This window comes from Solibacillus sp. FSL W7-1436, from assembly GCF_038007305.1.
Classification (GTDB): Bacteria; Bacillota; Bacilli; order Bacillales_A; family Planococcaceae; genus Solibacillus.
This window is the reverse complement of record NZ_JBBOWV010000001.1, coordinates 3,563,329-3,620,999: the sequence shown is the minus strand read 5'-3', so window position 1 is coordinate 3,620,999 and position 57,671 is coordinate 3,563,329. Positions and strand designations below refer to the sequence as shown.

The 57,671-nt window shown below is 39.6% G+C and carries 66 protein-coding genes and 1 pseudogene (1 of these 67 running past the window's edge); 48 read left to right on the top strand and 19 right to left on the bottom strand.

Going from position 1 to position 57,671, the window contains the following annotated elements; all coding sequences use genetic code 11:
* Nucleotides 1-1,792 carry the 3' portion of a hydantoinase B/oxoprolinase family protein gene (locus MKX73_RS17960; RefSeq protein WP_340718635.1) on the top strand. Its footprint begins 188 nt before the window's first position, so only the last 1,792 of its 1,980 coding nucleotides appear in the window; its start codon lies off the left edge, out of view; its stop codon occupies nt 1,790-1,792.
* Nucleotides 1,793-2,045: 253 nt separating this feature from the next.
* On the opposite strand, the gene MKX73_RS17955 is transcribed toward MKX73_RS17960, so the two are convergent.
* The gene (locus MKX73_RS17955) at nt 2,046-3,314 is read right to left on the bottom strand and encodes a replicative DNA helicase (RefSeq protein ID WP_340718634.1); all 1,269 of its coding nucleotides are present in this window, start codon (nt 3,312-3,314) and stop codon (nt 2,046-2,048) included.
* On the bottom strand, nt 3,311-4,042 hold the full coding sequence (locus tag MKX73_RS17950) for a conserved phage C-terminal domain-containing protein (protein WP_340718633.1): 732 nt from the start codon (nt 4,040-4,042) through the stop codon (nt 3,311-3,313). Before MKX73_RS17950 ends, MKX73_RS17955 begins: the two co-directional genes overlap by 4 nt.
* A 471-nt stretch (nt 4,043-4,513) precedes the next feature.
* Between MKX73_RS17950 and MKX73_RS17945 the strand changes: the two genes are divergently transcribed.
* From MKX73_RS17945 to MKX73_RS17855, 19 genes are all read left to right on the top strand, one after another.
* Nucleotides 4,514-5,260, top strand: a complete 747-nt coding sequence (locus MKX73_RS17945) for a methionine ABC transporter ATP-binding protein (RefSeq protein ID WP_340718632.1) — start codon at nt 4,514-4,516, stop codon at nt 5,258-5,260.
* Nucleotides 5,253-5,915, top strand: coding sequence for a methionine ABC transporter permease (locus MKX73_RS17940; RefSeq protein ID WP_340718631.1), 663 nt, complete (start codon nt 5,253-5,255; stop codon nt 5,913-5,915). Before MKX73_RS17945 ends, MKX73_RS17940 begins: the two co-directional genes overlap by 8 nt.
* Before the next feature lie 10 nt (nt 5,916-5,925).
* Nucleotides 5,926-6,747 carry a MetQ/NlpA family ABC transporter substrate-binding protein gene (locus tag MKX73_RS17935; RefSeq protein WP_340718630.1) on the top strand — a complete coding sequence of 274 codons (822 nt, stop codon included), beginning with the start codon at nt 5,926-5,928 and terminating at the stop codon, nt 6,745-6,747.
* A 142-nt stretch (nt 6,748-6,889) separates the two neighbouring features.
* Nucleotides 6,890-7,882, top strand: a complete 993-nt coding sequence (locus MKX73_RS17930; RefSeq protein ID WP_340718629.1) for an NADPH:quinone oxidoreductase family protein — start codon at nt 6,890-6,892, stop codon at nt 7,880-7,882.
* Between the two features lie 537 nt (nt 7,883-8,419).
* Nucleotides 8,420-8,872: a cupin domain-containing protein gene (locus MKX73_RS17925; protein ID WP_340718937.1), complete on the top strand. Its 453-nt coding sequence runs from the start codon at nt 8,420-8,422 to the stop codon at nt 8,870-8,872.
* A gap of 183 nt (nt 8,873-9,055) precedes the next feature.
* Complete coding sequence (locus MKX73_RS17920) at nt 9,056-9,316, top strand: metal-sensitive transcriptional regulator (RefSeq protein ID WP_339194770.1); 261 nt, start codon at nt 9,056-9,058, stop codon at nt 9,314-9,316.
* A gap of 51 nt (nt 9,317-9,367) precedes the next feature.
* Nucleotides 9,368-9,844 carry a DsrE/DsrF/DrsH-like family protein gene (locus tag MKX73_RS17915; protein ID WP_445783317.1) on the top strand — a complete coding sequence of 159 codons (477 nt, stop codon included), beginning with the start codon at nt 9,368-9,370 and terminating at the stop codon, nt 9,842-9,844.
* Between the two features lie 10 nt (nt 9,845-9,854).
* Nucleotides 9,855-10,196: a rhodanese-like domain-containing protein gene (locus MKX73_RS17910; RefSeq protein ID WP_340718628.1), complete on the top strand. Its 342-nt coding sequence runs from the start codon at nt 9,855-9,857 to the stop codon at nt 10,194-10,196.
* A 13-nt stretch (nt 10,197-10,209) separates the two neighbouring features.
* Nucleotides 10,210-10,506, top strand: a complete 297-nt coding sequence (locus tag MKX73_RS17905) for a rhodanese-like domain-containing protein (protein ID WP_340718627.1) — start codon at nt 10,210-10,212, stop codon at nt 10,504-10,506.
* Nucleotides 10,507-10,555: 49 nt separating this feature from the next.
* Entirely contained in the window at nt 10,556-11,116 is a 561-nt protein-coding gene (locus MKX73_RS17900) for a sulfurtransferase TusA family protein (protein ID WP_340718626.1), read from the top strand.
* 44 nt (nt 11,117-11,160) lie between these two features.
* Nucleotides 11,161-12,288, top strand: a complete 1,128-nt coding sequence (locus MKX73_RS17895) for an MBL fold metallo-hydrolase (RefSeq protein WP_340718625.1) — start codon at nt 11,161-11,163, stop codon at nt 12,286-12,288.
* 52 nt (nt 12,289-12,340) lie between these two features.
* Entirely contained in the window at nt 12,341-12,568 is a 228-nt protein-coding gene (locus MKX73_RS17890) for a sulfurtransferase TusA family protein (protein ID WP_340718624.1), read from the top strand.
* A gap of 93 nt (nt 12,569-12,661) precedes the next feature.
* The gene (locus MKX73_RS17885; RefSeq protein WP_340718623.1) at nt 12,662-13,447 is read left to right on the top strand and encodes a sulfite exporter TauE/SafE family protein; all 786 of its coding nucleotides are present in this window, start codon (nt 12,662-12,664) and stop codon (nt 13,445-13,447) included.
* A gap of 157 nt (nt 13,448-13,604) precedes the next feature.
* Nucleotides 13,605-15,260, top strand: coding sequence for an alkaline phosphatase (locus MKX73_RS17880; protein ID WP_340718622.1), 1,656 nt, complete (start codon nt 13,605-13,607; stop codon nt 15,258-15,260).
* 126 nt (nt 15,261-15,386) lie between these two features.
* Nucleotides 15,387-15,899 (top strand): GNAT family N-acetyltransferase, encoded by a 513-nt coding sequence (locus MKX73_RS17875; RefSeq protein ID WP_340718621.1) that lies wholly within the window; start codon nt 15,387-15,389, stop codon nt 15,897-15,899.
* 25 nt (nt 15,900-15,924) lie between these two features.
* The gene (locus MKX73_RS17870; protein WP_340718620.1) at nt 15,925-16,497 is read left to right on the top strand and encodes a dihydrofolate reductase family protein; all 573 of its coding nucleotides are present in this window, start codon (nt 15,925-15,927) and stop codon (nt 16,495-16,497) included.
* Nucleotides 16,498-16,982: 485 nt separating this feature from the next.
* The gene (locus tag MKX73_RS17865; RefSeq protein WP_340718619.1) at nt 16,983-17,393 is read left to right on the top strand and encodes a hypothetical protein; all 411 of its coding nucleotides are present in this window, start codon (nt 16,983-16,985) and stop codon (nt 17,391-17,393) included.
* Between the two features lie 132 nt (nt 17,394-17,525).
* Nucleotides 17,526-17,669: a hypothetical protein gene (locus MKX73_RS17860; protein WP_340718618.1), complete on the top strand. Its 144-nt coding sequence runs from the start codon at nt 17,526-17,528 to the stop codon at nt 17,667-17,669.
* Between the two features lie 160 nt (nt 17,670-17,829).
* The gene (locus MKX73_RS17855; protein ID WP_340718617.1) at nt 17,830-18,297 is read left to right on the top strand and encodes a GNAT family N-acetyltransferase; all 468 of its coding nucleotides are present in this window, start codon (nt 17,830-17,832) and stop codon (nt 18,295-18,297) included.
* Here the strand turns inward: MKX73_RS17855 and MKX73_RS17850 are convergent.
* The 6 genes from MKX73_RS17850 to MKX73_RS17825 all read right to left on the bottom strand — a co-directional run bounded on the left by MKX73_RS17850 (nt 18,290) and on the right by MKX73_RS17825 (nt 22,614).
* On the bottom strand, nt 18,290-18,991 hold the full coding sequence (locus MKX73_RS17850; protein WP_340718616.1) for a DUF421 domain-containing protein: 702 nt from the start codon (nt 18,989-18,991) through the stop codon (nt 18,290-18,292). The genes MKX73_RS17855 and MKX73_RS17850 overlap by 8 nt on opposite strands.
* Nucleotides 18,992-19,089: 98 nt before the next feature.
* Nucleotides 19,090-19,599: a phosphatase PAP2 family protein gene (locus tag MKX73_RS17845; RefSeq protein WP_340718615.1), complete on the bottom strand. Its 510-nt coding sequence runs from the start codon at nt 19,597-19,599 to the stop codon at nt 19,090-19,092.
* 28 nt (nt 19,600-19,627) lie between these two features.
* Nucleotides 19,628-21,178: an IS66 family transposase gene (tnpC, locus tag MKX73_RS17840; protein WP_340718479.1), complete on the bottom strand. Its 1,551-nt coding sequence runs from the start codon at nt 21,176-21,178 to the stop codon at nt 19,628-19,630.
* A gap of 62 nt (nt 21,179-21,240) precedes the next feature.
* The gene (gene tnpB, locus MKX73_RS17835; RefSeq protein ID WP_340718478.1) at nt 21,241-21,594 is read right to left on the bottom strand and encodes an IS66 family insertion sequence element accessory protein TnpB; all 354 of its coding nucleotides are present in this window, start codon (nt 21,592-21,594) and stop codon (nt 21,241-21,243) included.
* Nucleotides 21,591-21,782, bottom strand: a complete 192-nt coding sequence (locus MKX73_RS17830) for a hypothetical protein (RefSeq protein WP_340718477.1) — start codon at nt 21,780-21,782, stop codon at nt 21,591-21,593. Before MKX73_RS17830 ends, tnpB begins: the two co-directional genes overlap by 4 nt.
* 406 nt (nt 21,783-22,188) lie before the next feature.
* Entirely contained in the window at nt 22,189-22,614 is a 426-nt protein-coding gene (locus tag MKX73_RS17825) for a hypothetical protein (RefSeq protein ID WP_340718614.1), read from the bottom strand.
* A 238-nt stretch (nt 22,615-22,852) separates the two neighbouring features.
* On the opposite strand from MKX73_RS17825, the gene MKX73_RS17820 reads away from it, so the two are divergent.
* From MKX73_RS17820 to MKX73_RS17795, 6 genes are all read left to right on the top strand, one after another.
* Complete coding sequence (locus tag MKX73_RS17820) at nt 22,853-24,469, top strand: thiamine pyrophosphate-binding protein (protein WP_340718613.1); 1,617 nt, start codon at nt 22,853-22,855, stop codon at nt 24,467-24,469.
* Nucleotides 24,470-24,696: 227 nt separating this feature from the next.
* Nucleotides 24,697-25,590, top strand: a complete 894-nt coding sequence (locus MKX73_RS17815) for an SDR family oxidoreductase (protein ID WP_340718612.1) — start codon at nt 24,697-24,699, stop codon at nt 25,588-25,590.
* A gap of 363 nt (nt 25,591-25,953) precedes the next feature.
* On the top strand, nt 25,954-26,319 hold the full coding sequence (locus tag MKX73_RS17810) for a LytTR family DNA-binding domain-containing protein (RefSeq protein WP_340718611.1): 366 nt from the start codon (nt 25,954-25,956) through the stop codon (nt 26,317-26,319).
* Entirely contained in the window at nt 26,316-26,720 is a 405-nt protein-coding gene (locus MKX73_RS17805) for a DUF3021 domain-containing protein (RefSeq protein ID WP_340718610.1), read from the top strand. The genes MKX73_RS17810 and MKX73_RS17805 overlap by 4 nt, the downstream gene beginning before the upstream one ends.
* A gap of 1 nt (nt 26,721) precedes the next feature.
* Entirely contained in the window at nt 26,722-27,672 is a 951-nt protein-coding gene (locus tag MKX73_RS17800; protein WP_340718609.1) for an ABC transporter ATP-binding protein, read from the top strand.
* Nucleotides 27,644-28,510, top strand: a complete 867-nt coding sequence (locus MKX73_RS17795; protein ID WP_340718608.1) for an ABC transporter permease — start codon at nt 27,644-27,646, stop codon at nt 28,508-28,510. Before MKX73_RS17800 ends, MKX73_RS17795 begins: the two co-directional genes overlap by 29 nt.
* Nucleotides 28,511-28,742: 232 nt before the next feature.
* Here the strand turns inward: MKX73_RS17795 and MKX73_RS17790 are convergent, their stop codons facing one another.
* Nucleotides 28,743-29,069, bottom strand: coding sequence for a helix-turn-helix domain-containing protein (locus MKX73_RS17790; RefSeq protein ID WP_340718607.1), 327 nt, complete (start codon nt 29,067-29,069; stop codon nt 28,743-28,745).
* Nucleotides 29,070-29,523: 454 nt separating this feature from the next.
* Here MKX73_RS17790 and MKX73_RS17785 point away from each other — a divergent pair, with 454 nt between their 5' ends.
* Complete coding sequence (locus MKX73_RS17785; RefSeq protein WP_340718606.1) at nt 29,524-30,924, top strand: amidase; 1,401 nt, start codon at nt 29,524-29,526, stop codon at nt 30,922-30,924.
* A 211-nt stretch (nt 30,925-31,135) separates the two neighbouring features.
* Entirely contained in the window at nt 31,136-32,011 is an 876-nt protein-coding gene (locus MKX73_RS17780) for a helix-turn-helix transcriptional regulator (protein ID WP_340718605.1), read from the top strand.
* Nucleotides 32,012-32,325: 314 nt separating this feature from the next.
* On the opposite strand, the gene MKX73_RS17775 is transcribed toward MKX73_RS17780, so the two are convergent.
* Nucleotides 32,326-32,568 (bottom strand): hypothetical protein, encoded by a 243-nt coding sequence (locus MKX73_RS17775; RefSeq protein WP_340718604.1) that lies wholly within the window; start codon nt 32,566-32,568, stop codon nt 32,326-32,328.
* A gap of 158 nt (nt 32,569-32,726) precedes the next feature.
* The gene (locus tag MKX73_RS17770) at nt 32,727-34,151 is read right to left on the bottom strand and encodes an S-layer homology domain-containing protein (protein ID WP_340718603.1); all 1,425 of its coding nucleotides are present in this window, start codon (nt 34,149-34,151) and stop codon (nt 32,727-32,729) included.
* 302 nt (nt 34,152-34,453) lie between these two features.
* Here MKX73_RS17770 and MKX73_RS17765 point away from each other — a divergent pair, with 302 nt between their 5' ends.
* From MKX73_RS17765 to MKX73_RS17755, 3 genes are all read left to right on the top strand, one after another.
* The gene (locus MKX73_RS17765) at nt 34,454-34,840 is read left to right on the top strand and encodes a molecular chaperone (RefSeq protein ID WP_340718602.1); all 387 of its coding nucleotides are present in this window, start codon (nt 34,454-34,456) and stop codon (nt 34,838-34,840) included.
* A gap of 356 nt (nt 34,841-35,196) precedes the next feature.
* Nucleotides 35,197-36,744 carry an S-layer homology domain-containing protein gene (locus MKX73_RS17760; RefSeq protein WP_340718601.1) on the top strand — a complete coding sequence of 516 codons (1,548 nt, stop codon included), beginning with the start codon at nt 35,197-35,199 and terminating at the stop codon, nt 36,742-36,744.
* A 367-nt stretch (nt 36,745-37,111) separates the two neighbouring features.
* Complete coding sequence (locus tag MKX73_RS17755) at nt 37,112-38,023, top strand: CAP domain-containing protein (protein WP_340718600.1); 912 nt, start codon at nt 37,112-37,114, stop codon at nt 38,021-38,023.
* 138 nt (nt 38,024-38,161) lie between these two features.
* Here the strand turns inward: MKX73_RS17755 and MKX73_RS17750 are convergent, their stop codons facing one another.
* A complete protein-coding gene (locus MKX73_RS17750) occupies nt 38,162-38,347 on the bottom strand; it encodes a DUF4017 family protein (protein ID WP_340718599.1) in 186 nt (61 codons plus the stop codon).
* A gap of 345 nt (nt 38,348-38,692) precedes the next feature.
* Nucleotides 38,693-38,923: a hypothetical protein gene (locus MKX73_RS17745; protein ID WP_340718598.1), complete on the bottom strand. Its 231-nt coding sequence runs from the start codon at nt 38,921-38,923 to the stop codon at nt 38,693-38,695.
* Nucleotides 38,924-39,120: 197 nt separating this feature from the next.
* Between MKX73_RS17745 and MKX73_RS17740 the strand changes: the two genes are divergently transcribed.
* Both MKX73_RS17740 and MKX73_RS17735 read left to right on the top strand, forming a co-directional pair.
* Nucleotides 39,121-39,669 carry a hypothetical protein gene (locus tag MKX73_RS17740; protein WP_340718597.1) on the top strand — a complete coding sequence of 183 codons (549 nt, stop codon included), beginning with the start codon at nt 39,121-39,123 and terminating at the stop codon, nt 39,667-39,669.
* A gap of 114 nt (nt 39,670-39,783) precedes the next feature.
* Complete coding sequence (locus MKX73_RS17735; protein ID WP_340718596.1) at nt 39,784-40,701, top strand: phosphotransferase; 918 nt, start codon at nt 39,784-39,786, stop codon at nt 40,699-40,701.
* 56 nt (nt 40,702-40,757) lie between these two features.
* Here MKX73_RS17735 and MKX73_RS17730 read toward each other — a convergent pair whose 3' ends face one another.
* Entirely contained in the window at nt 40,758-41,294 is a 537-nt protein-coding gene (locus tag MKX73_RS17730) for a PadR family transcriptional regulator (protein ID WP_340718595.1), read from the bottom strand.
* On the bottom strand, nt 41,291-42,133 hold the full coding sequence (locus tag MKX73_RS17725; protein WP_340718594.1) for a sialate O-acetylesterase: 843 nt from the start codon (nt 42,131-42,133) through the stop codon (nt 41,291-41,293). Before MKX73_RS17725 ends, MKX73_RS17730 begins: the two co-directional genes overlap by 4 nt.
* Before the next feature lie 251 nt (nt 42,134-42,384).
* Here MKX73_RS17725 and MKX73_RS17720 point away from each other — a divergent pair, with 251 nt between their 5' ends.
* The 3 genes from MKX73_RS17720 (at nt 42,385) to MKX73_RS17710 (ending at nt 45,716) form a co-directional block, all read left to right on the top strand.
* The gene (locus MKX73_RS17720) at nt 42,385-44,031 is read left to right on the top strand and encodes a flavin-containing monooxygenase (protein WP_340718593.1); all 1,647 of its coding nucleotides are present in this window, start codon (nt 42,385-42,387) and stop codon (nt 44,029-44,031) included.
* A 51-nt stretch (nt 44,032-44,082) separates the two neighbouring features.
* Nucleotides 44,083-45,027, top strand: a complete 945-nt coding sequence (locus MKX73_RS17715; protein ID WP_340718592.1) for an alpha/beta hydrolase — start codon at nt 44,083-44,085, stop codon at nt 45,025-45,027.
* A gap of 155 nt (nt 45,028-45,182) precedes the next feature.
* Nucleotides 45,183-45,716, top strand: a complete 534-nt coding sequence (locus tag MKX73_RS17710) for a D-glycero-alpha-D-manno-heptose-1,7-bisphosphate 7-phosphatase (protein WP_340718591.1) — start codon at nt 45,183-45,185, stop codon at nt 45,714-45,716.
* 67 nt (nt 45,717-45,783) lie between these two features.
* Here the strand turns inward: MKX73_RS17710 and MKX73_RS17705 are convergent, their stop codons facing one another.
* The gene (locus MKX73_RS17705; protein ID WP_340718590.1) at nt 45,784-46,431 is read right to left on the bottom strand and encodes a DUF421 domain-containing protein; all 648 of its coding nucleotides are present in this window, start codon (nt 46,429-46,431) and stop codon (nt 45,784-45,786) included.
* Nucleotides 46,432-46,622: 191 nt separating this feature from the next.
* Here MKX73_RS17705 and MKX73_RS17700 point away from each other — a divergent pair, with 191 nt between their 5' ends.
* The 11 genes and pseudogenes from MKX73_RS17700 (at nt 46,623) to MKX73_RS17650 (ending at nt 53,864) form a co-directional block, all read left to right on the top strand.
* The gene (locus tag MKX73_RS17700) at nt 46,623-47,156 is read left to right on the top strand and encodes a helicase (protein ID WP_340718589.1); all 534 of its coding nucleotides are present in this window, start codon (nt 46,623-46,625) and stop codon (nt 47,154-47,156) included.
* A gap of 188 nt (nt 47,157-47,344) precedes the next feature.
* The gene (locus MKX73_RS17695; RefSeq protein WP_340718935.1) at nt 47,345-47,779 is read left to right on the top strand and encodes a DMT family transporter; all 435 of its coding nucleotides are present in this window, start codon (nt 47,345-47,347) and stop codon (nt 47,777-47,779) included.
* A gap of 109 nt (nt 47,780-47,888) precedes the next feature.
* Nucleotides 47,889-48,565, top strand: a pseudogene (locus tag MKX73_RS17690) (hypothetical protein).
* Nucleotides 48,566-48,739: 174 nt separating this feature from the next.
* Nucleotides 48,740-49,462 (top strand): DUF5694 domain-containing protein, encoded by a 723-nt coding sequence (locus MKX73_RS17685; RefSeq protein WP_340718588.1) that lies wholly within the window; start codon nt 48,740-48,742, stop codon nt 49,460-49,462.
* A 261-nt stretch (nt 49,463-49,723) separates the two neighbouring features.
* A complete protein-coding gene (locus MKX73_RS17680) occupies nt 49,724-50,221 on the top strand; it encodes a GNAT family N-acetyltransferase (protein WP_340718587.1) in 498 nt (165 codons plus the stop codon).
* Between the two features lie 128 nt (nt 50,222-50,349).
* The gene (locus MKX73_RS17675) at nt 50,350-50,823 is read left to right on the top strand and encodes a helix-hairpin-helix domain-containing protein (protein WP_340718586.1); all 474 of its coding nucleotides are present in this window, start codon (nt 50,350-50,352) and stop codon (nt 50,821-50,823) included.
* A gap of 48 nt (nt 50,824-50,871) precedes the next feature.
* A complete protein-coding gene (locus MKX73_RS17670) occupies nt 50,872-51,294 on the top strand; it encodes a VOC family protein (protein ID WP_340718585.1) in 423 nt (140 codons plus the stop codon).
* Nucleotides 51,295-51,360: 66 nt separating this feature from the next.
* Nucleotides 51,361-52,233 (top strand): pirin family protein, encoded by an 873-nt coding sequence (locus MKX73_RS17665; protein WP_340718584.1) that lies wholly within the window; start codon nt 51,361-51,363, stop codon nt 52,231-52,233.
* Nucleotides 52,234-52,326: 93 nt separating this feature from the next.
* Nucleotides 52,327-52,521 (top strand): hypothetical protein, encoded by a 195-nt coding sequence (locus MKX73_RS17660; protein WP_340718583.1) that lies wholly within the window; start codon nt 52,327-52,329, stop codon nt 52,519-52,521.
* Between the two features lie 23 nt (nt 52,522-52,544).
* On the top strand, nt 52,545-52,997 hold the full coding sequence (locus MKX73_RS17655; protein WP_340718582.1) for a GNAT family N-acetyltransferase: 453 nt from the start codon (nt 52,545-52,547) through the stop codon (nt 52,995-52,997).
* A gap of 30 nt (nt 52,998-53,027) precedes the next feature.
* On the top strand, nt 53,028-53,864 hold the full coding sequence (locus MKX73_RS17650; RefSeq protein ID WP_340718581.1) for a hypothetical protein: 837 nt from the start codon (nt 53,028-53,030) through the stop codon (nt 53,862-53,864).
* Between the two features lie 204 nt (nt 53,865-54,068).
* Here MKX73_RS17650 and MKX73_RS17645 read toward each other — a convergent pair whose 3' ends face one another.
* Nucleotides 54,069-54,596 (bottom strand): DUF2179 domain-containing protein, encoded by a 528-nt coding sequence (locus MKX73_RS17645; RefSeq protein WP_340718580.1) that lies wholly within the window; start codon nt 54,594-54,596, stop codon nt 54,069-54,071.
* 297 nt (nt 54,597-54,893) lie between these two features.
* Between MKX73_RS17645 and MKX73_RS17640 the strand changes: the two genes are divergently transcribed.
* The gene (locus tag MKX73_RS17640; RefSeq protein WP_340718579.1) at nt 54,894-56,147 is read left to right on the top strand and encodes an S-layer homology domain-containing protein; all 1,254 of its coding nucleotides are present in this window, start codon (nt 54,894-54,896) and stop codon (nt 56,145-56,147) included.
* Nucleotides 56,148-56,190: 43 nt separating this feature from the next.
* Here MKX73_RS17640 and pdxT read toward each other — a convergent pair whose 3' ends face one another.
* Both pdxT and pdxS read right to left on the bottom strand, forming a co-directional pair.
* Entirely contained in the window at nt 56,191-56,778 is a 588-nt protein-coding gene (gene pdxT / locus MKX73_RS17635; protein ID WP_340718578.1) for a pyridoxal 5'-phosphate synthase glutaminase subunit PdxT, read from the bottom strand.
* A gap of 1 nt (nt 56,779) precedes the next feature.
* A complete protein-coding gene (pdxS, locus tag MKX73_RS17630) occupies nt 56,780-57,664 on the bottom strand; it encodes a pyridoxal 5'-phosphate synthase lyase subunit PdxS (RefSeq protein WP_340718577.1) in 885 nt (294 codons plus the stop codon).
* Nucleotides 57,665-57,671: the final 7 nt, after the last annotated feature.

Genomic DNA, 57,671 nt, shown 5'->3' with positions numbered 1-57,671 from the left:
GGTCATGCAAGGGACACAGGATATTTCGGTTCATGTAGGAACATTGCATTTAACAGCGAAGGCAGTTTTGGAAGATTTTGCGGACGATATCCACCCGGGTGACGTTTTTTTAGTAAATGATCCTTATCGTGGAGGGACACATTTCAGTGATGTCCGAGTCGTTTTACCCGTATTTCATGGAGAAAAGCTTATTGCCCTGATGCAAACGAACGGGCACTGGGCAGATGTCGGTGGTTCAAACCCTGGATCTTTCGATATTACAGCGAAAGAACATTTCGGCGAAGGATTGCGGATTCCGCCTGTACGGATATACAGTAAAGGCCAATACTTAAAAGATATTGTCAATATTATCGTAAAAAATATGCGTATTCCGGAAGAACGAATTGGAGATTTACGTTCGCAAGTGGAAGCCGCAAAAGTTGGCGAAAAGCAATTAAATGAGATGATTGACAAGTACGGAATTGATACGGTTTTATTAGCTTTCGAAGAAGTACAAAATTATGTGGAGCGTTTAATGAAGGCAAAAATTGCGGTTTTGCCTAAAGGGGAATGGGAAACCGTGGATTATATTGATATGGACCCGCAGCTTGGGGATGGTCTAATTCCGATACGTGTGAAAATGACGATAACGGACGATGAAATTTTATATGATTTAAGCGGATCGCACCCGTACATTAGCTGCTTTTTAAATGCCGGTTTTGGTTCGGCACTTTCGGGAACTTATGCAGGGACCAAGACATTCTTCCCGGACATTCCGTTAAACTCGGGCTTCTATCGGGTCGTAAAAACGTATCTCCCTGAAAATACCGTAGTCAATGCACCAAGTCCGGTGGCGGTATCGGGCTACTGTTCGGGGTCGTTTGAAAAAATCATGAATGCGTGCTTTGAATTATGGTCCAACATCATGCCGGAACGTGCAATTGCTTGTTCCTTTAACTTAGAGTATTTATTAATTGGCGGTTATGATAAACGACAAAATGGCAGTGAGTACTTTATGTGGTACGACTGGATGGCGGGCGGTCATGGTGGCCGTATTGACCGAGACGGCGCAAATACAACTTCACCGGTTTTCGGGGTCGGGTTAAGTGTTCAACCTTGTGAAGGTCAGGAACGGCTGTCACCGGTTATTACGACGAAGCACCAAATCATAACCGATTCTGCAGGTCCGGGTAAATATCGCGGGGGCTGCGGTGTTGAAAAGGGCGGTATGTTAACAGATATAAATAATACGGTCATGTCCTATTGCTGTGACCGCTCACGCTCGATTACATGGGGCATCAAAGGGGGATTACCTTCTATTCCACAAGGGGCCATCCTTAATCCGAATCAAAGTGATGAAGAGTTTTTAGGGACTATCTTCTCCAATGTAGAAGTGAAAAAAGGTGATTCATTTACACGACCATCTGCAGGCGGCGGCGGTTTAGGCGACCCGTTAGAACGCGATATTCATGCAGTTTTGGAAGATGTGATTGATGAGTATGTATCGATTGAGCGTGCAAAGCTTGATTACGGCGTAATAATTTATGAAATTGACCGGGATATTGACGCGTTTGAAGTGGATTACGAAGCAACATCAAAAGAGCGTGAATATATTCGTAATAACCGCCGTCAATGGCTGGAATTGGACCCTCTTGAGGTTGAACGCATGTACAATGCTGGAGAAATTAATCAAATGGATGTCGTTCGCCGGCATGGAGTAATTATGGATTATAATACGAATAAAGTTTTACCGGTTTCGACTATGCAATACAGAGAAGAGATGAAAAAACGTTCTCTTGCTTTTTGGGCATAGGAAGCGGGAAGCTTACGAAACCCCTATGCAGGACTAATTCTGCATAGGGGTTTTATGAGGTTTGAGCCGCGTTCATCCATCTGCGCGAATTCTTCAATTTCCGCTTCAGTAAAAGGGACGTCGTATATGCGTGAAGGATCATCCTGCTTCTGCAAATAGCCCTTTTTTAAAGCGAGGTAAATCCAGTAAGCACCGAAGTTTTCTTCGTGTTACATCATTTCCAGTAAAAGTTCGTACACCGTTTTTACATGCATTACTCGTCACTCCCAGTTGAAATATGCCCGGTGATCTTATTATAGAGAGTAGTGGCAGTACCGGTTGGACCATTCCGATTTTTTGCAACAATAAGTTCAAGACGATCGGGCGCATTTGAATCGATCTCTTCCGGGTCCTTATAATAGGAGTTCCTGTAAAGCAGAATGATAATATCGGCATCTTGTTCAATCGAACCGGAATCGCGCAGGTCGCTCATGACCGGGCGCTTGTTGCTGCGGGTTTCGACATTGCGGTTGAGCTGGGCCAGACAAACGACTGGGCAGTCAAATTCTCTGGCCATCTGCTTTAGCGCGCGGCTGATTTTGCTCATCGCGATTGCCGAATAGTCAAAGTCATCATCTGCTTGGATAATCTGCAAGTAGTCGATGAAAATGATCGGTGTCTTATCGGGATGCTGGCGGATAATCCGGCGTGCCTGGCTGCGGATTTGCGCAACCGTCAAGCCGCTTCGGTCATCAATATGCACATTTGACTTATTTACCCGTTCCAGCACATGCAGCCATTCTGCTTTTTGATTGTCATTAAAAAGCATTTTCGGGTTGCGCATCTTCAATCGGGAGTAATTGCCCGTTGTTGCGATGAGCCGGTCAAGTAAAATCGTTTTAGTCATTTCCAGCGAAAATACAATCGGCAAATGTCCTTGCCACCCGGCATTGAGGGCTAAGTTGTTCATGACATCCGTTTTCCCCATTGAAGGACGTGCTGCGATAATCGTCAGCTCTCCCGGACGAAACCCGTCGATCAATAGGCCGAGCTCCTTTATATGCGGCACGACCATTCCTTCTGTCTCGACATCCTCATATGGCCGGTTATGCATTTCGACTAAATCCTGGGTGATCGACGTATCGGTCACAGTGGCTTCAAGTTGTGTATTGTCCAGCCGCTCAATAATTTTCTGAATCGACCAATCCCCCTCAGCAGCCTGAAACAGGATCTGCTGTTTTTGCCGTTCGCGCCAAACTTCACGCAATACCTGTATATAATCATCAAACTTTTCTGCATCGGCAAACTTGAGCAGCTCTGTCAAATAGGAAACGCCGATCGTCTGAATTTCTTCAAAGCGGGCACTTAATGTCAGGTAATCGGCAGGACGACCCTCTGCTGCCAATTGCTGCATCAACTTAAATAATTGGCGATGATGCTGCCCGTAAAACATTTCGGGCTTTAACTGGCTGTCCAAAATCAAATAATTCTCCTCAAGCATCGTTGCTAAAATGCTTTGCTCCAAATATTCCTTTTTAATCAAAACGTTTCACCTGCCTCATAATCAAGTACTACCGGCTTTGGCACGTATTCAAGCGGTGCTTTTCTTGCATGGGCATTATTGAGATAGCTTTCAAAATTGACCGGACGGAACAATGTCATCGGGCGTAAATATTTTTGCATTTGCACGTCATGGCGCCAGCATTTCACTTGCTCGTCAATCACCGTATAGCATTCCTCGACCGTATAACCTAAATTTAAAATGGTGTTCACTAACCTGTAATTGGCAGGTGCCTGGTCATTGAAATTCTTATTGGCCTTCTTGTTTAAATAGTGAATAATATCCGACACGGCTTCTTGCCGGGCCTTCTTTTTATCATTTTGTGATGCCTCGATCGGCAAGCTGCCTTGCATCGCCAGTTCATTGTTACCGGCTTCTTCCGCATCAAGCAATTTTTGCAGCTGCGTGTAATCAATCCGGTACCATTTCGAGCGGTCCGTTGAAAAGCGGTTAAATTTTCTTGTTGAAATAATGAGCTTTCGCTGTTCAAGCTTTAAAAGGAGCCGGCCAATTTTCGCGGCATTCCAGTAAGTATGCTGCTTGGTCCATTGGTGATGGGTTTGACAGTACCAGAAATGTCCTACCTTTTTCTTTCCTTGATGCTTTAGACGGTAATGCAGCTGCTGGAGTATGGCTGCTTCCTCGATGCCTACAATATTTGCCAAGCGTTGTGAATAGTACATTTGATGACCTTCTACTACAAAATTCATGTTTTCCAACCTCCAATTGTTCGTTTGCCTTATATATGTCATTGAAAAACGGATTTGGGGACAAGATTGAAAAACTTTTTTTGGAAATGGAACTTATCAGGAGGAAGGAATCGTATGTCAGTCAGGAAATCCATTCGTCGTGTGACAGCACGACAATACTTTTTATAATTATTAAAAGAGAATACTAAATCTTTAAGAGCACCTGGAAATTGTTTTTCCGGAACACTGAATTTTGCACATTCATGACAACAAAACAGCGGAATTGCAATCATTAAAATTAAGAATAAAAGTAGCCTGTTTTTTTAGGGTGTATAGAAGAAGGAGAATTACTGCTTTTTCGTATGGAATATTTGTGGTTCGCAAAACAGTAGACACATGGGATTTTTTGCAATAAACATTTCTCTTGGTAGCTGATGCAATATCTACTATAATTAGAAATCGATTGGGTATGCAGTGGAGGTGTCTATACAGGTGATACAATTACAGCAAGTCACAAAAAAATTTGGTTCTTTCGTCGCTGTGCAGGATGTGACGTTAACGATTGCTAAAGGGGAAATTCACGGATTGATCGGGGCGAGCGGTGCAGGAAAATCAACATTGCTGCGTCTGATGAACTTGCTGGAAGTTCCGGACAGTGGAGCTGTCGTCATCAATGGTCAGCAACTAACCGCTTTAAAAAATACGGAACTTCGTGAAGCGAGAAAATCAATCGGGATGATCTTCCAGCATTTTCACCTCGTCGCAAATAAAACCGTCCATGATAATGTGGAAATTGCCCTTGTCCTGGCAAACTATCCGAAAGAGCTGCGGAAAGCGCGTGTACTCGAATGCCTGAAGTTTGTCGGGCTGGAACAGTTTGCAGGTCAATATCCGGCCCAGCTGAGCGGCGGGCAAAAGCAGCGTGTGGCGATTGCAAGAGCACTTGCGAACGAAACGGCGGTGCTGCTCTGTGATGAGCCAACCTCTGCGCTCGATGCCAACACCTCTGCGGAAATATTGCGTGTTTTACAGAAGGTCAATGTAGAGCTCGGTGTGACGATTGTGCTTGTCAGCCATGAACTTGAAGTCGTTAAAAGCATTTGCCATCGTGCTACTGTACTGGATGCAGGGCAAATATACGAAACGGTTGAGTTAACACCTGGTGGCATACTTGAAACGAGCCATCATCCGCAAAGCTTTGTCGATCAGCTTGTGAAAGGTGGGGTCGGACATGCCTGATGTGTTACGTCAATATGAAGCCGAAATTTGGCGGGCGATCAGTGAAACATTTTTCATGGTCGGTGTGTCAATTGTGGCTGCGGTATTAATCGGATTACCAATCGGTACATATTTATTTCTTTGTGGAAAAGAAAAGTTGCTTGAAAACCGTGTCGTTTATAACATACTAAACTTGGCGGTGAATACGATCCGTTCGTTTCCATTCCTGCTGCTAGTCGTCTTCTTGATTCCCTTTACAAGGCTCATTGTCGGTACGGCAATCGGTACTGTTGCGGCAACCGTTCCGTTATCGATTATTGCCATTGCCCATTATGCAAGGCTTGTCGAACAGTCACTGCTCGATGTGCCAAAAGGTGTAATTGAGGCTGCTGTTTCAATGGGTGCTTCAGTCCGGCGGGTTATTTTCAGCTTTCTTTTTGTGGAAGCGCGTTCAGGCCTGGTACTCGGCTTGACGACTTCGATTGTCAGCTTCATTTCTTATTCTACAATAATGGGTGTCGTTGGCGGAGGGGGAATCGGTGACTTTGCGATTCGTTACGGTTATCAGCAATTCAAGACAGATCTAATGCTTTACATGATTTTCATTATGATTGTTTTGGTGCAGCTTATTCAAATGATTGGTACGACTGCAGCAAGATGGTTGGACAAAAGATAGGAGAATGATTGTGAAAAAAAGATGGATGTTAAGTGTAGCGGCAGTACTTGCTTTAGTAGGCTGCGGACAGAATGAAGAAACAGAAACGAACAAAGAAGTGGAAAAGGAAGAGACAACGTTAAAAGTTGCATCATTAATTTCACCGATGACAGATATTTTAGAACTTGTCGAGCCTAAATTGGAAGAACAGGGCATTGATCTGGAAATTGTCGTATTAGGTGATAATGTACAGCCAAACAGTGCACTGGCTGCAAAAGAAGTGGATGCAAACTTCTTCCAGCACGTGCCGTATATGGAGGAATTCAACCGAAACAATGACGCAAATTTAGTACCGATTCAGCCGATTTACTTTGCGAACTACGGTGTATATGCTAAAAATTACGATTCAATCGAAGAGTTGCCTGAAGGGGCTACAGTTGCGATTGCCAACGATATTTCAAATGTGGACCGTTCGTTAATGCTGCTTGCTCAGCACGGTGTCATTACATTGAAGGAAAAAACGGATGTGTATTATACATTGGCAAGCGTGGAGGACAATCCGAAAAATCTTCAGTTTAAAGAAGTCGATTTGTTAATGTTAGCGCGTATGTACGATGATGCAGATGCAGTTGTTATGACACCTGCGTATGCGGCACCGCTTAACTTAACACCGAAAAGTGATGCGCTGCTGACTGAAGGCGTGGAAAACGACTTTGCCATTACTTTAGTAGCACGTGAAGACAACAAAGACGACGAAGCAATTAAAAAGCTTGCAGAAGCGATGACAAGTGAAGAAGTGCGTAACTTCCTGACAGAAAACTACGACGAAACAGCAACACCAGCATTTGAATAACTAAATTGATCAATGCCGAAACGCGGTTCGACTATGCGTTTCGGCTTTTTTTATTAAAAATGCTCTGAATCAAAGCAGCTTTTTGACCGGTATGCCTAATTTTGTTACCCTTTATTTGTAAACATTTGAAGGGGTGGTCAAGATGGCAGAAAATTTTAAAGCATTAGTCGTCAATAATGAAGAACAATTTACAGTGGACGTGAAGGAACTTTCCTTAAATGATTTACCTGAAGGAGACGTGCTGCTTAAAGTTGAGTATTCTTCTATTAATTATAAAGATAGTTTAGCAGCAATTCCGGATGGCAACATTGTGAAAAGCTATCCATTTGTACCGGGCATTGACTTGGCAGGAACGGTCATTTCATCGGAAAACCCGCAATTTAAAGAAGGCGACAAAGTGATTGCGACAAGCTATGAAATTGGTGTTTCTCATTTTGGCGGATACAGTGAATATGCACGAATCCCATCTGAGTGGCTTGTTCCGCTGCCGGAAGGACTTTCATTAAAAGAAGCGATGGTCATAGGTACAGCCGGCTTTACCGCAGCTTTATCAGTTCAGCGACTGGAAGAAAATAATGTAACGCCTGATAAGGGAAAAGTGCTAGTAACTGGTTCTACAGGCGGAGTTGGAAGTTTTGCCGTTTCGATTCTGTCAAAGCTTGGCTATGAAGTAGAAGCGAGTACTGGGAAAGAATCGGAACACGGGTTTTTAAAAAGCCTTGGTGCGACTTCGATCGTTCCGCGTGAAGAAGTATATGACGGTAAAGTTCGCGCATTAGGAAAACAAAAATGGGCAGCTGCGGTCGATCCTGTTGGTGGTGAGCCATTAGCATCATTACTTAGTCAAATTCATTACGGCGGATCTGTGGCAGTCAGCGGATTAACTGCAGGTACAAAACTTCCGTCAACGGTCTTCCCGTTTATTTTACGCGGTGTCAACTTACTAGGGATTGATTCTGTATATTGCCCGATGGATACAAGATTGAAGGTTTGGAACCGTTTAGCAACAGATTTCAAACCGGATAACTTGGAGCAATTAATTCAGCAAGAAATTACGCTTGAGCAACTTCCGGAAGCACTGCCAACACTTTTAAAAGGCCAGGCAAAAGGTAGAACAATCGTAAAGCTAGGATGATTTCTGAGTTGGAACTCTAAATTGTTTGGAATGGACGCACTTCTTCATTAAGGAGTGCGTTATTTTGATTTCCGGTAAAGTCATCTTCGATTCCTCCAATTTGTTGTCTTAACTCCTATATGACATTTGGAAATAGAAAAGGGGACAAGTTTGATTAAATTCATAAAATTATTTGAGGAGAGCGGAAGTAGTGGTTTAAAGAATTTTAAAAATATACGCCGTCGTGTGTCAACACGACAATATATATCTTTTAATTAATTATTTAATTAATTATTAAAGATCTTATTGAGGGGACGAATTTGGGCTTATCATCAGAGGATTAATTCAGATGATTAGATGTGACGAATCCGGTAATTGAGAAAGGATGGATTCGACCTATTAAAAGTGACCCTGATTTTTTTTGAATTTGAGGCAATAAATTATTTAGATATAGTAATTGAGTCGTATATAAACTAATCGGATGAACGCGAATTGTTCCCAATACATAATCTACTAGAGAAAAGGAATGTGAAAGGATGGAAAATTTAAATGGATTTTATGCCAAGCACATATGGCCAATGGAATAATGGAAACGGTATGAATGGGAGAACGGACTATGGCAAAAACCCCTTTGTCATTAATATTCATGGAGCGGCAATCGGAAATCATACGTATCGGACTGCACTATGGACAGGAGAACATCTGCAACTGACTGTCATGAGTTTACATCCGGGCGAAGATATCGGCTTGGAAATGCATCCGAACGTCGATCAGTTTTTACGGATTGAACAAGGGCAGGGAATCGTTCAAATGGGAAACAGAAAAGATAATCTGAATATGCAATGGCTCGTTTTTGATGATAGTGCCATCATCGTCCCTGCAGGAACATGGCATAACTTGATCAATACCGGAAATATTCCGTTAAAGCTTTATTCCATCTATGCACCGCCGAATCATCCATATGGTACCGTCCATCCGACGAAGCGGGATGCGAATATGCATGACCACTAGTTTTGGGAGCTTGCACAAATGTGCGAGCTTCTTTTCTGTTGACATTATACCTATAGGGGTATATGCTGTAGTAAGAAATAGCAGAGGATGTTCCTACAGCTATTGATGAAATTTTATCGTTTGACTTATACCCTTAGGGGTAGTATAGTGTGGGTAATAAATTATTCTAAATGAGGTGAGCATATGCAGTATGATCCAAAAGTATTGGCTCGAATGAAAAAAGTCGAAGGTCAGCTACGCGGCATTTTACGGATGATGGAAGAAGAAAAGGACTGCAAAGACGTAATAACGCAACTGAGTGCTGTCCGCTCTGCTGTTGACCGTACAATCGGTGTCATCGTGACGGATAATTTAGTCGAGTGTCTATCAAAAGAAGATGCCGATACAATCGATAAAAATGCTATGGTGAAACAGGCAGTGGATTTACTAGTAAAAAGTCGATAAGGCTTTTTATTTTTAAAATAAATTATACCTATAGGGGTAGGGGGACTAAAGTTGGAAAAGAAAAGAACAACTATCGTATTATTCAGCGGAGATTATGATAAGGCGATGGCTGCTTACATTATTGCAAATGGTGCGGCAGCCTATGATCATGAAGTAACGATCTTTCATACGTTCTGGGGTATCAATGCATTAAGAAAGCAAGAACCGGTATCTGTTAAAAAAGGGTTTCTTGAAAAAATGTTTGCCAAAATGATGCCGCGTGGTGCGGAAAAACTGGGGCTATCAAAAATGCAGATGCTCGGCATGGGGCCAAAAATGATCAAACATGTCATGAATAAGCATAACGCGTTAACGTTGACACAACTTGTAGAAATGGCGCAGGAACAGGACATTAAGCTTGTGACATGTACGATGACGATGGATTTACTGGGACTTCAAAAAGAAGAACTGCTGGATGGTATCGAATACGCCGGAGTAGCCGCCTATTTAGCGGATGCTGAAGACGGAAACGTAAATTTATTCATATAAGGAGTGTCATATGGAAACAATACTATTAATTGCTGTGATCGTGGCTTTTTTTGCCTGGCGCATGAAGCCTGTAAAAGGCGTCAATACGATCTCAACGGCACAGCTGAAAATAATGTTGAATGACAAAGATAAAGTGTTTGTTGATGTACGTACACCTGCTGAGTATAAGGCACGTAATGTGAAGCAATTTAAAAACATTCCGCTTGGTTCGGATTTATCAAAGCTGCCAAAGGGTAAGGAAATTGTAGACATTTGTCAAAGCGGCATGCGTTCGAAACAGGCATGCAACCAACTGAAAAAATTAGGCTATGAACAAGTAACAAATGTTCGTGGCGGCATGAGTGCCTATTAAGGAGGAATTTATAATGAAAACTATTTTACCAAAAGAAGTACAAGCAAAACTGGAAGCCGGTGAAGCGGTTCATTTAATCGACGTCCGTGAAGTAGCGGAAGTAGAGGCAGGTCATATCCCTGGCGTTACCCACATTCCTTTAGGATTACTTGAATTCCGTATGCATGAGCTGGATAAAAAAACACCCTATATAATGGTTTGCCGTTCCGGTGGGCGCAACGGGCAGGCAACAGCCTTTTTACAGTCACACGGATTTGACGTAACAAATATGACTGGCGGCATGCTTGAATGGAATGGCGAAGTTAAGTAAAAATTTTTAAAATAAATTATACCCTTACCGGTATGAGTGGAGGATAACGATGATTAAATCAGATGTACAACTTGATGCAAAAGGTTTAGCTTGCCCGATGCCGATTGTCAAAACGAAAAAAGCGATGAACAGCGTTGCAGAAGGACAAGTGCTGGAAATACAGGCGACAGACAAAGGTTCTATCGCGGATTTAGCCGCATGGTCGAAAACGGTCGGTCATCAATATATCGGCTCAAATGAAGTGGATGGGGTGTTTTATCACTATATCCGAAAATGTAATCCGGAAATGAGTGAAGCAGCAGAAAAAACTTTTGAACATACGATTTCAAATGAAGATGCGGTGAAACAACAAGGCTTAATATTGGATGTCCGTGAAGCAGCAGAATATGCTTTCGGCCATATCCCGGGGGCAAAATCAATTCCAATGGGCGAATTGACACAACGTTTGGATGAACTCGTTAAAGACGAAACCATTTTTGTCATTTGCCGTACAGGGACACGCTCGGATCTGGCAGCGAGACAACTGGCTGAAGCAGGATTTACAAAAGTATACAACGTTTTGCCGGGAATGACGGGTTATGAAGACGAGTTGCAGAAAGAAGTAGAGTAGTAGAAAAATTTTTAAATAAAATTATACCTATGGGGGTAATTGTAATGGCAGTAACAGCATGGACAGCCGCACAAGTGGCGCGCAAAATAATTGAAAACAAAGAATTGTTTATTTTAGATGTTCGTAATGAAGACGCATTCAAAGACTGGAAAATTGACGGTCACAAATTCGAGTACTTAAATATTCCTTACTTCGATTTGTTGGACGGTGTAGAAGAAATTTTACCGCAAATGCCTGCCGACAAAGAGGTATTGGTTGTTTGTGCTAAAGAGGGTTCTTCCATCATGGTCGCAGAAATGCTTTCCGATGCAGGTCTTGATGTCGGTTACCTTGAAGGCGGCATGAAGTCTTGGTCGATGTACCTTGAGCCGATTAAAGTTGGAGTCTTGGATAACGGCGGTGAATTATACCAGTTCGTGCGTTTAGGGAAGGGCTGTCTTTCATATATGGCGATCAGCGGAGGGGAAGCAGCGATTATTGATGCGGTTCGCTTCACAGATGTCTTCACAAACTTCGCGAATGAAAAAGGCGTCGAGATTAAGCACGTTTTCGATACACATCTGCACGCAGATCACATCTCCGGCGGACGTCATATTGCAGAAAAAACGGGTGCAACGTACTATCTGCCTCCAAAAGACGCGGAAGAAGTAGTATTCGACTATACAACACTTGAAGATGGTCTAACAGTAAATTTAGGTACATCGCAAATTGAAGTAGGTGCGATGTATTCACCAGGTCACACAATCGGTTCAACATCATTTGTCATTGACGGCAAGTATTTATTGACAGGGGACATCCTGTTTATCGACTCAATCGGACGACCGGATTTAGCCGGTTTAGCGGAGGATTGGGTTGGTGACCTGCGCGAAACATTATACAGACGCTACCGCACATTGGCGGAAGATTTAATTGTTTTGCCGGCACACTTCATGATCATTGATGAACTGAATGAAGATGGAACCGTAGCAAAACGGCTAGGAGATTTATTCGCCGAAAACCATGGTTTAAATGTGGAAGATGAAGAACAGTTCCGTTCAATGGTAACGGACAATTTACCGCCACAGCCGAATGCCTATCAAGAAATCCGTATTGTGAATATGGGGAAATTGACGCCAAGCGATGAGGAACAGACAGAGATGGAAATCGGTCCAAACCGCTGTGCAGTAAGATAACGATTAAATCGTTTTACAAAACATTCAAATTTATAGAAAAGAGGAAATACACATGAATATTAAACAAACACTGGATGCTAAAGGTTTAGCTTGCCCAATGCCGATTGTCAAAACAAAAAAGGCGATCGATACTCTGAACTCTGGAGACGTGCTGGAAGTATTAGTGACAGACAAAGGCGCATTAAATGATTTTACTGCATGGGCAGGTGCTGGCGGCCACACAATCGTTGAACAAAAAGAAGAAGCGGGTGTCCTGTACTTCTATATTCAAAAAGCATAAAAAAATAGCGGGTAGAAAAGACTGCTATCCGCTTTCTTCATTCGGCGGTGGATTAGCAGAAGGGCAAATGAATTTTTGAAAGAAGGAAAGCTTATGGAAATCGATTTATCAGTAATGTATATAACGGTCATCTTTGCCCTAGGGTTTATCGGATCGTTTCTTTCCGGTATGCTGGGGGTCGGCGGTTCGATCATTAAATACCCGCTACTGCTCTATATTCCACCACTGTTCGGCTTAGTCGCATTTACCGCACATGAAGTTTCCGGTATTAGTGCCGTACAAGTGTTGTTCGCATCACTTGCAGGGGTTTGGGCATACCGGAAAAGCGGATTGCTGAATAGAGAGCTCATTGTATATATGGGGGTGGCGATATTAATCGGCAGCTTCATCGGCAGTTACGGCTCGGGATTTTTATCTGAAGATGCCGTGAATATAGTATATGGGCTGCTTGCTGTCACTGCGGCGGTGATGATGTTTATACCGAGGAAAACAGTTGAAGACGCTACAGAAATTACATTCAATAAAACATTGGCGAGTATACTTGCACTCATCGTCGGCATCGGATCCGGCATTGTCGGGGCAGCCGGCGGATTTTTGCTTGTACCGATACTGTTGACAGTGTTAAAAATTCCGACGCGTATTACAATTGCGACAAGTTTGGTGATTACATTCATCTCATCGATCGGAGGAAGTATCGGGAAAGTGATGACAGGGCAGGTCGACTATTGGCCAGCATTCATAATGATCATTGCAAGTATCATCGCGGCTCCGCTTGGTGTAAAAGTCGGTCAGAAAATGAATGTGAAAATACTGCAATGGCTGCTTGCAATCATGATTGGGGCTACAGCTATTAAAATATGGATCGATATTTTACAATAATAAAAAAGGGTGAAGCGGCAAGTTGAGCTTCACTCTTTTTTATTACCTTCACATTGGCTCAATATAGTTTTACAAATCTAGCATTCCAGATTTACAAAAGAACTTTACAATGAAATCGAATTACAAATTAACGGTTGCTTAGGAGGATATTTCATTGATGAAGAACAAGAAAAAATGGTTGACTTATGCACTTGCGGGGACAGTAGCGGTATCATCACTTTCGGTTTTGCAGTTAGATTCAGAGGCTGAAGCAAAACAGGCAAAAAAGGATCCGACGAATGTCATCATGCTTGTGATGGACGGTTCCAGTAATAATGCGGTATCGTTGGCACGCTGGTACAAAGGCGAGAGTCTTGCGATGGATGAAATTCTGACAGGTGCTGTGACAACTTATTCAGCCGAATCCGCGATTACAGACTCGGCACCGGCAGGAACGGCGCTTGCTACAGGTCACAAATCAAACAGCGGCTATGTAGGGGTACTGCCGTCTGTAATTGATATGCCAGGAGTTAAAGGGAATCCGGACGATGCCTTTACACCGGTTGCCAATGTGCTGGAAGGAGCAAAACAACTTGGCAAAGCAACAGGGATTGTTTCCACTTCCGAAATTCAACATGCGACACCGGCTAGCTTTTCTTCACATGTAACTTCCCGCAGTAATTATGACGATATCGGTGAGCAGCAAGTATATCAAAATATGGATGTCATTCTTGGCGGTGGATATGATTACTTAAAATCAGAAAACCGGAAAGATGGCGAAAATCTGATTAGCGTGATTGAGGACAAAGGATATGATCTCGTTACAACACGCGATGAGTTATTAACGACTAAATCCGATAAAATTTACGGCAGTTTTGCCGGCAGTTCATTGGCTTACGAACTAGATCGTACGAAAACAAATCCAAATGAACCTTCATTGGCGGAAATGACATCAACAGCAATCGATACGCTGAACAAAGATAAAGATGGTTTCTTCCTTATGATCGAAGGCAGTAAAATCGACTGGGCAGCCCACGCAAATGATCCAATCGGAATGGTGACGGATATTTTGTCATTCGATGATGCGGTAAATGAAGCGCTGAAATTTGCGAAGAAAGACAAAAATACGATGGTAATAGCCGTAACAGACCACGGCAACAGCGGAATTACAATTGGTAATGAAAACACGAACTCTACATATGACAAAATTAATATTTCCAATTATATTAATCCATTGAAGAAGGCTACGATGACAGTCGAAGGCGCACTCAGCCACTTAAAGGAGGACCGCTCGAATTTAGTTGAAGTAGCGAAACTATATGGACTTGATAATTTAACGGCAGAAGAAACAGCTGCCCTGAATGCAACAGAGACAAGGAAGCTTGCCGGTACTCTTGTTAATCTTTTATCAAAGCGTGCGGATTTAGGATACACGACGGGCGGCCATACAGGTGATGACGTATTCCTGTACTCTTATGGACCAAAACGCATTTCCGGACTAGTGGACAATACCGATTTAGCTAAAGAAATGGCCAACTTCATGGGGATCAAATTGGATAAATTAACAAAGGATCTTTACACGAACGCGGAAGCAGCGCTGAATGGTAAAGGCATGACGACTTCAATCGACCTTTCGGATAAGGAAAATGCGGTACTAGTAGTGAAGAAAGGTAAGACTACTTATGAAATCCCTGAAAATAAGGATATCATCATTAAAAGAACGACAAATAAATCAGGCAAAGTAAAAACAAGTGAAATTCAAACGAATACAATCAGTGTATACAATGAAAGTGGATTCTATATTTCAAAAGAAACAATTAAGAAATTGAAGTAATTGCTATTTCCTCGCCAGCTTGTTTGGCGAGGATTTTTTGTTTGAAGCAGTCAGGGCAGTTTTTTAAAGGTAATCAGTCATTTGATGTCGAAACTAGAAAATAATAGTGAATGTGGGGGTAATGGAGTGCACGTCGAAACTGAAAGATTATTAATACGTAATTTTAAAATGAACGATTTACAGGCGGTATATGAATATACATCCGATGCCAATGTGATGAAATATATACCTGAAGGGGTTTTTACAGAAAAAATTGCAAAAGAATTTATCGAACAAAATATTGGGGATGAAGCGGAAAAGTTCGCGGTCATATTAAAAGGTGAAAACACTTTGATAGGGCATCTCTTTTTCGGGAAATATTTCGGTGATCATACATATGAAATTGGCTGGGTATTCAATCCGAAATTTTATAATAAAGGGTATGCTACTGAAGCGGCTCATGAAATGTTACAATATGCCTTTGAAGAAATGAAACTACATAGAGTGATCGCAACTTGCCAGCCGCAAAATCCGCCTTCGTATCGTGTAATGGAGAAAATCGGTATGAGAAGGGAAGGTTATTTCAAAAAATGCATTCCAAACGGTGAAGAGTGGTGGGATGAATACTATTACGCGATTTTGGGGGAAGAGTGGAAATAACTGCATCAAAGAGGGAGTGATATTTATGGCACATACAACAAAGAGAAGAGTAATTTTAGATTTGGCAATTACTCTGGATGGATTGATTGAAGGAAAAAACGGTGAAATCGACTGGTGCATTATGGACCCGGAAATGAACTTTAACGATTTTTTAAATCAAATAGATATCATTTTTTACGGCAGGAAAAGCTACGACTTATGGGGGCAGTATATACCTGAAGAAGGGAGTTCCAAAACCGAAAAGGAAATGTGGGATCTGGTCCATAGTAAAGAGAAATATGTGTTTTCCAGAACTCAAAACGGGGATGGGAATGATGCGAAATTTATAAATGAGAACATCCGTGAAGAAGTGAGGAAATTAAAGAATACACCTGGGAAGGATATTTGGTTATACGGCGGAGCAAGCCTCATTACGACTTTTATCAATTTAGGGCTTGTGGATGAATTCAGATTATCGATCCATCCCGTCGTATTGGGAGAAGGGAAACCGCTGTTTATCGATATTAATGAGAGGTTAAATTTAAAAGTCGTGAATACAACAACATTCTCTTCCAGAGTTGTACAAATCATTTATCATTATGAGGGGAGTCATAAATAGTAGAAAGACCGATATTCGTTTGGAGCTATCGAAAGAAAAGGAGAGAAAGTTAATTGCCGTTCTCTCTTTAATTCTTTCCATCCCGCGCTTCATTTTCTAATAAAGGGCTGAGTTGTTCTAATATATTTTGAAATCTTCTAATAAAAGTGAGATTTTCTAATATAAGTGTCGGTTGTTCTAATAAGTAGGTGATTTGTTCTAATATCATCTGCAGATCTTCAAATATCCTGTACGGAAGTTCTAATATCTGCTCAAATCTTCTAATATAATCAAAAAGCCTATAAAGAAAATTCTCCATAAATAAATTGTTTTAATAAAATTCGCGAAAGTTCTAATATCCCGCCCGGAAGTTCCCTCTTTATTTTTTAGATATTAGCGCTTTTCTTATTGTTTACAGGTATAATGGATTTTGCTCCATAACTACACTGAAAGATGCGGTTCTTGAACAAGAATTACCGCCTGTTTTCATAAAAGGGGATTTAGCATTGATTAAACAAATTGCGGTTATATTGCTGTCGTTGCTGTTGATAACCGGGTGTAATGCCAGCGATATTAAACGGAATACAGAAATTGAAAAAAGACTGCATTCTTCGATTATGATGGTATCCGATAACAGTACAAGTAAAACTTCTCTAAACACATTTGAGGATTTTGAATGGGACAAGGCGTTTTTAATTCAGCCTTATACGACACAAACAGATTTAGAAAAACAAGTCGGCGTTAAATTTACAGATCCAAGCAACATTGGTTCGAGAGATGATATTTATCTATTGGTTTTTATCCATGAGGGTAAAGCAGTACAATATGCCGAAATTCAACGTTTACATACCACTTTTTCTTTGGGGGATAAAGAGTATCTTGAACCGGCAAATGATGTGATTTATATTGAAAGGTAATCCGGAAAAATAAATGTAAATTATCTTGCTAAATAGGTTGCTTTCCTAAAAGAAAGGGTATAAGATTTACTACAGTTTTGGGTAAATTAGAAGTGATGCTTCTTCAAAATTATGTAGTAAAGGAGTGTAGTAATGGAGATTGGTGTAAAAGCAAAAAGAGAAGTTAAACCTAGAATTAAAATTAACAAAGCGGATTTTTACTGGTTTTTCTTTTTTGTTGCACTACCCTTTATTTCTATAGTTTATTCGATTGCTGAATTTCTTTATAAGAACTGAATTCTTGTCATCCACCAAGCATTACTATACAAGGCATTGGCTAATTGATTTTGAAATTAAATAAATAGGGCTAAAAAGAGCATTTTTCCGATATAAGGAAAATGTTCTTTTTTTGAATTCACTTATTTCGCTATATATGTATAATTATAAGTATATATTTTTGAAAATTGAAATGAATATTGAACCGGTACAAGCGGTTAAAGTGATCCATCAGGCGTTCAAGCGTTACGAATCAGATCCGCAACCATCCAGTGCTTTAAATGAAACAGCAGATTCCATTAGTACTGAGATCAAACAAGGGACAGAAATGTTCGGGGTATACGATAACGATGAATTAATAGCGCTCGTAAAATGTGTTTTAAATGAGGAATTCATCTATTTTTCAAGATTGTCTGTGTTGCCTGAAAATCAGGGGAAGGGCGTAGCAACTAACTTGGTGAACTATTTAGAAAGCTACGCTGTACAAAATAATATATTTGTTTCAAAATGCAAAGTCCGAAAAAGTGAAAAGAACAATATCGCGCTTTATTCAAAATTAGGATATAAAATCGTGAAAGAAGAAATCATCATCAATAAAAATGGTGATGAAATTCCGGCACTCACAATGCAAAAGAATCTAACTATTTGAGAAAAATTTGCAGTTGATTATTTTGATCGATTGTTCCAAGCAAAATCGCATTAATTTCTACATTATACGTTTTGTTTACGGTGTTTTTAAGGGTTTCTTCAGTATAGACAGAATTACTTAACGCTTCATAATTAATCTTCCCCTCTTTAATAATCGTCATTGGATAGGAAAAAGGTTGTGATGTAATGTTGAGATCAGACTTTGTGACAGGCTGATGGTCTGGTGACAGGAAAATTGAAATTTCCCCATCCGGTTCCCATAGAGCTAATGCAATTTTACTCATATCCGAAATACTTTGTTTTCTCATTTCAGATAAAATAACGTCTATTGTGATTCTTGCTTTTTTTAAATTCCTAACATTAATTTCCCCATTTTTAACGAGAGGGATTGGGGGAGGCGCTACAAATTCTCTGAACGGGAGAAACTTTCTCATTACATATATACAAGCTAAATAAAGGATGACTAAAACAGTCATGGAAATTAAGGAGCCTTCTAATCCCAGCCCTTCATCTGATAGTGGATGGGCAATAATATTTCCAATAAGTATAGCCATTGCATAATCAAGTAATCGAAGTTGGGAAAACGAACGTAATCCCATTATTTTGACAACAAAAAATAAGAAGATAAAGGCGATAATTGCCCTTAATATCCATTGAATTGCAGTAAGAGATTCCTGAGCGTAAAAAAAGTCCACAGTGTCACTTCCTTCGAACCTAGTGCTGTTCCTATTTTTACCTGAATTTCTGAAATTATTCGAAGGTGGCTTTACCCTATACTGTTTCCACTATTCATTTAAGAATCAGAATGGGTGCTTTTGTTTTTTAAATACAACCATACAATAAAAATAAACCAGCTATAGCCAAGTGACCAACCGGCTATTACATCCGAGGCGAAGTGACGCGCTTCTGTAATTCGGGAAAGTCCGATGAGTAAAGTTAAAATAATAGCTGCAATCCAAACGATCAGTGATGCTTTATTGAAATTATAAAGGCGGTTCAGTACATAGGCGATCGTAAATACATACAATAACCCATGTACAGCATGTCCTGAAGGAAAACTGAATGTGGAAAATTGATCTGCTATATCCGGACGCGGTCTTTCAATCAGGCGTTTTAACAGTTGATATAATCCGTATCCGCCACCTACGGAAAAAATAACAAAACCAATCAGCCTAAAGTCTTTTTTTCGAAGCCAAATAAGGATACAAAGAATGATTGCGACAGTAAAAATAAACTTAGTTTCACCGTAAGCCCGAAATATAAAAAATAGCGCACCTTTACGGTACGCACGACAAATGGCCAACTATCCTAAATTTTTTTCAGATAGTTGGCTATTTTGCACATGTGGCTTGAATATTTTCTGACCAAGGCATGTAGTTATGTAAAATCTCAGGTTGCTGATGAAATGGTAAATTTGGTAATTCCGTCATCAGCTTCACCAGATACTGATAAAAATCAATCCCGTTTGCTTTGGCCGTTTCAGCCAAGCTTAAACAGATGGCATTCGCATTGGCACCCGCTTCGCTCACAGAGAAAAGCCAATTTTTACGGCCAATAACATTTGGACGAATCGCATTTTCAGCGGGATTATTGTCAATTGCGATGTGACCGTTATCAAGAAAGACTTTTAACTCATCTGCTCGGCTCAATGTGTAGTCCGCTGCTTTCGCAATTGCGTTTTTACCAAAGAAAGGAGAACGGTCAATCCAATCGAAAAATTCAGCTACGATGGGCTTTGCTTCTTGTTGACGAACTCGCACACGTTCTTCCGGTAAAAGGTGTTTGATTTTACGCTCGATGTGAAATAAACGATCGCAATATTCAACACCTATTCGCCCGTTTTTACTATCAGCTTTCAGCCAATAACGTCGTACGTGCGCCCAACAGTTAGCGAACTGAACATTAGGCAATTGACCATAAGCCGAATAGCCATCACAAATCACAGTCCCTTTGAACCCTGCAATTAAATTTTCTAATATAGCTCGCCCTCGTGAGAGAGCGCTCTTAAATAAAACGATAATAGGACCTTCACTTTGTACACTACGACATACCCAGTTATAGGCGTTCGATTGAGCGGATTTCCCATCTGAACGTTTGAGTATTTGTGCATACGTTTCATCCACATGCAGCACAGATTTCGCCGTCAATAGTTGCTTCATCAAAACATAAAGCGGTTGAAGCCAATCTTCTGCTACGCGTATTACCCAATTGGATAAATTCTTATCGTTGGTATGTAGGCCATGTCGCTCCCATTCATTTACCTGACGGTAAAGAGGCAAGTACTGGATAAACTTATCATAGATAAGTTTTGCTAAAACAGTGGGTCCGGCAATGCTTCTTTGGATAGCGCCTTGTGGTGCTTTACCACGTTTGATTTGTGCTTTTTGTAGGGCATCTTTTTTACACGCTTTGCACTCATAAGCATGTTCAAAATGTTGTACACGTTTCAACGTAGCTGGAATAAATTTCGCTTCTTCACGTACCATCGTTGAACTGAATTCTACCATTTCACCGAGACAACAATCACAAGCTAAATTAGCTGGATGATGATGAATTTCCTCAACTTCAATATCCTCACGAAACGAATCATTTCGTTTTTTATTTGTCTTTTTACGAGTAACGGTATAACTAACCGTTTCCGTGCTTTGTTCTTCTGTCTGCTCAGGTTCGTTAAAAGACGGATCTTCTTCAAATAAAGAGCCCTGTCCGTCTGGTGCTTGATATTTGGATTTCTCTGACTTAGAGCCGTATAAGGCTTTCGTTAATTGACGAACTTGTTCCGTCAACGCTTCTATTTGTCGATTTGACTGAGCTAACTGTTCTTCAAGTAATCGTATAATACGTTCGTTTTGTTCTTCTTGCTTCTGTTTAACAAGCGTCAAATCGTTCACCACTTTTCCGTTCAAGTTATATGTGGATGATTATACCATTTAATATATGATGATTAAAAGATACCTTTTACAGATTTTGCAATTGCCTTCGGCTGTTGTAGAGATAATCCTTCCAACAACCAACGCAGCTCTTGTTGCGAAAGTTTGCGTACCTCATTTTCATCTTTTGGCCATTGTAATTTCCCATTATCTAATCGTTTATAAAGCATGGCGAAGCCATCTCCATCGAAATACAAACATTTATACCGATCCTTGCTCCATCCAGAAAACAGAAAGATAGAATCACTATACGGATCCAATTCGAAAGAATCTTGAATGAGCGTTGCGAGACCATCAATACCTTTACGCATGTCTGTCTTACCGCAGATGATGTAGATGTTTTGCACGCTCGTAAAATCCTGTTTCATCCCTTCAGCTCCTTCATAATGGTTTGGATAATGCGCTCATCTACGCCATTGAAGAAGGAAATTTCAGCCACAGCGGTTTTAATTACACAACTTGGCTCAGCAGTGTATTGAAGAGAATGATTCGAAGAAGTTTCAACTGGAAGAGGATCGAGTTTGACGGGAACAATGGTTAATTTGTTTTTAGACATAAATGGCACCTCCTTTGGTTGATACATTTATCGTACCGGAGGTGCCTGATGTTTTATATGCGTTGTTTGATTACGGGCTTACGTTTCACCTAAATGATGAAACAGTGTAATGAATTTGTTTCCATAAAGTAATTCAAATGCCCCTTTATCAAAAGCTTGAATGAACGCTGTTTCAAACGTTAACCACAAAAAGCAGAATACAATGAAGGTGAAAATAGCTAATAGAAATGGCCGCTTTTTTATTTTTGTTCCTCCTCACTTAGATGAATGCACAGTAAATAAAAGTTATTATGGCTATTTGCAAAGAAAAATATATTATATTAAAAGAACTCGATTCCGTTTATACGAAATCGAGTTTTGTTTTTGAATTCATTAATTTGAAGATGAAGCTAAGACAGCGAGTTGACTAATTCTGGTTATACAACTCCTTATACAAAACATATTTTAACGCAGAAATCTCATCTTCTGACAGTGTACCTTCCATTTCGGATACTACATCATCGATACTGATGGAACCGCTTTGGGCCTGCTCCTGAATCGTCAGTAAACGATTAATGCCCACTTTTTTTATTAGCAGGCGCGTCGCCTCTTCTTTTGTTTGGAACGGAAGAGAATCCGGGTCCGTAGCTGCTGCTTCATTTACAATTTCCTGGAGCTTCGGATCATTTGCAATATAGGATTTCACTTCTTCTTTGTCTTCTTCATTTAAATTGGCTTCTACTTGTTCGACGATTTTTTCGGAAGCGATATTTGTCCCAAAATGCCACACAGCATAGCCAGCTGCTCCGAGTAAAACAAGGATAATTACAGTTATCGTTAAAAATTTCTTCATCAAATCACTCCTGACATTCTGAATATAGCACAACCTCTGAAAATCCACGAAGAAAAAATGTTTCTATATGTACATTCAATAGCTAATATTTGATGAAAATTCCCGTTATATAAACAGCGTTTGAAAAAAGGAAGATTAACTCGGATGATTTAGGGAAAGTTAAAAAATGTGAACAAAAATATAAATTAGACTTTATAGCTGGCAGGTTAGGAAGGTCTATCAAGGAGGTTCATCTATCATGGGAAAAACAGAGCAGACAGTTTCTGAATTGATGCTTGATCAATTGTATATGTTCGGGGTACGACGGATATACGGGGTAGTAGGTGATGCGACATTCGGGCTTATCGATGCACTGGCAAAACAGGATAAAATCAAATACATTGCGGTCAAACATGAGTCGACGGCTGCTTTTATGGCATCTGCAGAAGCTAAACTGACTGGCGGTCTTGGTGTATGTACGGCAACGATGGGACCAGGTGCAGCAAATCTTATAAATGGACTTGGTGATGCGCATGCAGACAGAGCGCCAGTACTGGCAATCACCGGGCAGGCCGAAAGCAGTAAAATCGGAACGGAATATCCGCAATATATAGATCAGCAGGAACTAGTGAAGCCTTTTGCCGCTTATTCAGCAAATCTGGCCAGCCCGGATGCGACAATTGAAGTCCTGCAAAAAGCAGCGCGAACTTCTCTCGGACAAAGAGTTGTAACCCATATCTCGATACCTAAGGATATTATGATGATGTCTGCTACGGGAGAGCCGCGACGATTGCCGGATGTAATTGAAGGTACTTCCAGCTTTACTAATGAAAGCCTGAAACACGCATTGGACATTATGAGAACAGCGAAGCGGCCGATGATCCTGGCTGGTTTAGGTGCCACTTCTGTCTCAGCGGATTTGGAAAAACTGGCGGATCTGTGGGGAGCCGGCATTCTAACAAGTTTAGGCGGAAAAGGCTTGTTTGATGAAGCTTCACCACTTGTTTTACAAGGAATTGGCGAAGGCGGGAATCCTCATGCAGCCGAAGTATTTAAACAGGCTGATGTAGTACTTCTTGCAGGAACGACTTGGTGGCCGGAAGGGTTTGTGCCAACAGATGCAAGGATAATTCAGATCGACCGCCAATTTGATAAGTTTGTAAAAGAAATTCCGACAGAACTAGGAATCATGGGAAAAACCGAGGAAGTTATTCCGATTTTAACGGAGAGCCTGCAAAAATTCACACGCTCTGAAGATTGGGTTACCCATTTACAGCAAGTAAAGGATAAATGGGCAGCGCAAAATGAGGAGGAGGGCAATACGAAAGGCTATCCTGTCCATCCTTCCCGAATTATCCGTGCCATTGACCGTACAGTAGCCGCGGATGCGATTCTCGCACTGGATACCGGCGATAATACGGTATGGACGAATCGTAACTTCAAACAAAAAGAGCAATCTGTATTATTTTCCGGTTACTGGCGGACAATGGGCTTCGGTCTTCCGGCAGCGATGGCGGCAAAGCTTATCAAGCCAGAGAAACAAGTTGTGGCGATTGTAGGCGACGGAGGGCTTCAAATGGTGCTTGCAGATCTATTGACAGCAACCCGCTACGAACTTGATATTACGGTCGTTGTTTTAAATAATGAAAGTCTGCAAATGGAAAGGGATAAGCTGAAAGTTGCGAAGAAGGAAGAAGTAGGAGTTGATTTGACGAATCCTGATTTTGTGAAATTGGCAGAAGCCTGCGGTTGGAAAGGATTACGACCTGCTTCAGATACCGAGCTGGAGTCTGTGATGGAAGAAGCGCTCAATACGAAGGGTCCAACACTGGTGGACATCAGCACAGCACAAGTATTTTTCCCGGAAACACAATAAATAAAGTGAAATGACCTTTTAAAGGGCATCCTATTTTTGGGCTTTTAATGACCAAAATGCTGGAATAATTTTATCGAAGGAAAGATTTAGGACTGTTTAAAGTAATTCATACAGGGTATTCAAAAAAATGTAACAATTTTTGTGAAGGAAAATCTGATAAGCAATTTTAAACCTTACGGAAATTATCCTCGCAATAAATGAACTAACTAGATAGGAGATGATTTTTGATGGGAAACCCAAACCTGAACGATCCACGAAAAAAATATTATACGGAGAAGTTCCCTGATCAAGAACAGAGTACTCCGGCACTACAAAACGAAATGAGTCCAAAACCTGATTGTGGAGAAAAATCATATAAAGGGCATAATCGTCTGGAAGGGCGAAATGCATTAATTACCGGCGGCGATTCCGGAATTGGCCGTGCTGCCGCGATTGCCTATGCACGTGAAGGCGCTAATGTCGCGATTCAATTCTTCCCTGGAGAAGATGAAGACGCAAATGAAGTGAAAGCATTAATCGAAGAAGCCGGTAAAAAAGCGTTGCTGTTGCCATATGACTTGCGTGAAGATGGCGCGGCAACAGAAATGGTGAAAAAAACAGTGGAAGCTTTTGGCGGATTAGACACGCTTGTCTTAAATGCCGGACAGCAAATCGCACAGAAGACTCTAAGCGATTTAACGATCAAACAAGTAGAAGATACGTTCAAAGTAAATGTTATCAGCATGTTTGAAGCCGTTAAAGCTGCTGAAGAACATTTGGAACCGGGAAGCGCAATTATCACGACGACATCGGTTCAATCGTACAATCCATCCACATTTTTAATGGACTATGCTTCAACTAAAGGTGCGATCAGCAACTTTACAGTAAACCTTTCTGCGTACTTTGCTTCTAAAGGCGTACGTGTGAACGGGGTTGCGCCAGGCCCGATTTGGACACCGCTGCAGTTGGATAACGGACAACCGGATGGCAAAATCCCTGAATTTGGCCAAAATGCACCACTTGGTCGCGCTGGGCAGCCTGCAGAACTTGCTCCAGTTTATGTCCTTCTGGCATCCGATGAAGGAAGCTATATTACCGGACAAATTTACGGGGTAACAGGCGGCGAGGCAATCGACTTATAATCCTGAAGGGTATCAAAAAATCTTCGAACAAACTGAATACAATGCAACAAAAACAGCAATCTCCTGGTTAAACGGGAGGTTGCTGTTTTATTTTGTTTGGATTAAATTATAAAATTAAAAATTACCTCAACAAATACTGGAAATTAATCCTTATAATGAAATTGCATGTTACAAAACAGATTTTACATCTTACATACTGCTTTTTGCGTGTTAGCACCAATTACAAAATTTGTATACATGGCGATGCTATACTACAAATCAAGAGGGAGGACCTATGAAAATACATTTACATATTGAGAGCAGCTTACGGAAATCGAAGTTCATGTACATGCCCCAGAATACAATGAACAAGTCGAGCAGCTGTTGAAAAAGCTCAATCAGGCAACAAAAAATGATACAATCGCCGGCTACATTGATGGGGATATTCATTTGATTAAAATGCAGGATGTGTACAGTATTTACAGCGAGCAAGGGAAAGTGTATATCCAAACGGATGAGCTGGAACTGGAAGTGAAACAAAAGCTTTATGAGCTGGAGGAACGATTTTCCTCACAGTTGCTACGAGTCAATAAGGCGACACTTGTTCATTTTGAGAAAATCGCTTCAATTCAGTCGAAGGTGCTCGGCAACCCACAACTTACGCTCGAAAATGGGGTAACGATTCCGATAGGCCGCAATTATTTCAAAGCATTAAAAGAGGCATTTGGATTAGGGGGAAACAGCAAGTGAAAAATTTAATACAAAGCCTATTGATAAGTTTATGTTCATCCTATTTCATCATCATGCTCATTTCAATAAAGTCTCCAAATGATTACTGGATGAGTGAAACGATTGTCCATCAGTTTTTCTATGCCGTCATTTTAGGAATTGTCATAGCAATAGCAAACCAGCTGTATAAATTGGATTGGTCAATGTTTGCCGTACTTATAATCCATTATGCGATTACTGTAACCGCAGTCTTTATCATCGGGTATTACGGTGGCTGGTTCGAAGTTGATAACGGCAAATCCATCTTTATCCTATACGCTCGCGCTTCGATTATTTATCTCCTTGTTTGGCTTTATTATTATACCGATGAAAAGCGCGCAATTCGAAAAATGAACAGTCAACTTCAACATCGAGGTGAGTAACATGCAAGTCTTGATAGATGTCCAACAGTTAACAAAGCGGTACGGAGAATTCGAAGCCGTAAAGGGAATCAGTTTTTCCGTGCAAAAGGGGGCACTTTTGGCTTTTCTTGGGAGTAACGGCGCAGGTAAATCTACGACAATTGAAATGTTATGTACGCTTTTGGAAAAAACGGGTGGAACGGTTTCAATCGATGGGCATACACTTGGTACATTGAAAGGCAATGAGGCGATTCGCCGAACGATAGGTATTGTATTTCAGGAAAGTATTTTAGATCATCAATTGACGGTAAAGGAAAATATCGTGCATCGTGGCCGTTTTTATCGCTTACCGAAGGCGGTATTACAGGATAACTATGATTTTGTGCAGCAATATTTAAAGCTGGCAGACATCGAACATAAAAAATACGGTTCGCTGTCAGGCGGGCAGCGACGTCGAGCAGATATTGCGCGGGCAATAATTCATAAGCCCAAGTTGTTATTTTTAGATGAGCCGACGACTGGACTCGATCCACTTACACGTCAATTTGTTTGGGCTACGATTGAGCGGTTGCGTAAAGAAATAGGCATGACGATTTTTTTGACAACACATTATATGGAAGAGGCAGCACATGCAGACGATATTATCATCATGAAAAATGGTGAGATTATTGCACAAGGATCGCCGAATGAATTAAAAGCGCTTTATGCGAAGGATTATTTGCAATTTGTATTAAAGCCTACAGTTGCCATTGAAAATATTTCAGCCATTTTACCCGGGATGCCTGTAAAGCAGCAGGACGGATGGAAGGTGGAAGTGGCATCTACAATTTCGACGATTCCGGTTTTAGCACAACTCGAGCCATATATTGCATCGTTTGAAGTAATTAAAGGTTCGCTTGACCAAGTATTTATTGAAACGAACGAAGCAGGGGAGGGAAAACAATATGCTGACGAGCTTAATTGTTCGCAATAATAAAGTCTTCTTCCGTGACAGAATGCTTGTCTTTTTCTCGTTGCTGTCTGTGCTGATTTCAATCGGGCTGTTTATTGTCTTTTTACAGAAGCTGCAAATTGCTGCAATTAGTCAGGTGATTGAAATGACGCCAGCTGTTGAATTAGTTGTCAGTCAATGGATGATTGCGGGGATTTTAACAATGACAGCCATGACATCAACACTGGCAGTATTTGCGATATTCGTTGGTGATCAGGAATCTAAGCGTACAGCTGATTTTCTTGTTACATCCGCATCAAGAATTTCTATTCAGCTAAGCTATGTCATCAGCTCGGTCATAGTCGGGTTTATCATGACGGCTATTGCTTTTATTGTATGTGAAATTTATTTATTGACGCTTGGTGCCCAGCTGCCGAGTGTATGGAAGCTTATGCAATTATTTGGTGTGATAATGCTGGGTGTGTTACTGAGTGCAATGATTAATTTAGTGATCGTGCTATTGGCGAAGTCAGCAAAAGCATTTTCAACGGTAAATTCACTGGTGGGTACATTAATTGGCTTTTTGTGCGCGGTCTATGTTCCGATGGGCGTATTGCCAAAAGCAATTCAAACGGTCATTCATTTCTTTCCTGTCAGTCACGTGGCAGTCTTGTTACGTCAGTTTTTGATGGAAGATTCTTTGCGAACGGTATTTGGAAATGCGGAAGAGGCAATGAATTCCTATATGCTAACTTACGGAGTTGTTTACGAAGTAGATGGTAGTATTTTAGGAACCCAATCAAGTGTATTGTTTATTTGCAGTTCGATTGTTGGAATAGCCATTTTTTCAACTATTCTATTCCGCCTGCAGCATAAGTGAAGTCTTTAAAAACCACTTTCCGTAAATTTAATGGAAAGTGGTTTTTTCATGAAGCAACGCGAATCTATCTTTAGCATCTGCTATAGCTTCTAGTAATGATTGACCTAAACGATCCGTAACTGATGTAATATCCTCCACATCGTTTGGAGTATTTAAAATGACGAAATATATTAGGTATTTATATTGGAATTATACATTCCCAAAACGTCGATTATAAAGTGAAAGAGTATATTTAGTGAAATAAATGATTTGGAAACGGGAACTGTTTCAACATTTGAGAAGGAGTCATGTTACTGAAATGCTTAAATTTTTTTGAAAGATGAGCCTGATCAAAGTAACCCATATTGAATGTAATATCTGCTAACGGCTGTTGCTGTAAGACTAGCTTTAAAGTTTGTTGGAATCGAATGATCTGGGCAAAATGTTTTGGCGATAAACCGAGTATTTCATCAAATTTATTCCGGATATATCGTGTAGAATAGCCCGTTAAAGATGACAATTGCTGAATGGAAACGAGTCCCATACTTTTGATAATTTCAGACAAGCATTGGTTTAACAAAGAAGAGTCATTTTTTTTGTATAGTAGGGAAGAACAGTGTTGCTCAAAGAAGTTGATTTTGTTTTGAAATGAAGTTTGTTCAAATATTTTGTAGGGGAGATCTTGATGTTTGGGAAGTACATCCTGAAAAGTGAATGCGGTATTAATTGTTTCCTTGAAAGATAAATTTGGAATTTCTGTACTTAGTTTTGAAGAGAGTCGTACACCAAAATAAGTAGTATTTGGTTGGAAAGCAAGTGAAGTCTCGTATGTTGCCTTTAATACTGAACCGCAAATAAATGCTTTTGGTGAATGTGAGTCACAGCAGAAAATTATATCAACACATCCATCCGGAATAATTTGAGGAATGGACTGATCATCCTTTGTATGAAATTGATAATATAAAACGGATTGTGATAAATATTGAACTTTTTTTTCTACATTTGCAAATGGAGATTATACGGCAGAGGAAGTTGTGAAGGCATATTTAGATCGTATTAAACTTTATGACCCTAGTTATAATGCATTTACGACAATGAATACGAAAGCTTTGGAGCAAGCTAAAGAACTGGATAAACGCCGTGCAAAAGGTGAGAAATTAGGAAAACTTGCCGGGATACCGGTTGTCATAAAAGAGGGCGTGGATATGGCTGGTTTTCCGCAGACTATGGGATGGGATAAATTAAGTCCGGAATCCGGCGGGTTGGCGTTTATCCCTGAAAAAGATGCAACGATTGTAGCGAGATTAAAAGCAGCAGATGCAATTATTTTAGGAAGAACAAACATGCCTGCCTTCGCTTCGGATGGTGCCAGAGCTACTAGCAGCTGGGATGGTGACACGTATAACGTTGTTAACAAAAAATTAGTTCCTGGTGCAAGCAGCAGTGGTACAGCAGCAGCGGTCTCGGGAAATATGGCTGTACTTGGAGTCGCTGAAGAAACAGGAGGGTCTATTCAAAATCCTGCTGGTGCGCAAGCGTTAGTTGGCGTCAAAACTACCTTTGGGTTAGTTCCTACATCTGGTGTCGTTCCGTTACGGGGCAGTACTCATGATGTGCTCGGGCCTAATGTAAGAACAGTACGTGATGCTGCTGTCATGCTGGACGTCATTGCAGGATATAGTTATGAAGATCCAAAAACAGTAGCCTCTATAGGAAATATGCCGGTCGGAGGATACACTTCGAAGCTTAGTACAATGTCACTCAGCGGAAAACGTATTGGACTTTATGGACCTGGCTGGGGCGGTGAAGAGCTGACGAAAGAAACGCAGCAACTTTACGAAGAAGCTATCAAAGTATTGAAAGCTAGAGGGGCAATCGTAGTAACAGATCCATTTGCGGACACAAAATTTGCCGAGTATTCTACATCACCGAATTTAGGCGTTCGCACACTTGCATATGATATGGAACAATATTTAAATAAACAAGGACCAGGCGTGGTTGCGCATTCAGTGGATGAGTTATTTAAAAAGGCAGGGGCATACCCGGATGTATTTAAAAATCAATATCCGGATGGATTGCCGAATGTAAAGGTTGCGCCTGATTTATCGGATTTTGTTAATACGAAGACAACATATATGCGCATGATTAATGGTGTTATTGATAAGTATGACTTGGATGCCTTTGTGTATCCTCAAACGTGGAAAGAAATTCCGCTGTTAGACAGTAAAGATTCATTTGGTAACACGACCGTACCTGAAATCAATATCGCAGGTATTCCTCAAGTAAACCTGCCTGCCGGATATTACAAGAGCGGGACGCCATTTTCTCTAGCATTCTTCGGTAAAGCATGGAGCGAGGCAGAGTTATTGGGAATGGCTTACGATTATGAACAAGCAACACATCATCGTAAAGCACCTGTACTTGTGACAAAATAATCCTAACCAAAAAGCATCAAAGGCATTTAATGTCCTTGATGCTTTTTAGTGTTTGCTGAATAGTTACGGTAATGTGTATTATATTTTGGATACTCCGGTTAAGTTTACTGCATTTTAATCTCTCCTGTTAACCCTTATACTAACAGTAGTGCAAGAATTATCAAAAAATTCTTTATTTACTCCTATATACTTAGTCTTGAGGTGAGCGGTTATGTATAGTGAAATCGTCCAAAAAATTGTGGATACATTAGAGGAGAACCTATTAACAACGTGGCAGTTGGAACATTACGCGGAAAAAATCGGTTATTCGAAATTTTATTTGACACGTCAGTTTAAAAAAGAAACCGGTTTAACTATTGGAGAGTATATCCGAAAAAGACGTCTTGCCATATCTGCTTTTCTATTGCTCCATACAGATTACACAATCCTTGATATTTCGTTTGAATGTCAGTTTCAATCACAAGAAGCTTTTACACGTGCTTTTAAAGAACTATACAGAATGCCACCCGGAAAATATCGTAATATGATGCGTTCTTTATATCAAAAGGAGGAAAAGAAAATGGCTGCAGTAAATGAAGTAAAGGGTTGGATTTTAACGGGAACAAACCCATCGCTTTATACAATGAAAGCGGATCACGAAGTATTCCATACAGGCTCGAAATCTGGTTATCTAGGATCTAATGGTCCTGTTGAAGAAGGTCAATTTGGTACTATGATGCAAACATTTTCAGCTGAAAAATGGATTGGCAAACGTATGAAAATGTCTTGTTTTATTAAAACAAAAAATGTGGTGAAGTGCGGTGCCTGGTGTCGGATTGATTCAAGAAACGGTGATTTGTTGCAATTTGATAATATGGACAACCGTTCAATTCATGGAACGACAGATTGGAATTATTACTCGATTGTGTTAGATGTTCGAGAAGAAAGCGCCTCAATTCATTTTGGACTTTTACTAACAGGATCTGGTGAAGCGTGGATCGATGGAATTTCCCTTGAGGAAGTGGACAATTCGGTAGCATCTACTAATATTGCAGGCTCTGCTGGTGAATTACCGCTGGAGCCAGTCAATTTGGGATTTGATGATTAATGATGCTGCTCGATTTACTATTTGATATTGTATTCAACATTTATACGTCATTAGGCTTCGAACAAAGGAATATAAAATCGAATCCAAAATGGAAAAAATTAAATATGACCATCCACAAGCTTATGAAATCTATGTGCAAAATCAAGTCCTATTCGAAACAGATGCCGAACTAAATAAACAGATTTTGGACTTAAATGTGAAAAGCAAAAGGGCAGTTAACAGCACCGTCAAAGAAATATACGCACGTTTTGCGGTACCGTTGTTTTAACTTAAAAGCCTTGATCCGCAACATGTGGGATAAAGGCTTTTATATTTTAATCTCTTCCTTTTAATATACTTTCTATATTATGTACTCGTTCATTTAATTCGTCTATTTGATTTTGTAAATTAACTGTCAGCTGTTTTTCCGCATTTAACCGTTCTTCTGCCCGCTTCGCATTTTTCTTGTTCGCTCTATAAAATAAAGCTACTAATATAATTGGAACGACTATAAAGCCTAGGGTAATGATCGTTGCCACTACATCTCCCAAATTTACACCTGATGCACCATTAGACATTGCTTCAATCCTCCTTACCACAATCCAGTAAACTGCCACCACTAAATTAAATTTATTACATGTGGTTTCATATATCAATGGAAAGTTCCGTCAAGCAATATTTCAAAAATAGTGATTCATGCCGTAATCAGCTTGAACCACTTTTTTTTATGCATCGGTTATTTCTTTAGTTTATGTTCTTTTCCGTTCAAATCTGTCACAACCAAGTGTGTATCTGAAGCTTTCATATCCTTAGCCAAAACATTGGAAAGCTTGCTTGTCGTTTTATGAATCAGACTATATTTGAAGATCCCTTTATTGTTAAAGTAATAAATTGAGGAATGGTCGTATAAGACCGATTTATTTTCTCCACCCGCTTCAACCGGATCTCCTGAATAAGAGTATCTGAATATATCAAAAGTCACCCGGGCATCAAAGCTAATTTCTTTTTTCTTATCACTCCTGCCATTCATCGATGTCGAATAGAGTGCAAGCTTACTGTCTATGAATTTTGTTCCGTCCTGTATAATCGCGCGGGGACTGAAGCCACCATTATTATCGATTTCCGTATAGAAGATCCGGTCGTTCCAAACGAACATGTTGCGGAAGGTACTGCCTGAAGGTTCTTCCATTTTCTTCAGGTTCTGTCCATTTGTATCCATCTTCATCACAGCATAAGCATAAGGTACTTCGTCTGCTTCAGCAAAACCGCCACTATAATAAGGAATAAAAATTTCATTGTTATAGACAATCAATGGAGTATTTTCATGCAAGTAACTAACGCTGTCATAATCCCAGGCACTACGAGGAATGTCATCATATTTCAATAAAACCTCTTGTTTCCCGGTTTCCGTATTCTCCTTTATGATCTGATAATAACCATCTTTGTCTTTAGCGGTTTCGTAGAGAAAGCCATCCTGTTCAATTGCTTGACCTTTTAGGCTGACATATGAACGGGAGTTGCTTAATTTCATTTTATCATCCATTGCACGTACCAGAAATGCCGAAAACTGTGCACGTGTGACAGCGTCTGCCGGCATAAATTTACCTTCAGATCCGCCTGCAACACGCTGTTTTGCAATTCCGTTGATGTCCTGATAAGCCCAGTGTGCAGGCGTGACATCAATGAATGTCGGTTGCTTATCAAATGGCATGTCATAAGCACGACGTAAGATGGCAGCCATTTGGGCACGTGATGTTTCTTCTCCGGGACGCATGTAGCCATTATCACCACGAAGGATTCCTTTATCATTCACCGTCGCAAGAATTTTGTAATAAGGGGAATCTTTTGACACGTCCTTGAACTGAATCGTTGCATCTTCGTTCAGCGGAATCTTCAGTGCTTTGATGAGCATTGCGGATGCCTGTGATCTTGTTATTGGCTCATTCGGCTTGAAAGTTCCATCCGGGTAGCCACCGATAATGTTGAGATCGGATAAATACATAATTTCCTTCTTCGCCCAATGACTATTGACATCGGAAAACTGAGTAGCCGCTTGTGCTTGGAATGGGTTTGCAGAGGTAATGATAAGTAAAGCAATTCCTGCTATTGTTAGTTTAGTTTTCAACATGAAAGACTTCTTTTGGATAACGATTTTCTTCATAGTTGAGCCTCCTTTATTATGTAATGCCATGTACTGACGGAAAAATCATGAAATAGTTTCAAATTTATTTCAAAATTTTTTGAGAGGTCAAATATATACAAAGACAAGTTCTTTAAAAAGTGAATATAATGTTTTGTTCTATAAATATACTCGTCGGATCCGGCTACTGTAGTAAGATGAATAATTACTAGAAAACGGCCAAACGTTAAGAACTTAATTTTTTTTGTATAAATTTGATGTCTTCCATATTAATAATTCGAAAATAGGGTATATGTTAGATGTAATATGTAGGAGGAGTAATAATGAAGCTCGAATTTTTAAAAATTGAAAAAATCGTAGAAACGGAGAAACACAAAATCATTTACATTCCAGCTGGGGGCATGCAGTTTGTATTTAAAAATAAGATCATTTCTTTAAAGGATCCATTACGAATTGCCATGACACATCGGGGCAGTTTCCTCAATGTTGTACGCTATATTGATTTTGTAGTTTACGATGACCTGTCCATCTATACGACAGGTGAAATAAAGCGAGAAAGCTTGTTTGGGATTGTATCGAATGACGAAGTGCTATTTGCTATTCATAATTCGCTGGAAGAAGTTAGCGCGGATATTCCGTTTTTCAAATCATTGGATGCTAAAGAGATGTTTAACCGTGAATTTGGAGCGTCATATGAGCAGTTGAATTAAACGCAAGCTTATTGAATAAAAAAAGTGCTTTATTTAATAAGGTTTAATAATTCGAAGTTATTCAATCAAAGGGCGTGGTTCTGTCACAAGAATCAGCTCTTTTTGTGCTTGAATTGATTTATGTTAATCTGTTTTATTTTAAACTAACGTAATGATTTTAATAAAGATAAAAAAATTAAATAAATTTGAAACTTATTTCAAATTTTTCCGTCAGTACAGCAATCTACTGGAGAGAAGATTTTAAAAATAAAATCTGTAGGACTCAGGCTTGTATTTATTGAATAAGCAGGTGTCCCCGGTACATTGTTGTAGCAAGTGAAATAATCTTTTTAAAAGAAAAGAGAGGAAGCAAGAGAATGAAGAAGCGACTAATGGCAGTTATTGTACTAATGCTTGTGTGGAGCCTGCCTTTATCGGGCACGTTTGCGGCAACTACAAAGCAATTTTCAGATGTACCACCAACAAAGTATTTTGCTGACGCAGTGAATGATTTGGCTGAACGTAATATTATCGGAGGTTATCCGGACGGTACATTCAAGCCGGGAAATTCCATTACGAGAGGACAGGCGGCAGCAATCATTGCCAAATTGCTGAAGTTGGACATGGACAATATAGAAAATCCGGGATTTAAGGACGTCTCGACGAAGAACGGATACTATAAAGCCATTGCAGCAATGGCGGAAGAAGGGATCATCAGTGGCTATGGCGATGGGCGTTACGGTCCGAACGATCCAATCAAACGGGGACAGATGGCTTCGATTCTTGTGAAAGCATTTGATTTGCCGCGTTATGGGTTCTATGAAATTAATAATCCATTCAAAGATGTGAAAGAGTATGATTCACACGGGTCTAATATTCTTATCCTCTACAGACTCGGCATTACGTCAGGAACGACTCCTAATACATTCAGTCCAAACGCGCCGATTACAAGAGGGCAGGCGGCTAAAATGATGAAAGCAACGGAAGACGCGAAACCGGTGATGATGACACTGGAGGCTAGTGACTTAGGTCTGGACTGGGTAAGTGTTATAGCTATAGAACAAGAGAAGAATTCGGATTTGTTCAATGCGATTCGTGTTCAAGGAAGAAACACACCTGAAGGATATACGGGCGATAGAATTCAATTAGTTCCATTAAAAGAGGGTGAAGGTACACTCAACTTGTATGGCAGAGCTGATAAAAAGACTTCTGATAGCTCGTACATCTACAAAAAATATTATGTGCATATCAAAAAAGAAAACGGTGAGTTGAAGCTAACGCTGGAAGAAACAAATGATTTTGTGCCGACAGCAGCGGAGTTATCATTTTGGGATGGAACGAGTAAATCATCTAGTAAAGCGGCTCAAAGCATTCAAAACGTAGCCCTTTCCACAATGGATGGAAAGAAGCTATCTGACAATATGAAGTTCGAACAATGCAAAGATTACTCGATCTGTATTGATATAGACCAGCCCGGTGAATATATTGCAACTGCCCGTTTTGCTGGAGGAAAAGAAGTTCGATTTGGAATCGAAGCAAAACAACCAACCGATGCGTACTTTACCTATGATATCAAGACACTAAGGGAGCAACTGACTGTGGAGTTTGATGTGTCAAACTTCTATGAGGGTTATAATTTTGATGCAGATGCGGCAAAAAATATCGGGATACACAAAATCCTGACAAAAGATGCGGACAAAATTGCTACGGTCACAAGAGACCCTGGCACTAATCTTTTCCGTGCCGAAGCAAAGGCAGTAGGTTCTGTCGAAATTGAATTCGAGAATAAAATACCTTGGTTATTTGGCCCGCAAGGCGAAATGATCTCAGGTAGTACAACAGGAATTCGTGTAGATGTTCAACGAATGGGTGAAATCACGAATATCTCCATAATGGATATTTTTTATATTAATTCAACTATGTAATTGAATAACACCAGACCAAAAAGCAGGTATGCTCAGCATGCCTGCTTTTTGTGACGCATGAAATTTATTTGAGCTCGAGTTATCCTACTCACCAGCCAGTACCGTTACTACTGCTGTAATGAGCATATATTGTAATCCGTTTGTAACAAATGTAATAGAAACACGGAAATTTATATAGCAAAAAAATTTGTCAATATTTAATCATTGGAAGTATACTTTTCCATTGGGTAAATTATGAAATTAATAGGAATTAAAACTTAGATTTTATAAAGTTAAGTAATTGATTGTTCCTCTTACCAGTTTATGGACCATTTATTACAATTTTTGTGCCGTAACATAGGGTGTGTAGAAGAGGAGGAATTCAAAAATGAATAAAAAATGGTTAGCAACATCATTATGTGCAGCAACATTATTTGCAACATCTTTTACTGCAGCAGATGCAGCAAGTTTAGATAAAGAGGAAAAGAAAGGTGCAAATCCTCAACAGATTCAAATGATTAAAGGTGAAAATTACGAAGGGTTGGCTCTAAAATTAATTGAGCAACTTTCATCATCAAATGGCGAATTCAAAATTTTATCGAAAGATTTAATTAATCAAACGTTAAAGAATATGGATGCCAATACTGACAATAAAGAAAAAGTAGTGCCGGCAGAAAAGGCTTCTACTAATAAAGAAGCTCAAAAAGAAACTACTACTAAACCGGTAAAAAAAGAGGATAAAGCACCTCAAGCACCAGCAAAAGAAAAAGTTGCGTCAGCACCAGAAAAAGAGAAAGCTGCAGCAGAAACAAATAATAAGTCAAAAACACAAGCTGCACCTGTGACAAAAGCACCATCAAACTCAAATAACCAACAAACAGAGGCACCAGCAAAAACAACAACGAACAATGCTAGTCAATCAGTCTCTGAATTTGAGAAACAAGTAGTGGATTTAACAAATGCAGAACGTACAAAAGCAGGCCTAAAACCGCTTGAAATGCACAATCCACTAATGGCGGTAGCGCATGCAAAATCAGCAGATATGGCGAAAAATAAATACTTTTCACATACAAGCCCAACTTTCGGTAGCCCGTTCGATCAGATTAAATCTGCAGGGATTTCATACCGTTCAGCTGGTGAAAATATTGCACAAGGTCAAAGAACACCACAACAAGTGGTACAAGGATGGATGGATTCACCAGGACACCGTCAAAACATTATGAACGCCAATTTCACACATATTGGTGTAGGTTTTGTTGAAGAGGGTTACTATTGGACACAACAATTTATCCAACTATAAAATAATCACATCACAATTAGGCTGCTTGACGACCATCTATTGGCGTCAAGCAGCCTAATTTTTTTTATTTTTAGGCTCTATTTAACATAGGAGGATATAGCAAAAATGAACAGCGATTGCTGTTCATTTAAGTTTTTCTTATCTGTGAGTAAGTTTTTTATTCAGAAATACAGAAATCAAAATGGCAATGAATAAGGCGGGTATAGCGTAAACTTGGCCAATTAGCAATTTCCAGCCTATCGTATTATATCCGTCTGAAGCTGGTAGAATAACAGCGATTAGACAAACAATTAAGTAAACTGATATTGGGATAATTTTTTTCATGATCGGTTAATTCACCACCTTATAATCGTGTATTTTATTATTGAAAGTTTAACTGAATCTGAAACATATGTAAGGTATCTTCACCGATAAAGCACAATTTCTGTAATAGGGATTGGTATTTTTTCATTATAACAACAAATTAGAGTGAGTTAGTATAAGAAAATTGGAGGATTTTTGAAGATTATGTATAATCTATAGGTATGAAAAATCAAAAGGCAGCTTACCTAACGATATTGTGAAATAGCATTTAAGAAAATATTTTAAAGATTAACATCCATTTACATAGAGATCTTTGAAATGACTTAAGAAAAAAACAGCCCAAATTGAGCTGTAATTTCCTAATCATTAATATAGCCGTTGTTGATTACAAGGTGGAAAACCTGATATATCCGCAATCATTGAAAAATCATACTGCTTCATAGCGAACTGTGTATGATACAGGTATTCAATAACAAGCAACTTTCCGTTTGATACACCACAAAGTACCCCGGATGTCCCTTGACCATTTGCGAAGGATATACCAATCGGTTGTCCTGTTAAGTAATGAATCTTATGTTGCCATGGCGGCATTGTCATCAACCCTTTCTATGTAGTTTATGCTTCTGAAAAAGGAATGTACCTATTTCAAAATGTAAACTCCGCCAGTTCCCTCTTTATATCAACAATTATTTAGGTAACGAAACTTTATTTACAACCTGATTTAGGAACTTTATTCCATTTGTGTCGTTAAATATATTGAAAGAGGCGGTATTTTAAAATTTAGGGGGAAATTGATGTCCTTAACTTTATTCTTATTTATGGGCCTTGTTGGCGTATTCTTTCTCACATTCCTTAAAGCTCCATTAATGAACTTACTGGGAGAAGACAATTTTCTAATATCTAAGTTGAACAATGCGGAATGGTTTCAAAATTATTGGTTAGCTGGAATATTTCTATTTATTGCGAATGCCATCCTATTTTTTTCGACGGCTCTTCTTCTTTATGTGTTGAGTTATTTCCTAATTCCGTATGTGCATTTGCTTGTGATGATACTCGCTGTAATCGGGAGTATCTTTTTATGGATGACAATAAATAAAACTTGGCATGGAACGAGAAAAAATCGTTTGAAGATGGCAGCCGTCGGGAGCAGTTTTTATTTGATCCTGTCTATTATCTTGATTTATATGTTTGTCACACTGGAGCCTTCCTTTCCAGGGGACGATCCTTTTATGAGAGCAATCGGATTATTGATGGGGATTGTCGTCACAACAGTGGCATTTTTGTCGTGTTTTATCTTTACTGGATTTTCAAATAGGAAAGAAGTGAATGGGGCGCGGTTCTGAACTGGAATCTGCGCTTCTTTTCGTTAAAAGTTAATGTAATAGATTAATAAAGGGAATTGGATATATATGTTGAAGTATGGATGGAGATATTAATAAACGAAGGGGGTTAAAGTAATGAATGGAACTGAAATTATACGTCTATTTGGATTTGAAGTGGAAGGAGAGCCGGCAAGCATATACCCGTATTCACCGGTATACCGAGTAAAATATGGGAATCAGGATGTTGTTGTAAAACGTACGCAAAGCAGAGCAGAAAGTGTCATGTCCTATACGAACATGCTCAAAGACAACGGAATAAATGTGGTGACTCCAGTTAAATTACAAGTCGATAATCCGCAAAAATATGAAGATACAAATTTTGTCGTTTATCCATATATTGAAGGCGAGAAATACGCAGGCAAAGATAAAGAAATTTATGAAGCTGGGAAACTGTTAGGCCGGATTCACAGCTATTCGCCTGTTTCCAATGAATATAATCTTCTTGAATATGATGTCTATGATTTTAACGAAGAAGAAGTAGAAGAGAGTATGGAGGCAATTATCCAACATGCAGAAAAAGCCGGAATCAGAATTGATCCGACTTTAGAGACAAAGTTACTGGAAAGTGTTGCAAATCAACAGGAGCTTTACCATGCCGGGTTGCCGCATGTTACAACACCTCATGATTTTAAAGCAAATAATTTGGTTTTCATCCCGGAGCCGTATTTGATCGATCCGGATAATGCTGGTTGGATACCAAGAATTTTTGATCTGGCACTTGCATTACTGCTCTTTCATAATGAGCATGAAGAGGCACCGGAACGGGTTTTTACAATAGATGAATGGAAATTATTTTTATCGGGGTATAAAGAATATATTGATTTAACCGGTCAGGAAGTAAAGTTTTGGGAAAAGGCAAAACAGCACGTCTTTCTAGATGAAGTCATGTGGTTAATGGCTGCGTATGAGGAAGACTGGCAAAAATCTTCTCAGCAAACATTATTTACGGGCTTAATTCATTTCATAATAGATAGTGCTGACTATAAAATGTAGGAAGCGCGGTAAAAACAATTGGCACTTCCTACAGGGTGGTAAAGTAAAAATCTTGATCAACGCTCATTTTCTATGTCTAGCTTCAATTCCTCAAACCATTTTAAATTTACTAAATGGTGAGAACGGGAATTTTCATTCATGCGACGAAAATAATCAATTTTACCAGGTGATTGTTCCGTGATCGCTAAGTATTCATCGAGAAGAGCAATCCTGGCTACCGTTTGATCAATTTGTGACTGAATTAATTCTAGTAATTTATTTTTATCAAATTCATCTGCAAAGAGTAACGCTCCGTAAAATTGTAAGTTTACATATTCAGATTTGGACCCGTATTTGGTCATTAGATGATTGAATTCTTCTCTGCCTGATGGCGTGATCTCAAAAGTATGAACATCACGGTTATTATTCGGACGTAACTGATATGTTTCTTTGATCAGGCCTTTTTCTTCAAGTTGTTTCAAATTGTAATAAAATGATCCTTTAGTAAAGTTAACAATATATTTATAATGTCTCTTTTCCATTAAACTTAACAGTTCATATCCATGTGCACCGGGGTTTTGAATAAGTAAACCAAGGATAAGTAAAGGAATCAAGATTGCATCACCTTCGCCATCTGTGCTTCGAATTCAGCATATGTAATCTTACCTTGCGCCAAATTCATACTGTGAATATAAATTTGTTCATTTTTTGAATAGTTAGTGTTTACTTTCAGTGACTGATCTTCATTTGCAAGCGGCTCTAAGACATGACACTTCTTCGAAAATGCTTCGTAGTAGCGATAACCGAATTTTCGTTGGGAAACGGCATTTAAATGAATACCATCCGGATTGGCAGTCAGACCTTCCGCCGTTACAAAATAACAATGTTGCTGCTCCTGAGTGAACCGGCGGATATGTTCGTTGATTTCCCGGTACTCTGTTGAGTACTTTCCAAAACCTGTTTCCCCTAAAAAATCACCAAGCTCACCCATGATTAATGGAACATTTCGCAGGTTTAATTCTTTTCTTAAAGTCTCCATAATAAGAGATAACTTTTCATAATACGTTTCATGTAGAGAGTTATTGCTATCACTTTCACCTTGATGCCATAGGATACCGCATATTTCACTAGTTTTAAGTGCGAAACGGGCTTCTGACAAAGCGTGCTGAAAAAGAGTACCTTGTGGATGCCAATCGTCCAAAGAACTGCCGCCTTCTGCACAAGGAATTAAGCCAATTTCTTCATCCGGGTTGGCTTTCGACCATGCTTCTGCAAAAGATGCTGCTGGACTAACACCAGCAACAGGGCGGTCATAATTAATCGGTTCAGTCATCATTTGCCATTGTCCGTTGCGAAGCATTTTTATTTTTTCATTATAAATAGGTTCTACCTCATGCAAGAATCCCCGTCCCGCCATATTGGATTGCCCTAACATTAAAAAAGATTTTATCATTTCATTTTCACTCCTTCACAATAGTCCAATTAGACTTCTGTATTATAAAGTCTAATTAGACTATCGTCAACAGAATAGGGATTTCATAAGTAAAAAGCGACTGATTAAGGAAGGAACTCCAGAAAAAATTATAAAAATAATAATATTTAGGTCTAAGTGTGTAACCGTATTCATAGATTAAATAATAGAGATAGTAATTATGCGTTACTATTCTTGCTAAAAGTTTTGTTCATAATCGAAGGAGGTAACAGATGAAAATCACTAATGAACATCAAGGAGAAACAGTTCATGTTGATGCGGTTGTTATTGGGGCAGGCTTTTCAGGATTGTACATGCTTTACCGGTTAAGGGAAGCAGGTCTATCTACAAAAGTGTACGAAACAGGAGGCGGTGTTGGCGGTACATGGTACTGGAACCGATATCCGGGTGCACGTTGTGACTCGGAAAGTATTTGCTATAACTATACTTTCTCGGAAGAGCTGTATAAAGAATGGTCCTGGTCTTCCCGATTCCCTGAGCAGCCTGAAATATTGAAGTACTTGAATTTCGTGGCGGATAAATTTGACCTGCGTCCCGGTATTCAATTCAATACGCGTGTTACCTCAGCAAGTTTTGATGAAGAAACAAATAGATGGAATATACAAACTGATCAAGGTGACCAAGTATCAGCAAAATACTTCATCACAGGTGTAGGCTGTATATCGACAGCTAACATTCCAAACATTAAAGGAATGGATAACTTTAAAGGTGAGATTTATCATACGGGTCATTGGCCGCATGAAAAGGTAGATTTCTCAGGCAAACGAGTCGGTGTGGTCGGAACTGGTTCAAGCGGTATTCAGTCAATACCGGTTATTGCGAAAGAAGCAGAACATCTGACGGTTTTCCAACGTACACCGCAATATAGTGTTCCGGCAAAAAACTACCCTTATACGGCTGAGTTTCTGGAAAAATCAAAAGAAAACTACCACAACATGAGAGCACTGATGCGCAATTCCGTAGGGGGTATGGCCATGACATACGGAGAAAATTCCGTATTGGACCACACGCCTGAACAACGCCGAGAAGTGCTTGAAGCGGCTTGGGAAAAGGGAGGATGGGCTGTTCTAGCCGCCTATAATGACCTTCTTATAAATGAGGAAGGCAACGTGCTTGTTGCGGAATTTGTACGCTCGAAAATCCGAGAGATCGTAAAGGATCCGGAAACAGCTGAAAAATTATTACCGGATCATTATTACGGTACAAAGCGAGCGATTATTGATACAGATTACTTTGAAACATATAACCGCGAAAATGTAAGTTTAGTAGATATAAAGAAAGCACCGATCGAAGAAATTACATCGAAGGGCATCCGTACAGAAGATGGTGAGTACGAGCTCGATGTGATTGTGTTTGCTACTGGCTTCGATGGAATGACAGGGTCGTTGTTTAAAATCGACATTAGAGGCCGTGATGATGTGGCTTTAAAAGAAAAGTGGCAAGATGGTGCGAATACGAAAACATATCTCGGATTAACGACAGCAGGATTCCCGAATCTATTTATGCTTACGGGTCCTGAAAGTCCTTCTGTTTTAGGGAATATGCCTGCAGCGATCGAACAGCATGTAGAGTGGGTAATGGATTGTATCGAACATTTACAGAACAATCAGATCGAAGTATTGGAAGCAAAGCCAGAAGCAGAGGAAAAGTGGAGTCAGCATTGTAAAGAACTGGCAGATTCAACACTTTATACGAAGACAGAATCCTGGTATACAGGTGCCAATATTGAAGGGAAGGCAAAAGGTTTCCCGATCTATGTAGGCGGATATCATGAGTACCGTAAAATCTGCGATGATGTAGCGGTAAATGGCTATGATGGATTTACTTTAGATACTGGCAAAGCAAATAAAGTAATTTAAAAACGGTATTAATAATTAAAATCTATTATTCTATTAGGAGGAATTATAAATATGGCACTTGATTCTCAAGCGAAGTTTCTTTTAGAACAAATGGCGGCAGCGGGCGCTCCACCGATGAGTTCACTAAGCCCGGAGGAAGCAAGATTAACAACAGATTTCAGTGCATTAGCTGGAACTCCTGAAACTGTGGGCAAGGTGGAAAATCGTACAATTCCAGGACCAGAGGGTGAAATTCCGGTTCGTATTTATACACCAGAGGGTGATGGTCCTTTTCCGGCGCTCGTTTTTTACCACGGTGGCGGCTGGGTAATTGGAGATCTTGATACGGTGGATGTTCCATGCCGTCTGTTAACGAATCGTGCAAACTGTGTTGTCGTATCCGTGGATTACCGATTGGCACCCGAGCATAAGTTTCCGGCAGCTGCTGATGATGCATACGCTGCTGCAAAATGGGTAGTTGAAAATGGTTCATCCATTCAGGTTGACCCTAGCCGTGTAGCGGTTGGCGGTGACAGTGCCGGGGGCAATCTGGCAGCGGTCGTTGCTTTAATGTCCCGTGACAACAATGAATTTGAATTAGCGTACCAGTTATTAATCTATCCTGTTACGAACCACTCCTATGAAACAGTGTCATATAGCGACAATGCTGATGGCTATCTGTTAACAAAAAATAGCATGGTCTGGTTCTGGGATCATTATTTACGTGATGCAGAAGACGGGAAAAATCCGTATGCTTCACCGCTGCTTGCTGCGGAATTAAGCAGCTTACCGCCTGCACTTGTTATTACAGCGGAATTCGATCCATTACGTGATGAAGGAGAGGCCTATGCCCAACGTCTGAAAGAAGCGGGTGTGCAAGTAGAAGCAACTCGCTATAATGGCATGATTCATGGCTTCTTCTGGATGCCAGGTACTTTAGAACAAGGGATGCAAGCTGTGAATCAAGCGGCAGAAGCGTTAAAACGCGCATTCACTAAGGAAGAAAAAGTTTTATAAAAACTAACTGCAGTGCTGGGCTCTTTACGAGTCCAGCACTTTTCGTATTAAAAGTTCAAAACGTCAGGCAAGCACACGATGTGAAATTAAACTGCTTAAAGCCGATAATTTTTAACATACTATAAGTAAGATTAAAAATTAAAGGTGTGGTTGGATTGAAGAGGGCAGTATTTTTAGATCGGGACGGCGTAATAAACGAAGTGCTGACGAAGCGAGTGAAATTTGTTAACGAGCCGAAACAATTCTATTTTTTACCTGGTGCAGAAGAAGCGATAAAAAATTTAAATGACTATTTTGATTATGTATTTGTCGTAACGAATCAAGGCGGCATTGGTTTAGGTTATATGAAGGAAAAGCAGTTACAGAAAGTTCATGACCACATGGTAGCCGAACTGAAGAAAAAGGGGGCAACGGTTCATGAGGTTGCGTATTGTCCGCATAAACCAAAGGCCGGATGTGAATGCCGGAAACCAAACAGCAAAATGATTCAGGATCTGGCTGAGAAGTATAACATTGACCTGGAAAAATCCTATATGGTCGGTGATACGGACACAGATATACAGGCCGGGAAAAAAGCCGGGACAAGAACCGTTTTTATTGGCGATCGTGATCCATTGGCAGATGCAGTATTTCCAAATTTAAAAGAAGCAGCACAATGGATTATTCGTGATCATAAAGAAATTAGATGAATGACTGAAAACAGGCTCGGTTCCACTATTCGGAACCGAGCCAAATTATTATACTCCAATTAAATAATTAATCATAAGTCTGAATATAAAATCCGTTTTCCTCAGACCATTCCCCATAATAAATTTTCTTGATATCCTCGTAGCCTTCTTCTTTTAATTGATGAATGATCCATTGCTTATCTTTCCCGATTTGTGCCAGAATTCTTTCTTCAATCCGCCCTTCATCGACAAGCAAATGGGTAAGCACTCCATCTGTGTCATCGCCGGATGCATCCTTTTTCAATACGCTGATTTGCCCGCCCGGTTCCAGAATGGCATATTTTACTTCCCTAACTGAAAAAACTCCTTGCATCCGTAGCAAGGAACGTAGCTGTTCGGATTCCATTTTATTTTTCTCTAATTCTTTAATATCCAATCTGCCATTATTTACGAGAAAAGACGGTTCTCCTTTAATAATCGGGCGAAGCTTTTCAAATTTCCTGACAAGAAAATCAGTTAAAAGATACAGCGCAGTCCAGAGCCCAATCGTATAAAGGACATCCCAAATCTTCACTTTTTCATCGTAGACCCCTTCTTCCAGCGTTCCACCGAGTATGACGATAAATACAAAATCGAATGGGGTTACTTCAGTAAGCTCTTTTTTTCCGATAAAGCGGATAACAACCATAAGTGCGATAAACCCAGCAATAATCTTAATAGTTATAGCCGTAATCATTCTTTTCACTCTCCTATTAATCATTGAATACCCTGGAGTCAACCAATTTAAGCTGGTCATAAATCACTAGGCATTCACTGTTTTTAAAAGGGATGAAGGAGTATTTATGAGTTAAATAGAAATGAATAGTAGAGGTTCGGCGATATGATCTTGCGAAAAATAACCGATCGAAGCGATGAGGAGGAAAAGAAATGCAAATATATCCTGATTGTCCTGTTATTACAAAAACGGTTGCCGTAGGAGGGCTGTCGAAGGCCGATCTTATCCAAAAGCTGCATCAGAGTTCTATTTTATTGAATCTATACGGAGAGAAATTATTAAATGACGACCGGTTTACGACTTCCGAGACAAGATATAGCGTGGAAGTAGTTGAACTATCGGTTAGGGATCTTGGCTTTCCGAATGGCGCAACATTACCTGAAATTTATAATCAGGCAAACAACCTTGGTTTGCAGTTATGTCCGCCGGAACTAGGGCCCTATTTACGACTTGAATATGTAGAGCAAGATGAGGGGGATGCAGAGAATCTTTCACAAAAAAATGAGGCACCTTCGGGATCGCTCACCATCGCTTCGGAATTAATAAGTGATGAAGATAGTTTTCCTAAAGGGTTTTATATTAGAAAAGTTGACGGAATTTTACGGTTGCGCGGATATGTGGCTGACAACTTGCATGTGTGGAATCCCGATAACCGATTTATTTTTAAATTAGTCAAAGAGGATTAAATACTACAGACAAAACAGGAAACCGGGTGAGTAAGTCTGGGGGAGGGCTTCCTCAAAGTAAAGGTGCGGTTTACGTTCCGCAGATTTAAATCGTCCATTTTGAAGGGTACTTTATAGTGGAACGGAACATGATCTTCATCATATAAAATCGTTGTGTCGCGGTATTCATATTGGAGGAACTGTTGATGATGAAATTGATAATTGCTTTATTAGCATTGGTCGGCGGTTCTGCCGTTGCGGTACAGAGTCAAATCAATGCCTTGTTAAGTAAAAAAGTAGGTCTATTGGAAAGCGCAACTGTTTCTTTCATGGTAGGCGCGCTTGCGTTGTTTTTCGTAGCTTTCTTTTTCGGAAAGGGAAATTTGTTAAATGTATTTACTGTTCCCAAATGGCAATTAATCGGAGGATTATTGGGCGCATTCTTTATTGTCATCAGTATCTTTTCCGTAAATTTAATCGGAGTTGCCGCTACCTTTATGGCAGTCATCATGGGTCAGATTTTAGTAGGTGCAATTATTGATCATTTTGGACTTTTTGGCGGGGTTGCCTATCCAATGAATCCGACTAAATTCATTGCGCTTGGATTAATGTTTATCGGAATTTATATGTTTAATAAAGCTTAAACAAATGGCGTAAATCAGCTTGGTATTTTCAGGCTGATTTTGTTTTTTATTTAAATAGACAGCTGTATTCACAAACTGATAGAATAATTAGAAATAAATTACAGGTGGAATGAATTTGAAAAAAAGACTAGGTTGCCTACACGCCCATTATTCCAATATTGAATACATAGAAAAAGCACTTGCTCCATTTAACATCGAATTTGTCCATTTTGTGGATCCGGGATTAGTGGATCGATTAACTTCAGATCGGAATTTCCATGAGGCAGATGCACAGCAGAAAGTGAAAGAGCAGTTAGAATGGATTGCCCAATCAAATATGGATGCTATTTTAATTACTTGTACAAACTATATTGCCATTTTACAGGAAGACCAACTATCCATATCAGTACCAATTATAAAATTGGATGAACCATTCTTTAATTTCATCTGTAATATACCCCAACCCCAGACTGTACTTTTTACCAATCCTGCAACCGTTGAAGGGACAATGGAACGTCTAAAACAATATGCTGATACTTACCAAAAAACATTAGACATCGAGGTTGTTGTTCTAGACAATACGTTTGAATTGATTATGCAGGGACGTAAAGAAGAATACAATGAGAAAGTAACAAAGATATTAGAACAACTTATTAACGATGATAAAATAATTTCTGTTGCTCAGTTATCGATGGTGGATGCTGCTCAGGTTGTTGAAGCAAGACAGGTAGTTCAATCATAAATCCTTTAAAAACATTCGTCACTTCTATTGTAAAAGAATTAGATCTAAAAGAAAAAATTAATTAAAAATATTGACGAGCGCGTATCTCAAAAGATCAGCGCTTTTTTTATTACCTGGAAAATTTATGTTAAAATTTAGTGGGGATTATTTGTTCGATTTGAAGACTGAGGCAAGGGCGAAGAATAATCTATTAAGGAGAATTCTGATGCCGATGATTATATATAAAAAGGAGCTTTACTATGGAAATTCTATTAGTTGGAACGTTTCACCTGAGCGATACTTCAGACTTGAACACATTATCGGAAAAGGATAAAAGTAAATATGGTGATAGCGATTTCGAAAAGTTGGCTGGTGATCTGGCAAAATTTCAAGCGGATCAAGTATTTGTAGAATATCCATTTCATTTACAGGAACAGCTGACTTCAATTTATCGCTCGCAAGAAGTGGAAGAAATAAATGAAGGTTTTAAAGGAAATGAGATTTTTCAAATTGGATTCCGGTTAGCAAAAATGCTTGGGCATAATACCATTTATGCTGTGGATTGGAACGAGCAGCCGGAGGAATCCATCGATTTAGGTCTCATTGCAGAAGGGCAATCGAAAACAGAATTTAATGAAATAATGAACCGTATACAAATGGTAATCGGGAAGCTCTCTTCTATAATTCAGCAAGGGGATATCATCGAACTGTACAAATATATTAATTCACATGAATACACAGTAAATGATCATCAGGTCTACCTGGATTTAATGCAGCTCGACGATGAAATTGGATTTGATTGGGTAACGAAATACTGGTATTACCGAAATTTAAAAATCGTCCGTAATATAAAAAAATCTATTCTTCCTGAAACAAAAAGAGCGGTTATTTTATATGGGAGCGGCCATAACTACCTGCTTAAACAACAGTTGGAGGATGATAAAACAATTAAAGTCATTCAGTACGGAGATTGGTCGGAATAATATAGATTCGAACGGGTTAAAGGAGTGAACCGATTATTTTAGAAAATATACTGGGAGTTTTAATTATATTATTTATAATCTCAGCGTGCTTGTTAATCGCCTATTGGAGTTTTAACAGACTATTTAAATCGACATTAAGATCCACAAATAAAAGGGATACAGCGTTAAAAGTCGAGCTGTATACATTGGAAAAACGAGTGGAGGCACTCGAAAGAAAGTTAGAAGAAAAGTAAATGGCTGGATTGGGGAGTTGGTTACAACATGATTACATTACGAAATGTGCAACAAACAGATTTAGAAGAGCTGATCATCATTGAAAATGAAGGTTTTACAAAAGAAGAGGCTGCCACAAGGGAAGCCTTTGTGGAGAGAATTCAGCTGATCGCGGATACATTTATTGTCGCCGAAAAAGATGGAGAGATTATTGGCTATATTAACGGCCCGGTAATTTCTCAACGATACATAACGGATGACCTTTTTGAACAAATAAATGAAAATCCTAAAAAGGGAGGCTACCAGAGTATATTAGGCGTAGCTGTTTCTAAAAAGACAAGAAATCAAGGAATTGCCCGGATGTTGATCAATCAACTGGAGCAGCTTGTAAAAGAAAATGGGCGACAAGGAATTACGTTAACATGCAGACAGGAATTGGTTTCTTTTTATGAAAAGCTCGGATTTGTAAACGAAGGTACTTCTGAATCCCAGCATGGCGGAGTCAGTTGGTATAACATGGTCAAACTGCAGGACAATATGGGTTAAGTTTTGGGAGGATTTCAATGTACGGGAAATCCTCCTTTTAAATATTTTTTGGCCCGGTTTTTGTTATATATTGTAGATGTAAGTAAATAATTGAAAGATAAATTGAGTATAAGTTAGGTGAAATCGAGATGAAAAAACCCTCTCCAAAGCTTCCTTTAACATCCGAAGAAAGAATCAATTTAAGAAAGTGCAAAGTGAAATTAAATGAAATCGCTCAAATGGATATACAACAATTAACTGCATGCTTACAATCAACTTACGAACGTGCTAACTATCTCCGTGGACTAGCTCAATTCCAGGCGATCCCTTCAATCGGACCGAAGTTGGCTCAATGGGTTACGGAATTGGGTTATTATTCTTTGGAAGAATTGAAAAACGAAGATGGTGCTGATTTAACAAATCGATTGGAGGAGCACTTCGGTTATTGGGAAGACCCGTGTGTAGAGGATTCGTTAAGATGTATCGTATATCATGCTAACCATTCAGACAGCGAAAAAAGTTGGTGGCATTTTACGGATGAACGGAAACGATATCGGGAAATAAATGGATATCCTGATTCAAGGCCAACGACACCTTGGCATGAAAAGAAAACGAAAAGCTAATTGAGAGGTATATAAAAAATCTATTACTAGAGCGAGGGGGGACTAAATATGAAAATTCACAAAATAGATCATGTAGGGATTATAGTAAACGATCTTACCGCGGTTAAACAGTTTTTCATTGAATTTGGGCTGGACGTACTTGGTGAAGCGGAAGTGGACGGGAAATGGGCAGAGCGAATCATCGGTCTAACTGATGTGAAAGCAACGATTGTCCTTTTAGGAATGCCGGATGGCCAGGCAAATTTGGAGCTCGTCAAGTTCCATACAGACACAGAAATAGAAAGTATTCAGCAGTCTTCAAAAAATCATATTGCCTTTGCTGTAGATGATATTGAAACGGTCGTTGATAAGTTGAAAAAGAAAGGCGCAGAAATTATTAGTGAAATCCAAAACTACAATAATATTTATAAATTATGCTTTGTTCAGGGACCGGAAGGCATAATTTTAGAGTTAGCCGAGAAAATGGGATAAACTTTAATTGGAAGTTTTCGACGTTAATCGTACATTTTCATAGTAATTTTGGCGGGAGGAATAGAATTGGCAACGAATGCAGCTTTTCAAAGAGATATTAAAAGTTTTTGGTATCCGGAGTACAATAAAAATGGCTATCCCCATGTCCAACAAGGATTCATTCTTCACCCTGAACGGAACAAGGAATTCGATCCTTTCATTTTAATGGCAGAAGATTGGTATAAGCGCGGCGTTTTCTCTGATCATCCGCACCGCGGCTTTCAGACTGTAACATATGTTGTGGATGGCAGACTGGAACATATTGATAATGCAGGCGGTTACAGCATTTTAAATGCCGGGGATGTTCAATATATGAATGCCGGCTGGGCAGCTCGACATGCAGAAGAAGCGTTCGAGGACGACTTGATTCATACATTGCAGCTATGGCTGAACCTGCCTAAAAGTTTAAAACATACAGAAACGTCTTATCAAAATATTTTTGTCGAAGATGCACCGGTAGTTAATATCGATGGTGGATATATCCGGGTTTATTCAGGGGATATTGCAGGTGTGACAGGACCTATGCAAAGTTTAGTTCCGATTACGATGACCGAAATTACGCTTCGTGAAGGTGCTGAGTATACGCATGTTTTACCCGAAAACCATAATTCATTTCTGTTTATGCTGGCAGGAGAGATGGAATTTGGGGAAAGCAGGACAAAAATAGCGAAAACAGGAGCGGCTACGATTTCATTTAATGAAAATGGTTCTGAAGCCAATTCAAGCGAGTTAAAAATTACAGCAGCAAAACGGGCTAAAGTTTTGATTTATTCAGGTGTCCCAATTCGAGAAGAAATCGCGCTAGGGGGGCCGTTTGTAATGAATACAAGAGAAGAAATCAGAGAAGCATTCCGTGATCTGCAGCTAGGAAAATTTGGCCCACCTGCTGTAAGAAAGTAATAACTAAATAGCGGTCATTACTCTGAACCAGATGGAATTGAGCCATCTGGTTTTTTATTTATGGTAAAATTTTTAATATATGGAGAGGATTACATGGAATTATTATCATTTGCCTTTTTAGGTTTTTTGCTTTACATCGTTGTATTTTTGGCGGTAAAGCATGGAATTAATTATTCGGACCTTGGAATTTTAATTAAAAATAAATATAAGATTGAGGAATTAAAGTCTGACTTAAGTAATGAAGATATTGAAAAAGAGTTAGAAAAGAATAACAATAAGCAAAACTAAGCGAGAAATAAAGGGGGATCAGTGTGTATATTAGAAAGCTGGAGAAACACGAAAAAGTGCCAATGGAATTATTGCTGCTGGCAGACCCTTCTAAAAGTTTTGTGGAAGATTATGTAGCTAAGGGCGATTGTTTTATAGCTGAAAGTGAAGAGCAAATCATTGGCGTCTATGTCCTGTTGCCGACAAGACCGAAAACTGTGGAAATTGTCAATGTAGCAGTAGCTGAAGAGCATCAGGGGAAAGGGATCGGAAAATTATTAGTCAGTGATGCAGTTCGTGTAGCCAAAACACATGGGTATAAGACGATTGATATTGGTACGGGAAATTCAAGTATTGGGCAATTGGCGTTATATCAAAAATACGGTTTTCGAATTGTGTCAGTTGAATATAACTATTTTGTTAAGCATTACTCGGAAGAAATTTACGAGAACGGTATCCAGTGTACCGATATGATCAGGCTATCGAGAGAGTTATAGGAAGTATGATTAAAAGATTGGAGAAATCTTATGAAAATATACGATCTGGCAAGTCCTTTTTTGAATCGGTATGAACCTTCAAAAGAGTACTATGAAAATTATTTTAATAAACATCCTGAAATCTATAGTTATTACTTTGAACATCATTGCCGCAATAAAGAACTGAAACTTGAAAATGCATTAAAAACGCATCCAAATAGGATTGAGCAAATGAACTGGATTGCGGACAAATTAAAATCGCTAACACCTGAAATCACAAAGGAATACGAAAAGCGATTTCCGATAATATTTTCAAAAGATGTTTATATTTTTGTCGGTCTAGGTGGTTCGAATGCTTATACATACCGTTCCATGGATCCTCATATTGCTTTTTGTGTTGAGAAATTTGAGCCGAATGAGGCGGGTCTAAAAGTAATCATTGCACATGAATTTGGCCATGCAGTCCATCATCTTTTCACGACATATAACGGGATAGATGCAAAGGATATACAATGGTCTAATCCGTTTACCTGGCTATTGCAAGAGGGCGTAGCGACTTATCTATCCACTTTAGTAGTAAATGCAGACGAGGATATTTATTTTGCTTATCAACCGGATCGAGAATGGCTTTCATTTTGCGAAGAAAATACTAATACCTTAATCAGGGTTTTTCAGCAAGATTTAGTTCAATGTACTTCTGCAGAACTATTTAAAGAATGGTTTTCGATTAACGGTGGTGAAACTTTCGGCTATAGTCGGATTGGTTATTATATCGCTTATCTATTAGTAAAGCATTTGGTGGATGAGGAAAGTATCGAAAACGCAATGCTTTATTGGGGGCATCCTGATTTTGAAGAGAGAATGAAAACATTGTTACGCACTATTTAAAATCAACAACCAGTATGGTGCATAAAAGGAGCGAGCACGTGGGAGAGACTACAGGCTAGAGCCGTGCCCCCAGGAAAGCGTCCGCCGTAACGGAGATCAACGGCTACGAAGTTGACACAATAAGAAAGCCGTCCAAATTTTACTAATCGTAAAATTTGGACGGCTTTTGATTTTGGGCGGGTTTTGTCCCAGCTCATTTTTATTTTAACGTCGTAGTTTAAATTTACGCATACGATCGACTAAGAAACCGCCTTTGAATGATTTTGGCTCATAAGAAATGATAAATGCCTTAGGTTCAATTGACTCAACAAGGGAGAATAATTCTTTTTCCCGGTTTCGTTTAGCGAGAATCTCATATTTATAACGTTCACTGTCACGACCTTCACTGACAGATGTCGTGATGGCAAAACCGCTGTTTCTTAATGTGTCGATCAGTTCCTGATTTTTCTGTTGTGTATTGATTGTAACAGACACATAACCAATAGCCAGTTTGTTTTCTATCATTGTTCCGATCGGTATCCCAATACTAAAACCGAGTGCATATACAATCATCGCTATAAAGTTCTGATCACCACTAAAGATGATAGAAAGTGCAAATACGTTAATAAGGACTTCTAAAAACCCGAAAATTGATGCAAGAAGTCTCATATCTTTGACTAGGAAAATTGTTCGCAATGTCATTAACGGCACGTATACGAGCTGTATGACCAGAATTAGGATTATTTCCTGCATAAAATCCCCTCTTTCATTCAAAAATTTACTTTACTTTTCTACTTCTACCCTAATATGAAATTTATATTCTTATAAATTATTTGGCTAAAATCTATAAAATGTACGGTGAATCCATTACGGTTATAAAATTGAATCATGTTTTTTGGTTTGGGGAAGGGAACTTAACATAGGAAAAGTCAGGTAATATCACCACCAATTAGTAATAATTAAATGATGTTTCACACACCATTTCTAGTAAAAAACTGCTATGATGGAAGAGTCTGAGATTATTATTTGAATATTTTAGGAGTTGTGAATTTGGCGAAATTAATAAAATCTTTACTATCATTATTATTTTTTTTACTAGTCTTGAATAGCAGCTCGCTGACCACGAGCGCAAAAGGTGTGAATCCTCTCCCTTTTGAAGATGAAAAATCGGGAAGAAACAGTAATGCCTATCTATCTACATACGAATACCCTTCACTCAAAATGAAGGAAGACTTTATTAATGAAATTTCTACATATGCAATGAATGCAAATGAAAAATGGGGAATTCCAGCGAGTGCGATTATTGGAATGGCAGCTCTGGAAAGCGGCTATGGAACAACAAGAATAGCGGTGAATGCGAATAATCTTTTCGGAATAAAGGTTTGGGGATATAATCCGAAGAATGCCTGGCAGCTGAAAGGACAACCGGATGAAGATTATGAACCGGTTCCTGTACTAACAGATTACGGACAAGACCGTAAAATATACGATGAAAGTAAAAGAAGGGATAACTGGTATCGGGCTTTCAGTACCTATAAAGAAGCGGTCGATTATTTGGCAGGAAACTTACTGTTAAACGATCGTTATCGGTTCGCAAAAACAAATTATGAAGAAAGAATGAAAAGAGGATGGGGTTATGAGCGGGCATCCAAGGAATATTTGTTTGACATAGCCAATGCCGGCTATATTCATCTGGGCGGGGAATACTATCGAAATAAAGTAGGCACTATCATGGATTACCTTGATTTATATCAATTTGATGATAGAAAATTAAAAGACATAACTGGTCATTGGGCCGAACAACAGATTTTATTTTTAACTGAAAAAGGCTGGCTCTCCGGCTATCCTGATGGTACATATAAACCGAATCAACCGATTACAAGAGCTCAAACCGCTGCGATTATTAGTAACTTTTTAGCGCTGGCTGCAACAAATAAAGATATTTCCTTCAGTGATGTGGAAAAAAGCTTTTGGGCATCAGACTCCATTCGTTTAGTTGCACAACATAAAATCATCAATGGCATCGGTGATGGACGTTTTTCACCAAATACATATTTAACAAGGGCGCAAATGGCTCAGATTTTCTATAATGCCGTTTTTTACAGCCGACCTGCAAACAAAGGTGTCAATTCATTTAAAGATGTGGATCAAAACTTTTGGGCATCTCTTGCGATTGAAACGATGAAACAGGAAGGAATTATGGCGGGCTATAGCGCCAGCCGGTTTGGTCCAAATAATCCGACAACAAGAGCACATATGGCAGCTATGATTTATCGTATCCATGAAAAAGGCTTGAACAAATAATCCAGCAAACAAAAGAAGCACGCAGTTGTGCTTCTTTTTTAATCTATCTAGGGACCTTAATAAATTCATTTACCATACCGATAAAAAATTCTAATATACGTACATCATCGGTCAGTTCTGGATGAAAAGAGCAGCCTAAAAATTGACCCTCTCTAGCTAGTACAATTCGTTCTTCATATGTAGCAAGTATTTCGACATGTTCACCGACCGATACAATATGCGGAGCTCGAATAAAAACGGCAGTTATTTCATCACCAATTGATGGAATAGATAACGGTGCTTCAAAGCTGTCTACTTGTCGGCCGAAAGAATTTCTTTCTACTTCCACATCCATTAAACCGAGGTGAGGGGTAGCGGAATCCTTAATTTTTTTGGCCAATAGTATAAGACCGGCACATGTCCCGAACATTGGGATGCCTTGTTGTGCCAATTCTTGTATAGGCTCTAACAAGTCATTTCGTTCTAACATTTTACCGATTGTCGTACTTTCTCCACCAGGCAAAATAAGACCGTCAATACCGCGTAAATCACCGCTTGTTTTTACTGCAACAGCATCATGACCAAGAAGTGTGATTTGCTGAATATGCTCCTTTACTGCACCTTGTAATGCAAGTACTCCTATTTTTGCCATATTACCAGCCACGCTCCTGCATCCGTTCATTAACACTCAGTGTAGCTATTTCAATTCCTTTCATCGGTGTTCCAAGTTCCTTCGAAATTTCAGCAATCAGTTTGTAGTCTGTGTAATGTGTTGTGGCTTCCACGATGGCACGCGCAAATTTTTCGGGATTCTCTGATTTGAAAATACCGGAGCCAACAAATACACCATCTGCACCAAGCTCCATCATTAACGCGGCATCAGCCGGAGTTGCCACACCACCTGCGGCAAAATTCACAACAGGCAAACGTCCTAAACGTTTAATTTCCAATAGTAATTCAAATGGGGCACCTAAAATTTTGGCTTCGGTCATTAATTCATCCACATTCATTCCGACAACACGGCGAACCTGAGCGTTAACTTTTCTGAGGTGACGAACGGCTTCCACGATGTTGCCTGTACCTGGTTCACCTTTCGTACGGAGCATAGAAGCCCCTTCACCAATACGTCGAGCTGCTTCTCCTAAGTCACGGCAGCCACAAACAAAGGGCACTGTATAATCACTCTTAAGTAAATGGAATTCTTCATCAGCCGGTGTTAAAACTTCACTTTCATCGATATAATCCACACCCATTGACTCTAATACACGTGCTTCTACAATGTGACCAATTCGTGCTTTTGCCATAACAGGAATCGTTACGGCATTCATCACTTCCTCCACAATCCGCGGATCAGCCATACGGGCAACACCGCCAGCTTTCCGAATATCGGAAGGCACACGTTCCAGCGCCATCACTGCCACTGCACCTGTAGCTTCCGCAATTTTTGCTTGTTCCGCGTTAATGACATCCATAATAACGCCCCCCTTTTGCATTTCTGCCATTCCTCGTTTTACTCGATCTGTTCCAACTTGTACCATGTAAATA

Coding starts and splice junctions, on each gene's coding strand:
- MKX73_RS17950 (WP_340718633.1), bottom strand. CDS start 4,042: ATGAATTTTGTAGTAGAAGGTCATCAAATGTACTATTCACAACGCTTG.
- MKX73_RS17940 (WP_340718631.1), top strand. CDS start 5,253: ATGCCTGATGTGTTACGTCAATATGAAGCCGAAATTTGGCGGGCGATC.
- MKX73_RS17930 (WP_340718629.1), top strand. CDS start 6,890: ATGGCAGAAAATTTTAAAGCATTAGTCGTCAATAATGAAGAACAATTT.
- MKX73_RS17925 (WP_340718937.1), top strand. CDS start 8,420: ATGCCAAGCACATATGGCCAATGGAATAATGGAAACGGTATGAATGGG.
- MKX73_RS17920 (WP_339194770.1), top strand. CDS start 9,056: ATGCAGTATGATCCAAAAGTATTGGCTCGAATGAAAAAAGTCGAAGGT.
- MKX73_RS17910 (WP_340718628.1), top strand. CDS start 9,855: ATGGAAACAATACTATTAATTGCTGTGATCGTGGCTTTTTTTGCCTGG.
- MKX73_RS17905 (WP_340718627.1), top strand. CDS start 10,210: ATGAAAACTATTTTACCAAAAGAAGTACAAGCAAAACTGGAAGCCGGT.
- MKX73_RS17900 (WP_340718626.1), top strand. CDS start 10,556: ATGATTAAATCAGATGTACAACTTGATGCAAAAGGTTTAGCTTGCCCG.
- MKX73_RS17895 (WP_340718625.1), top strand. CDS start 11,161: ATGGCAGTAACAGCATGGACAGCCGCACAAGTGGCGCGCAAAATAATT.
- MKX73_RS17890 (WP_340718624.1), top strand. CDS start 12,341: ATGAATATTAAACAAACACTGGATGCTAAAGGTTTAGCTTGCCCAATG.
- MKX73_RS17885 (WP_340718623.1), top strand. CDS start 12,662: ATGGAAATCGATTTATCAGTAATGTATATAACGGTCATCTTTGCCCTA.
- MKX73_RS17880 (WP_340718622.1), top strand. CDS start 13,605: ATGAAGAACAAGAAAAAATGGTTGACTTATGCACTTGCGGGGACAGTA.
- MKX73_RS17870 (WP_340718620.1), top strand. CDS start 15,925: ATGGCACATACAACAAAGAGAAGAGTAATTTTAGATTTGGCAATTACT.
- MKX73_RS17860 (WP_340718618.1), top strand. CDS start 17,526: ATGGAGATTGGTGTAAAAGCAAAAAGAGAAGTTAAACCTAGAATTAAA.
- tnpB (WP_340718478.1), bottom strand. CDS start 21,594: ATGAAACAGGATTTTACGAGCGTGCAAAACATCTACATCATCTGCGGT.
- MKX73_RS17830 (WP_340718477.1), bottom strand. CDS start 21,782: ATGTCTAAAAACAAATTAACCATTGTTCCCGTCAAACTCGATCCTCTT.
- MKX73_RS17825 (WP_340718614.1), bottom strand. CDS start 22,614: ATGAAGAAATTTTTAACGATAACTGTAATTATCCTTGTTTTACTCGGA.
- MKX73_RS17820 (WP_340718613.1), top strand. CDS start 22,853: ATGGGAAAAACAGAGCAGACAGTTTCTGAATTGATGCTTGATCAATTG.
- MKX73_RS17815 (WP_340718612.1), top strand. CDS start 24,697: ATGGGAAACCCAAACCTGAACGATCCACGAAAAAAATATTATACGGAG.
- MKX73_RS17800 (WP_340718609.1), top strand. CDS start 26,722: ATGCAAGTCTTGATAGATGTCCAACAGTTAACAAAGCGGTACGGAGAA.
- MKX73_RS17795 (WP_340718608.1), top strand. CDS start 27,644: ATGCTGACGAGCTTAATTGTTCGCAATAATAAAGTCTTCTTCCGTGAC.
- MKX73_RS17780 (WP_340718605.1), top strand. CDS start 31,136: ATGTATAGTGAAATCGTCCAAAAAATTGTGGATACATTAGAGGAGAAC.
- MKX73_RS17775 (WP_340718604.1), bottom strand. CDS start 32,568: ATGTCTAATGGTGCATCAGGTGTAAATTTGGGAGATGTAGTGGCAACG.
- MKX73_RS17770 (WP_340718603.1), bottom strand. CDS start 34,151: ATGAAGAAAATCGTTATCCAAAAGAAGTCTTTCATGTTGAAAACTAAA.
- MKX73_RS17765 (WP_340718602.1), top strand. CDS start 34,454: ATGAAGCTCGAATTTTTAAAAATTGAAAAAATCGTAGAAACGGAGAAA.
- MKX73_RS17760 (WP_340718601.1), top strand. CDS start 35,197: ATGAAGAAGCGACTAATGGCAGTTATTGTACTAATGCTTGTGTGGAGC.
- MKX73_RS17755 (WP_340718600.1), top strand. CDS start 37,112: ATGAATAAAAAATGGTTAGCAACATCATTATGTGCAGCAACATTATTT.
- MKX73_RS17750 (WP_340718599.1), bottom strand. CDS start 38,347: ATGAAAAAAATTATCCCAATATCAGTTTACTTAATTGTTTGTCTAATC.
- MKX73_RS17745 (WP_340718598.1), bottom strand. CDS start 38,923: ATGACAATGCCGCCATGGCAACATAAGATTCATTACTTAACAGGACAA.
- MKX73_RS17740 (WP_340718597.1), top strand. CDS start 39,121: ATGTCCTTAACTTTATTCTTATTTATGGGCCTTGTTGGCGTATTCTTT.
- MKX73_RS17735 (WP_340718596.1), top strand. CDS start 39,784: ATGAATGGAACTGAAATTATACGTCTATTTGGATTTGAAGTGGAAGGA.
- MKX73_RS17725 (WP_340718594.1), bottom strand. CDS start 42,133: ATGATAAAATCTTTTTTAATGTTAGGGCAATCCAATATGGCGGGACGG.
- MKX73_RS17720 (WP_340718593.1), top strand. CDS start 42,385: ATGAAAATCACTAATGAACATCAAGGAGAAACAGTTCATGTTGATGCG.
- MKX73_RS17715 (WP_340718592.1), top strand. CDS start 44,083: ATGGCACTTGATTCTCAAGCGAAGTTTCTTTTAGAACAAATGGCGGCA.
- MKX73_RS17705 (WP_340718590.1), bottom strand. CDS start 46,431: ATGATTACGGCTATAACTATTAAGATTATTGCTGGGTTTATCGCACTT.
- MKX73_RS17700 (WP_340718589.1), top strand. CDS start 46,623: ATGCAAATATATCCTGATTGTCCTGTTATTACAAAAACGGTTGCCGTA.
- MKX73_RS17695 (WP_340718935.1), top strand. CDS start 47,345: ATGAAATTGATAATTGCTTTATTAGCATTGGTCGGCGGTTCTGCCGTT.
- MKX73_RS17685 (WP_340718588.1), top strand. CDS start 48,740: ATGGAAATTCTATTAGTTGGAACGTTTCACCTGAGCGATACTTCAGAC.
- MKX73_RS17680 (WP_340718587.1), top strand. CDS start 49,724: ATGATTACATTACGAAATGTGCAACAAACAGATTTAGAAGAGCTGATC.
- MKX73_RS17675 (WP_340718586.1), top strand. CDS start 50,350: ATGAAAAAACCCTCTCCAAAGCTTCCTTTAACATCCGAAGAAAGAATC.
- MKX73_RS17670 (WP_340718585.1), top strand. CDS start 50,872: ATGAAAATTCACAAAATAGATCATGTAGGGATTATAGTAAACGATCTT.
- MKX73_RS17660 (WP_340718583.1), top strand. CDS start 52,327: ATGGAATTATTATCATTTGCCTTTTTAGGTTTTTTGCTTTACATCGTT.
- MKX73_RS17650 (WP_340718581.1), top strand. CDS start 53,028: ATGAAAATATACGATCTGGCAAGTCCTTTTTTGAATCGGTATGAACCT.
- MKX73_RS17645 (WP_340718580.1), bottom strand. CDS start 54,596: ATGCAGGAAATAATCCTAATTCTGGTCATACAGCTCGTATACGTGCCG.
- pdxT (WP_340718578.1), bottom strand. CDS start 56,778: ATGGCAAAAATAGGAGTACTTGCATTACAAGGTGCAGTAAAGGAGCAT.
- pdxS (WP_340718577.1), bottom strand. CDS start 57,664: ATGGTACAAGTTGGAACAGATCGAGTAAAACGAGGAATGGCAGAAATG.